The organism is Collinsella ihumii (genome assembly GCF_900046475.1).
In the GTDB taxonomy this organism is placed as follows: domain Bacteria; phylum Actinomycetota; class Coriobacteriia; order Coriobacteriales; family Coriobacteriaceae; genus Collinsella; species Collinsella ihumii.
Map to the genome: position 1 here is coordinate 1 of NZ_FCOU01000009.1, position 56,569 is coordinate 56,569.

Consider the following 56,569-nt stretch of genomic DNA (forward strand, 5'->3'; position numbering starts at 1 on the left):
GTCCGCGCCGCGACCACGGCGACCGTCCGCGCCGCACCCCGGGTGACAACGGCGGCCACGGCGGCCGCACCCCGCGTCGTCATCACGAGGGCTAGTTCGCCGCGCTGACCGTTTCGTTAGCTGTAATGGCGGGCCTCACGTATGTGGGGCCCGCCTTTTTCTACCGTGGTTTGTGTTTCATCGCGCTTTTGAGGGCGACTGGCTACGGGACGCTCCCGTTCCGGCTCGCGGGGACCGCAGGGGCCGCCGTATGGGTTGAAACGAACCCGTCCCCAAACAACCCATATCCGTGCGTCCTGTCAAATCCACGCTTTGTGTAGGGATAACGTCTGGGCTCGGATGGGGAGCGCCCCGAATTGGTACAATGCAATATCACTATGCACCTGCCGCAGCTCTCACGTGCGGCATGGATTTGAACGTCACGGCGGTGCGTCCGTCGTTTGGATACTCGGATCGACAGAAAGGATCTAATCGACCCCATGGCAACAACTAAGAAAAAGCCCGCGCCGCTCAAGATTATCCCCTTGGGCGGCCTTGACGGTATCGGCAAGAACATGACGGTGTTCGAGTGCGGCGAGGACATGGTGCTCGTCGACGCGGGCCTCATGTTCCCCGACGACACGCAGCCCGGCATCGACCTGGTGCTGCCCGATTACACTTATGTGCTGGAGCACGAGGACAAGCTGCGCGGCATCGTGGTCACGCACGGCCACGAGGACCACACGGGCTCTCTGCCGTACCTCCTCCAGGATCTCAACAACAAGGTGCCCATCTTCTCGAGCAAGCTCACGCTCGGCTTCATCGAGGGCAAGCTCGCCGAGTTCCGCATCCGTGCCCCTAAGTTCCGCGAGGTCAACGGCGGCACGCATGTGAACCTCGGCTCCATCCAGCTCGATTTCTTCGCGATGACCCACTCCATCCCCGGTGCACTCGGCGTATTCATCCGCACGCCCCAGGGCACGGTCATGCACACGGGCGACTTCAAGCTCGACCAGACGCCCATCGACGGCGTGACCCCTGATTACGCCGCCATCAGCCGCTTTGCCAAGCAGGGCATCGACCTGCTCATGTCCGACTCCACCAACGCCACGCGCCCCGGCTTCACCAAGTCCGAGGCCGAGGTCGGCCCGTCGTTGCTTGCGGCCATCAAGAACGCGCCCGGTCGCGTGTTCGTTGCGAGCTTCTCGAGCCATATCCACCGCCTGCAGCAGATCTGCGATGCGGCGCGCACCTGCGGGCGCAAGATCGTGGTCACCGGCCGCTCGATGCTCACCAACACCCGCGTGGCCCGCGAGCTCGGCTACCTCGATATCCCCGAAGAGGACATTATCGACGCCTACGAGATCAACAACATCCCCGAGGACCAGATCGTGGTCATGTGCACGGGTTCTCAGGGCGAGCCGCTCTCCGCGCTGTCCCGCATGGCGAACGGCGAGCACAAGACGCTCTCCATGCACGAGGGCGACACGGTCATCATCTCCGCGACGCCCATTCCGGGCAACGAGAAGGGCGTCCAGCAGGTCGTCAACAGCCTGGCCAAGATTGGCTGTAACGTCTACGACAAGAACCGCACGCTCGTGCACGTGTCGGGCCATGGCAGCCAGGAGGAGCTCAAGCTCATGCTCGCCATGACCAAGCCGAGCTACTTCATGCCCGTCCACGGTGAGGCCGTGCACCTGCGCGCGCACGCCGAGCTCGCCCGCAAGGTCGGCATCCCGAGCGACCATATCTTCATCCTCGACAACGGCGACTCCCTCGAGATGCGCAACGGCGTGGTCAAGCGCGGCGCGTCGGTGGAGTCCGGCGTGGTCTACGTTGACGGCCTGCGTATCGGCGACACCGACCCCATCGTGCTGCGCGACCGCCAGAAGCTCGCCAACGACGGCATGGTGACCGCCGTGGCCATCGTCTCGCTCAAGCGCAAGAAGATCGACGCGATCGAGTTCTCCGGTCGCGGCGTCTCGTTCACCATCGATGACGAGTTCTCGGCGGATGCCTCCGCGTCCATCATGAAGGTCATCGAGAAGGGCACGTTCAACTACACCAGCAGTGGCACCGACGCGCTGCGCAAGGCGGTGCGCGACTCGCTGTCCAACTTCATCTGGAACCGTATGCACACGCGCCCGATGATCATCCCGGTCGTCATGGAGGTCTAGCGTGGCGGCCACGGGTTCGAACAACGCCCGCAAGGGCCAGGCAAAAGGCAAGGCTTCGGCCAAGGGACGCTCGAAGGCGGCGCAGGCTGCAGCCGGGCTGCGCGCCAACGAGGGGCGTGCCGCCGAGGCCGTCGAGGTGGCGCCCCTGCTCGGCGAGGGGTCCGGCCGCGATATCGCGGGCGTGATCCTCGCCGTCGTGGCCGTCGCCTCGTTCATCGCCGTCGTCTCGCCCTCGAGCGCACCCGTCACCAGCGCCATCGCCGGGTTCTACCACCTGGGCTTCGGCCTGGGGGGCTACCTGCTGCCGCTTGTTCTGCTCGGCTGCGCGGCCATGCTCTTCATCAAGGGCTCGACGCCGGTGTCGGCAAGGACCTGCGCCGGCGCCGTGCTCATCTTCTGCTCTGCGGTCGCCATGCTGTCGCTCGCCGTGCCCGGTACCGAGCTGTCGAGCGACGCCATGTTCGTTCCGCAGAACCTGTCCTCTTCGGGCGGCTACCTCGGGGCGTTCATAGCGAGCGCCCTTCAGGGCGCGCTCGGAAAGGCCATCTCCTACGTGGTGCTCGTAGGATTCGTCGTGCTGGGTCTCGTGATCATCGGGTTTTCCATCAGCGATGTCGCCCGGTCGGCCGCCGAGCGCGTGGAGCGTTTGGCCCAGCGCCGCCATATCGACGTGAACGACAGCCCGTGGGGCGATAGCGAGGCCGCGTCCGTGGCGCCCGCCAGGCGCACCCCGCGCAAGATGCCGCGTCCGGTAAAGCCCAAGCAGGGCCGCCTGTTCGATGGCGACGGGACCGCCGAGACCACGTTTCTGGGCAATCAGACCACCACGGTGCTCGGTGCCGATGACGAGCCCGATGCCGATGAGGATCCCTTCGTCGACGTATCGGCTCAGGTGAAGGCCGAGCAGGCAAAGACCACCTTGATCCCGGTGGAGGAGCGCTTCGCTCCGACCGCCGCCAAGACCGAGGTCCTCGAGAAGCCCGCACGCGCGCCCAAGGCCGCAGGGTCCGCCCTCGATATCATCTCCGGCGCCCGTTCCGCCCTGAAGAGCGAGGCGAGGGTCCAAGACGCCGACTCCGCGATCGAGCCCCAGGATGTTCTGCCCTGGGACGAGCCGGTCGAAGAGAAAGCGGAGGCGCGCCGCACGGCCAAGGTCTCCAAGGCCGATGATGCCGTGAAGGCGTCCACGCGCACAAGCGCACCGGAGCCCGACGCCGAGATCGCCGCGCAGCCCGTGCCCGACTTCCTGCGCCAGGCCTATCACTTCTCCACATCTCGATGTGACTCAGTGACAGGCTCACTTCGCTCTGTTCACCCGTTCGTTCGCAGGCCGCAGAGCCGCCCCGCGCCCGCACGCCCCCTGCCCGCGAACGGCACGGCGGCACCCGCCACGTCGGTTCTCGAGGAGGAGGGGGAGACCAGGCAGCTGCCCCCTGTCTCCATGCTCCGCCACAACCCTGCGGCGCAGGCCAGCTCTAGCTCGTCCAAGGAGCTCGAGCAGACCGCCGAGGGGCTCCAGTCAACCTTGCAGGAGTTCGGCCTGCACTCTCGCGTCGTGGGCTGGATCGCCGGCCCCACCGTCACCACCTTCAAGGTGCAGCCCGGTGAGGGCGAGCGCGTGAGCCGCATCACCAGCCTCGAGGACGACATCGCCCTGTCGCTCGCCACCGATTCGGTGCGCATCTTCGCGCCGATTCCGGGCACCTCGCTCGTGGGCATCGAGATTCCCAACCGCACGCGCCAGACGGTCGCGTTCGGCGACATCCTGCCCTATGTCCAGGGAGGTCCGCTCGAGTTCGCCCTGGGCCGCGACGCGGAGGGGCAGCCCATGGTCGCCGATCTCGCCAAGATGCCGCACCTGTTGATCGCGGGCACCACCGGTTCGGGTAAGTCCGTCGTCATCAGCTCCATCCTCATGAGCCTGCTCATGAGGACGTTCCCCGAGGACGTGCGCCTGATCATGGTCGACCCCAAGCGCGTCGAGTTCGCTCCTTATGACGGCCTGCCGCACCTGTACGTACCGGTGGTGACCGAGCCCAAGCAGGCGGCGAGCGCCCTGCAGTGGGCGGTATCGGAGATGGAGCGCCGCCTCAAGGTGTTCGAGCGCATCGGCGTGCGCAAGATCTCGACGTTCAACGAGAAGCAGGCTGCCGGAGAGTTCGAGAAATACGACAACCCGCCGGCGAAGATGCCCTATCTCGTCATCGTCATCGACGAGCTCTCCGACCTCATGATGGTCGCCGGCAAGGATGTCGAGGCCTCCATCGTGCGCATCGCGCAGCTCGGACGTGCCGCGGGCATCCATATGATCGTGGCCACCCAGCGTCCGAGCTCGAACGTCGTCACCGGCCTCATCAAGGCGAACATCACCAACCGCATCGGCCTGACCGTCGCCACGGGCATCGACTCGCGCGTCATCCTGGACCAGACGGGCGCCGAGAAGCTGATCGGCCAGGGCGACATGCTGTTCTCACGCGTCGACTGGGGCAAGCCCAAGCGCATCCAGGGCTGCTACGTCTCCGACGAGGAGATCTTCTCGGTCGTCGAGTTCGTGAAGGACCAGAGTCCCGCCGACTACCACGAGGAGATCCTCTCGGCGGTCTCCCCGGCTGCCCTCGGCGGCGCGGGCGGGGGTTCCGGCGCTCGGGAGGCATCCGACGACGACCCGCTCATCTGGGAGGCGGCGCGCATCGTCGTCGAGTCCCAGCTGGGTTCAACTTCCGGTTTGCAGCGTAGGCTCAAGGTCGGTTACGCGCGCGCCGGCCGCATTATGGATATGCTTGAGGAGAAGGGCGTGGTCGGTCCACCCGACGGATCGAAGCCGCGCGAGGTCCTTCTCGACGAGGAAGGTCTGGCCGCGCTCGAGGCCGTCGAGGCCCGCATGGCCGATGAGGATGAGTTTGGAGGGTTCTGATGGCAAGTCGATTCGGAGAGATGCTCCTCAACAGGCGACGCGAGCTCGGTATGTCTATCCAGCAGGTCGCCAATGTCATCAAGATTCGCCCGCAGATCATCGAGTTTTTCGAGACGGGGAACTTCGCGTCGATGCCCCCGCGCGGCTACGCGCAGGGCATGATCGCCAGCTACGCCCGCTACCTCGGTCTGAATCCCCGCGAAGTGGTCAATGCGTATTTTGACGAGCTGTACGTCTACGAGCGCGGCGGCAGCGCTGCCGGCAGCCAGTTTACCGAGGGGGCGACGAACCCTGTGCCCCGAAGCGCGAGCATGAGCGGGCGCTACCTCATGGTCGACACGCCCCCTGCTCCCAATTCGCGCTACGCGCAACGGCCGCCGCAGGCCGGCTACGTGTCCGATTCCACCTCCGGCCACGTGCCGCTGCGCGTGGCGGACAACCAGCGCCGGGCGGCGAACCTGCCTGCGGGCGATGCGTTCGGGCGCGACCTCGGTGGATCCGGATACGATCGCGGCGGCTACGGCGCCCCTGAGCCGGGTAGCGCACCCGACCGCACCGTTCGCATGAATCGTCCCCAGAACCTGTCGCGCACGACGAATATGGGGCGCCAGGCGGGTCCTTACCAGCGTGGCGGCGCGCCGCGCTCGGGCCTTTGACATCGCGACTGAGTAAACGTAGATTAAAAAGTCATTTGTTTTGTGATATGCGCTCATCATCTGTGCTGTCTCTTATACACATCTAGATGTGTATAAGGGACATGGGCGGCGGCCTCCTCAACGACTCGCGCGTCATCATCGGCGGCCTGATCGCCATCGTGGTGCTGCTCATCCTCGTGATCTTCCTGCTGGTTCGTAGCTGCACCGCCACGCCCGCGGCAACTGATCCCGCCACGGCTGAGACCCCCGCGACGACCGCGATGACCGATACCGGCGAGGAGGATGACGCGACGGGCGACGACTCGACGGACACCCCTGCGACCGATGGGGACACCCAGGACGCCGACACTTCGGATGCCGGCACCGCCGACACCGCGGCGAGCCCGCAGACTCCCACCGAACCGGTCGAGACGAACGTCACCGTCGCGATTCCCGAGGGCGTCACATCCTGGCTGGAGATCTACGTCGACGGCGTGAGCGTGTACGCGGCCCAGACCGCGGGCCCCTTCGAGCAGAGCTACACGCCCGAGTCCTCTATCGAGATCACCGTCGACCACCCCGGCGACGTCGAGATCACCAAGAACGGGGAGAGCGTCGACTGGGATACCCGCACCTCGGGTGTCGGCAAGGTGACGATCAACGTGCCGCAGCCCGAGACGCCCGCCACGACCGATGCCGAGGGCACGACGGATGGGGAGTCCACCGACGGCACCTCCACGACTGACGATTCCGCTGCGGCCGCTGCATAACGGGCCGCCGCAAGACGAAAGGAGCCTTCCATGGCAAAAGATTCCAGCTTCGACGTTGTGTCGCAGGTCGATATGCAGGAGGTCGATAACGCGTTCCAGCAGGCGACGCGCGAGATCTCCCAGCGCTACGACCTCAAGGACTCCGGCGCGACGATCGCGCTGTCCAAAAGCGACAAGCTCGTCACGGTGAACGCCCCCGCCGACTTCGTCGCCCGCCAGATCATCGACCTGTTCGGCTCGAAGCTGATCAAGCGCGGCATCGATCTGGCTGCGGTCAAGTGGGACACCCCGCAGGCGGCATCCGGCGGCACGGTCCGCGTGCTCGGCCATATCGTCGAGGGCATCGACCAGCCCACGGCAAAGAAGATCAACAAGGACATCAAGGACACCAAGGCCAAGGTCAAGGTCACCATCGAGGCTGACAAGCTGCGCGTGACCTCGCCGTCCAAGGACGCGCTGCAGCAGGTCATCCAGTTCCTGCGCGACCAGGACTACGGTCAGCCGCTCCAGTTTACCAACTACCGATAGGACCCGCCGGAAGGGTTTGTGCAATCAAGGGGATCGAGGATATGTCCGAACAATTCGCCGACGCCTTTGGCGTCGTCTACTTCATCACGCTCGGGTGCGCCAAGAACGAGGTCGATACCGACCGGATGCGCTCCCTGCTGCTCGCGGCAGGCTACGAGGAGGCGCTCGATGTGGAGGAGGCCGACCTCGCCATCGTGAACACTTGCTCGTTTCTTGCCTCCGCGACCGAGGAGAGCATCGAGGCGACCCTTGCGCTCGCCGAGGAGGCGGCCGACGGCGTGCGCAGCCTGCCCATCGTGATGTGCGGCTGCGTCCCCTCGCGCTACGGCGCGGACCTTCCCGCCGAACTGCCGGAGGTCGCCGCGTTCGTGAGGACGGACGAGGAGGACGGCATCGTCGGCGTCGTCGACGGCCTTTTGGGCGTCACGCGCGCGGTCCCTGCGCATGTTCCCGACGTCAAGCGCACGGTCGAGGGCTCCGTCGCCTTCGTCAAGATCTCCGACGGCTGTGACCGGTTCTGCAGCTTCTGCGCGATCCCCTATATCCGCGGCCGCTACCGCAGCCGTCCGTGGTCCGAGATCCGCGACGAGGTCGTCGACCTTGTCTCCGAGGGCGTGCGGGAGCTCGTCCTCATCGGTCAGGATACGGGCATCTGGGGCCGCGACCTCGCCGATGAGGGTGAGGGGCCGCACGACCTCGCGTCGCTGCTGCGCGCCGTCGCCGAGGCGGTTCGCCCCCATGACGTCTGGATCCGCGTCCTCTACCTGCAGCCCGAGGGCATGACCGACGATCTCATCTCCGCGATCCGCGACACCCCCGAGGTGCTTCCCTATATCGATATCCCCGTGCAGCACTGCAGCTCCCGCGTGCTCTCCGCCATGAACCGCTCCGGTTCCGAAGAGGAGCTCGACGAGCTGTTCGCCCGTCTGCGCCGCGAGATTCCCGACATGGTCATCCGCACCACGTATCTCGTCGGCTTCCCCGGCGAGACCGATGAGGAGCACGAGCGCATGCTTGCCTTCATGGACCGCACCGGATTCGACTACACGAGCGTGTTCTCCTTCTCTCCCGAGGAGGGGACGCGCGCGGTTAAGCTCGACGGCCAGATCGACGACGACGTGAAGCTCGAGCGCACCCAGGCTGCGATGGACCTGGCCGAATCGCTGGGCTTCGCAGCGACGGCATCCCATGTCGGCGAGCGCGCGCAGGTCATCGTCGACGGCATCGAGCAGACCGACGAGGGGTACGAGCTCATCGGTCATGCCTGGTTCCAGGCTCCCGACAGCGACGGCGCCGTCCATCTCGATGCGGGCGAGGCCGCCGTGGGGGATATCCTCGAAGTAGAGTTCACCGACAGCTTCTGCTACGAGCTTGTCGGCCATGTTGTGGAATAGCGAGGAATCATGGGTACTTCTGGCACCTCCGTCCCCGAGGGGCATCCGAGCATCTGGACCCCGGCGAATATCGTGACCTGCGTGCGCATCGTGTTCATCCCGGTGTTCATGGTGCTTTGCGACCTGTCGTACAACAACGGGTCCGGCCAGGTTTCCGTCGGGCTCGCGTTCGCGGCGTTCGTCCTGTATATGGTCCTGAGCCTGACCGACAAGGTCGACGGGTACCTGGCGCGCTCGCGCCACGAGATCACCGATTTCGGCAAGTTCCTCGATCCCATCGCGGACAAGCTGCTTGTGTTCTCCGCGCTGCTCCTCCTGATGGACATCGGCTACGTGAACCTGTGGTTCGTCTTCATCATCCTGGTGCGCGAGTTTCTGGTGAGCGCGCTGCGCATGGTCGCGAGCGCGGCCGGCGTGGTGATCGCCGCTGACAAGCTCGGCAAGGCCAAGACCGCCGTGACTATGGTGGCCATCTGCGCGTATCTGTTCACGTTCGCCCTGTCGGCTGCGGCTGGAGCGACCGGCCTGGCCGCGTCGCTCGCAAGCTGGCTTCTGCTCATCTCCGATGCGCTCATGATCGCGGCCGTGGTGCTCACCGTCGTTTCCGGCATCCAGTATTTCTGGAACGGCCGGTCGGTCATCTTCTCGTAGCGAAGGAGCGGATCCATGCGGGGACATGAGGAACTGCAGCGCCAGATCGACGAGATGGCGCATGAGGTCGTTGCGCGCTGCTCGGAGCGCGGGGTCACCGTCGCTTCGGCCGAGTCGCTGACCGCGGGCATGGTCTGCTCGTCGATCGCGGGCGTCCCCGGTGCCTCCGAGATCCTGCGCGGAGGGGCCGTCACCTACGTCAACGAGATCAAGCATGCGGTCCTCGGGGTGAGCAGCGACTCGCTCGAGCGCTTCACCGAGGTCTCGCATCCGGTTGCCCGCGAGATGGCGACGGGTGCGCGCAGCCTGTTTTCGACCGACATCGCGGTGAGTCTGACGGGTTATGCCGGACCTACCGGTGGGACCGAAGAGAACCCTGTCGGAACGGTGTATCTGGGAATCGCCAGCGATGCGGGCGTCCGTTCCGTGCGCGAGGTTTTCGAGGGAGACCGGCTCGGCGTCAGGATGCGCGCCGCCATACGGGCGCTGCAGCTCATACTCGAGTGTCTGGACGAATGCACTGAAAGCAGGTAGCTGACTGCTCTTGATACGCGTGGCCCGTCATGTCCTTTTGCGGATGCATCGCGCGGCAGTGCATGCAGGCCCACAGTTAAATCCACGTGGATGAGGCTCCGTAGCTGCCGGTTTGGAATCCGGTCGGACCTGGTGCAGGGCTCGTCGGAGACCCGTCGGGGCACACAGGACATCTCGTCGGGGACGTACTCTAGGATATCCTCGTCAGTTCTTGACTGCGAACAGCTGTTCGAATATAGTCAAGACGGTAACGTTCTAGGGAGGATTCGCATGGCAAAGAGTTCAGGTCCGGCGCGCCAGATTCACGAGCGCACGTTCGGCGAAGAACGCGACAAGATGATCGACTTGACCAAGGCCGACATCGAGAAGAAGTTCGGCAAGGGCGCCATCATGCGCTATGGCGACGGAGGTCCTGAGCTCGAGATCGAAGCGATTCCCACCGGAGCGCTGGCTCTCGACGCAGCATTGGGTATCGGAGGAGTTCCGCGCGGGCGCATCATTGAGATCTATGGACCCGAGTCTTCCGGTAAGACCACGCTTGCGCTCGAGATCTGCGCCGAAGCGCAGGCGGCTGGCGGTGTCGTTGCGTTTATCGACGCCGAGCACGCGCTCGATCCCGGTTATGCCGCCCGCATCGGCGTCGATATCGACGAGGTGCTCATCTCGCAGCCCGATACCGGCGAACAGGCCCTCGAGATCTGCGACATGCTCGTGCGCTCCGGCGCCATCGACGTCGTCGTCATCGACTCGGTCGCCGCGCTCGTGCCCCGCGCCGAGATCGAGGGCGAGATCGGCGACTCCTCGGTTGGCCTGCAGGCGCGCCTCATGAGCCAGGCGCTGCGCAAGCTTGCCGGCTCCCTCGCCAAATCGCGTACGACCTGCATCTTCATCAACCAGCTGCGCGAGAAGATCGGCGTCATGTTCGGAAATCCCGAGACCACGACCGGCGGTCGCGCCCTCAAGTTCTTCTCGTCGGTCCGTATCGATATCCGCCGCATCGACCAGATCAAGAACGGTCAGGAGGTCGTGGGCAGCCGCGTGCGCTGCAAAGTCGTCAAGAATAAGGTCGCGGCCCCCTTCAGGACCGCTGAGTTCGACATCATGTACGGTACGGGTATCTCCAAAGAAGGCTCTATCCTGGATATGGGCGTCGACTTCGGCATCGTGACCAAATCGGGCGCATGGTACACCTATGAGACCGAGCGCTTGGGTCAGGGTCGTGAAGCCGCCAAGGAGTTCCTGCGCACGAACCCCGGCCTCGCTGAGGAGATCGAGCACAAGGTGCGCGTCTCCTGCGGGCTTGAATTCGAGGACGAGCCGGTGGGGGAGGCCGTCGATCTGACGACCGGTCCCGCTGAGGAGTAGCCATGGGGGAACAGGGCGCGACGGCTGCCGAGGCCGTTGCCCTCGAGGTGAGGCTTCCCGACGCCGCGGCGCGTGCCCGGGCTCAGGCGTGCGGCCGTAAGCCGATGGCCGAGGTCACGCTTACGCTCGACTCCGGTGATGAGCGCCAGATCGTCGTGCCCGTCCGCGTGGGCCGCGTGCTCGACGAGGCGGGCATCGCTTTCCCTTGTCCGGTCGATGATGCGTTCGATGCTATCCATGCGCTCGAAGGCCGCGTGTGCTTCGCCATGATCACAGAGATTCTCTCACGAAGGGATCATGCGGTCGACGAGCTCAGACGGAAGCTCTTGTCGTACGGGTTCCGGACCGAGGAGATCGAGCCCGCCATCGCCCACGCCCAAAGCCATCGCTTTGTCGACGACAGCCGTTTTGCTGGCTACTTCATCGAGGAGCGCCTACGCCGCGGCTGGGGACGCAGGCGCATCGAGGCCGAGCTCGTGAGGAAAGGCGTCGATCTCGAAGCCGTTCCCGGCTACCCTGAGCGGTACTTTTCCGAGGAAGATGACCTCGCCCGTGCGCGTGCGGCCCTTGAGCGCAAAACCGTTCCTTCCGAGCGCGCGTTCGAAAAGCTCGTGAGATTCCTCGTGTCACGCGGATTCTCATACGGTATCGCCTCCGACGCCGTTCGTGATCGTCTTGGGAACCATTGATCAATTCATTTCGCATCGGGCGCCCCCGTGGCGGGCGCCCGATGCGAAAGCAATCGATCAATGCTTCCCTAGCCGATGTGTGACCGTTGCCGTATTGTGACCTCCGCCGCTCACATATGTATCCTTTCCATACGCCGTCTGCTTGTTTGACATCGCGACTGAGTAAACGTAGGATTAAAAAGTCATTTGTTATGTGATATGCGCTCATCATAGATGAGATTGATATTTGTACTGTCAATGTCGACTTTCATACTGGGTGACTCATCCCTAGCAAATGTCTCGCCGTCCGTGTGACAGCACGGGCGGTGCTTTGTCTGTTGAAGAATGCGTAATGATTAAGGAGAACTGAGCATGGAAGTAGCGATCGGCATTGTATGCCTCCTCATCGGGGCTGCCGTTGCCGCAATCGCCATGCGCAGCGCCAAGAGCGGAAGCCTGCGAGAGGCCGATTCGAAGATCGAGTCGGCTCACGCGGAGGCGGAGCGCTTGATCGGCGATGCCAAGCGTACTGCGGAAACGATGAAGAAAGAGGCCCTGCTCGAGGCCAAGGAAGAGATCATTCAGAACAAGCAGGCGGCCGAGGCCGAGGAGAAGCAGCGCAAGCGCGAGCTTCGTGCCCTCGAGAACCGCGTCATGCAGCGTGAGGAATCCCTCGATCGCCGCAACGACGCGCTCGACAAGCGCGAGCACCAGCTGTCGAGCCAGGCGGGCCAGATCGAGAAGCGCTCCCGTGAGCTCGATCAGCTGGTCGCCAAGCAGACCACGGAGCTCGAGCGCATCTCGGAGCTCACCCGCGAGGACGCCCATCGCGAGCTCCTCGATAAGGTTCGCGGCGAAGTGACCCATGAGGCGGCGGCCATCATCCGCGACTCCGAGCAGCAGGTCCGCGCCGAGTGCCACAAGACCGCCCAGGAGATAATCTCCCTGGCTATCCAGCGCTGCGCCGCCGATCACACCGCCGAGGTCACGGTCACATCGGTGCATATTCCCTCCGACGACCTCAAGGGTCGCATCATCGGTCGCGAGGGTCGCAACATCCGCACGTTCGAGCAGGTGTCCGGCGTCAACCTTGTGATCGACGACACGCCCGAGACGGTCGTGCTGTCGAGCTTCGACCCGGTCCGTCGCGAGACGGCGCGCGTCGCGCTCGAGAACCTGATTGCAGACGGCCGCATTCACCCTGCGCGCATCGAGGAGATGTATCGCAAGGCCTCCGATCTCGTCCAGCAGCGCGTGCGCGATGCGGGCGAGCAGGCCGCGTTCGATACCGGCATCCACGATCTGCACCCCGAGCTCGTAAAGACGCTCGGCGCGCTGCGCTACCGCACCTCGTTCGGCCAGAACGTGCTGCAGCATTCCATCGAGGTCTCCGAGCTCTGCGGCATCATGGCTTCCGAGCTCGGCGTCGACGTGCGCGCCGCCAAGCGCGCCGGCCTCCTGCACGATTTGGGCAAGGCGATCGATCACGAGGTCGAGGGCCCGCATGCGGTCATCGGCGCGGATCTCGCCCGCCGCTATGGCGAGAAGCCCGCGATCGTGCACGCCATCGAGGCCCATCACGGCGATGTCGACCCCAGCTCGGTGCTCGCGGTCCTCGTTCAGGCCGGCGACGCCATCTCGGCGTCCCGTCCCGGCGCCCGTCGCGAATCCGCTGAAAGCTACATCAAGCGCCTCGAGAAGCTCGAGGAGATCGCCAACTCCCATGCCGGCGTCGAGCGCACGTACGCCATGCAGGCAGGCCGCGAGGTCCATGTCATGGTTCAGCCCGATAAGATCTCCGATGCCCAGGCAACGGTGCTCGCGCATGATATCGCGCATCAGATCGAGGACGAGATGGAGTATCCCGGCCAGGTCCGTGTCGTTGTTATCCGCGAGAGTCGCGCCGTCGATATCGCCAAGTAGCGCCCATGTCTGACGCGAACGAGCTCATTTCGTTTATCGCCTCCATGTCTGGTGAGGGGAACCTGCGCGTCGAGGAGAATCTCGGCGAGGGTTTCGTGAAGCTTCGCGTCTCCGAGGCTGAGCGCCGTCAGGCCAAGCACGACATCCAGCATGTCGAGGACATCGTTATCGAGATGCTTCGCAACGCGCGCGATGCCGGCGCCACGAAAATCTATGTCGCCACAGCTAAAGAGGAGCGTGTTCGCACGCTCCTCTTTCTTGATAACGGTTCCGGCATTCCGTCCGACATGCACGAGCGCATCTTCGACGCACGCGTGACCTCGAAGCTCGAGACAATGAAGATGGACCAGTGGGGCGTCCACGGGCGCGGCATGGCGCTGTTCTCCATTCGCCAGAACGCCGAGTCCGCGCACGTGGTCACCTCCGCTCCCGGCAAGGGCTCGGCGATTCGCGTGGTCGTCGACACCGATAAGCTCTCCGAGCGCGCCGACCAGTCGACATGGCCCTTAGCGGAGAAGGATGACGCGGGGGTTTTCAGCTGCACGCGCGGGCCGCACAACATCATTCGCTCGGCATGCGAGTTCGCCTTGAGCGAGCTGCACGGCTGCGACGTCTTTCTCGGCTCTCCGGCCGAGATCGCAGCGACGCTGTTCTCCCATGCCTCTTCTTCGCTCGATGCCTCGACGCTGCTGTTCGTCGATGACGCCAACCAGCTTCCCGTCATCGATCGCCTGGGGAATGCGGGAGATGCCTCAGACTTCATGCGCGTTGCCAAGGAGATCGGCATCGATGTGTCCGAGCGCACGGCGCATCGCATCCTCGCCGGCACCATAAAGCCGGTACGGAGCGTCTCCGCGCGCCTGCTTCGCGAGAGGACCAAGGCGGCGCCGAAGCAGGTGGGGCCCGTCGATCTGGCGCGCGACAGGCGTGGGCTTAAGATCGCCCACGAGGACCTGAGCCAGTTCTCTCGAGCGGTCGAGCGCGATTTCAACGAGCTCGCGTCCCGGTACTATCTGAATCTCGTCAACGATCCCAAGATCCGGGTGACGCGCGACCGCATCACCATCACGTTCGATATCGGCAAGGAGGAATAGCCGCTCACTGCTTGTATCAGGGGGTCCGATACGATAAAGTCTTCATAATGCCTTAATTATGCACTACACGCAGGAGAAATGTAGCATGGAGTTCCTGAAGGTATCGAGCAAGTCGTCGCCCGCGTCGGTTGCCGGCGCCATTGCCGGTATGGTAAAAGACGGCGTGCCCGTCAATATGCAATGCGTCGGAGCTGGCGCGGTGAACCAGGCGATCAAGGCCATCGCGATCGCTCGTGGTTTTCTGATTCCCACCGGGTTCGACATCTCGTGCGCTCCGGTTTTCTCCGATATCCTTATCAACGGTGAATCCCGTACGGCGATCAGGCTCTCGGTGTACGTGCATCGGCTTTCCGCGAAGGCGGGCGACACCTTCGATTTCACAGACGATAATCTTCGAGTCGGGTAGGGTATGCAATCCTCTGTTCTTTCCGGTAAAACCTATTTCATCCGTACGTTCGGCTGCCAAATGAATATGCATGATTCGGAGCGCGTGAGCGGTCTTCTGGATTCGTGCGGATGCCTTGAGGTGGCTGAGCCCGCCGAGGCGGACATCGTCGTCTTCATGACGTGCTGCGTGCGCGAGGCGGCAGACACCCGTCTGTACGGTCAGTGCTCTTCCTGCAAGAGCCTTCCCGCGCCTCCGGGCGGCAAGCGCGTGATCGCGGTCGGCGGCTGCATCGCGCAGCGCGACGGTGCCGGCCTGTTGACGAATCTCGATAACGTGGACGTCATCTTCGGTACGGCGTCCATCGCCCATGTCGCAGAACTGCTCGAGCAGGCGTTTGTTGAGGGCGGCCACCATATCCGCTGCGAAGAGAAGGACTCCGGCGCCGCGACGGACATGCCGTGGCACCGCGCTGAGAACTATCGCGCTTGGGTTCCCATCATGACGGGCTGCAACAACTTCTGCAGCTACTGCATCGTCCCCTATGTCCGCGGACGCGAGAAGAGCCGCTCGTTCGAGGAGATCGTCGACGAGGTCACGGGGCTCGTCCGCATCGGCGTGCGCGAGATCACGCTGCTCGGTCAGAACGTGAACTCCTATGGGCGCGACCTGTTCGGGGCTCCCCGTTTTGCGGAGCTGCTGCGCGCGGTGGGCGATACCGGCATCGAGCGCATCTTCTTCACGTCGTCCCATCCGAAAGACCTTCTGCCCGAGACCATCGATGCCATGGCGGAGGTTCCCGCGGTGATGCCGCAGCTGCATCTGGCGGTCCAGTCCGGTTCCTCCCGCATCCTCAAGTTGATGAACCGCCGCTATACCCGTGAGCAGTACCTTGCGCTCATCGACCAGGTTCGGGAGCGGATACCCGACATCGCGCTTTCCACGGATATCATCGTCGGTTTCCCTGGTGAGACCGAGGAGGACTTCGAGCAGACGCTGTCGTTGGCGGAGCAGGTGGGATACGCGCATGCGTTCACGTTCATCTACTCTAAGCGAGCGGGCACGCCGGCGGCGACCATCGAGGACCCCACGCCGCGCGATGTCATCCTCGAGCGCTTCAACCGTCTCGTGAAGGTCATCGAGGACGGCGCGTACGCCTACAACCAGCACGATCTCCATACGGTTGTGCCCATGCTCGTCGAGGGCACCTCGAAAAAGGATGCGACCAGGCTTCTGGGCAAGAGCCCCAAGAACCAGACGGTTCACGCTCCGATTCCCGAGGGGTACACGGTGGACGAGCTTATCGGCAAGATCGTCGACGTCGACGTCGATCGTGCGCGCACCTGGTATCTGTCTGGAACGGTGGTCGGATCTCCGCGATGAGTGACGGCAGGGGAGAGACGCAGGTAAAGCCGGTCATCGCGATCGTCGGCCCCACGGCGTCCGGCAAGAGCGCGGTGGCCGACGAGGTTGCCGTCCGGCTCGATACGGAAGTCATTTCCGCGGATGCCATGCAGGTGTATCGGGGCATGGATATCGGCACGGCCAAAACGCCGGTGGCTGAGCGCCGGGTCCCGCTGCTGCTCGTCGATATCGTCGATCCCTGCGAGGCCTACTCGGCAGCGCTGTACCAGATCGATGCCCGCCGCGAGATAGACCGATTGCTCGGATGCGGCAAAGCGCCCATTTTGTGCGGCGGGACGGGTCTCTATGTCCGAGCCGCCCTCGATGAGATGGACTTCCCGAGCGGCGATGTCGAGAGCTCGTCCCGCATGCGGTATCAGGCCATGGCGGCGGAGCTGGGCGATGAGGGGATCCACGCCGTGCTTTCCGAACGCGACCCGCGCAGCGCCGCCCTGATCCATCCCCATAACGTGCGCAGGACGATTCGTGCCCTCGAGATGCTCGACGAGGGGGTGTCGTATGCCGATCAAAGCTCGGGATTCTCTTGTCCCCGCGCTCGGTACGAGAGCATGCAGTTCGCGCTGACCATGGATCGGCAGCGGCTGTACTCTCGCATCGACGAACGCGTGGACCAGATGGTGCGCGCAGGCCTTGTCGACGAGGTCCGCGAACTCGTGGCGCACGGCGCCGCGGATGCATTGACCTCGCGGCAGGCAATCGGGTACAAGGAGATTATCGACGCCCTCGAGCATCGTTGCACGATGTCCGAGGCGATCGATACCATCAAGATGCGCTCACGTCGCTATGCCAAGCGCCAGCTTTCCTGGTTCAGGCGCGATGGGCGCATCGTTTGGCTTGATATGGACGAGATGGGCGTCGAGCAGGCCGCTCAACGCATCATCGAAGAATACGAGAGAGGCTGAGTTTGGCTCGATTCACCTTCCTTTCGACCTCGATTGAACCTGAACGCGCGCTGCTCGTTGGCGTCGAGTGGCGCACGAATGCCTGGCCGGTCGAACGCTCCCTTGACGAGCTGGAGCGGCTTGCGGGCACGGCGGGCGCCGAGGTGGTGGGCAGGTTGACTCAGCGCCTCGAGCGGCCGGTGCCGAAGTCGTTCATCGGATCGGGTAAGGTGCAGGAGCTCAAAGACCTTGTCTCACGGCTTGATGTCGATGTCGTCATCTTCGACGACGATCTCACGCCGGCGCAGCAGTCTCACCTGGAGAAGACCATCGGTGAGCCGACGAAGATCATCGATCGCACGGCGCTCATCCTTGATATCTTCGGCTTGCATGCCAAGACGCGTGAGGGGCGGCTTCAGGTCCAGCTCGCACAGCTCCAATATCTGCTGCCGCGTCTGCGCGGCATGTGGTCGCATCTGGCGAAAGAGCAGACGCGCGGCGGCATCGGAAGCAGGTTCGGTCAGGGCGAGAGCCAGCTTGAGGTCGACAGGCGATTGATCCGTAATCGCATTTCCGCGTTGCGCCGCGAGCTCAAGGAGCTTGAGAAGCGGCGGGAGGTCCAGTCCAAGCATCGCGTCGAGTCCGATGCGTTCCGCGTGGCGCTTGCAGGCTATACGAATGCCGGCAAGTCGACGCTTTTGAATACGCTGACGGGTGCGGGGGTGCTTTCGGAGGACAAGCTGTTCGCAACGCTCGATCCCACCACGCGCTCCTACGTGCTTCCGGGCGGTCGCTCCATCACGATTACCGATACGGTCGGCTTCATCCAGAAGCTTCCCCATGGACTGGTGGAGGCGTTCAAATCGACGCTTTCCGAGGTGCGCAGGGCGGATCTTATCCTCAAGGTGGTCGATGTTGCCGATGAGGATCGCGAGCGCCATCTTGAAGCCGTCGATCGCGTCTTGGAGGAAATCGGAGCAGGAGAGCGGCCCTCGCTTACGGTCTACAACAAAGCCGATCTGCTCGACGCCCACGAGCTCGAGACCCTGCGCGTCCGAATGCCGCAAGCGGTCTTCTTCTCCGCTCGCACTGCGCTCGGGCTTGAGCAGCTTCTTGACAGGCTAGCTGCCGAGGCCGCGGCAACCGACCGCCTGATCAGCGCCGAGGTCCCGTATCGGGAGGGGTCGCTCATGAAGGTCGTGCGCGAGCAGGGCCAGGTGCTATCCGAAGAGTACCTGGAAGACCGCATGCGGATCGTCGCGAAGGTTCCCGAGCGTATAGCCGCCAGGCTGCAACGCTACGCCGTCGAATAAGACGGTCGATGCGGCGTCATCGGCAGACAAGCTCGAAGATGACGATGAGAAGCGGCTGATGGACGAGGTAGATCGGCAGGCTCAGCTTTCCGATCCTTGAAAGCGCGGGGACGGCATCGACGTACATCCATGCCGGATAGCCCTCGGGGCGAATTCGCGAAAAGAGCTGCGAGGCGTAGGCTCCCGCGAGGTACATGAAGGTAAACGGGACGATGGGGTAGTAGTCTCCCGATGTGAAGCCCGTGGCCGGGAATCCGAGCCATGCGAGTCCCTCTACCTGATAGAGACGGTGGGGAACATCGAGGGTTAGCAGGAACAGGATGAGGGCGGCTGTGCAGGGTATGGCCGGGTGCAGCCGCCTGAGCAGGGGATCGAGCACAGCGTAGATCGCGGTGCTCGCGGCCATACAGAACAGGATGCCGAACGATACGGGCGTGTCGAGGGCCGCGACCGTGGTTGCCGCCCATACGACCAGCGCGGCAGAACCGTAGACCGCGGCTCGCTTGAGATTGTTGCGCGAGCAGGATGTCATCCAGCCGGCGAGCGCAAGGAAGACCCAGCTGATGGAGGTTCGCCAGATGTCCTGGAACAGCGTGCCCCGGAACCAGGGCATGTCGAAGCCGTAGATATAGGCGGCATCGTACGCTGCATGGAACAGCACCATCGAGATGATGGTGAATCCCCTGAGTATATCGAAAAAGGCGATACGCCTTCTCTGAGTTGCCTGGTTGCTACCCATGTGCTTTCGCAGACGGTCTAGAAGCGACGCATCAGCGCCACGACCTTGCCCAAGATGGTGGGATTGGTGGCGTAGATGGGTTCCATGGCATCGTTTTCCGGCTGCAGGCGCACCCGTCCCTGCTCCTTGTAGAACGTCTTGACGGTCGCCTCGCCATCGATCATCGCCACGACGATCTCGCCGTTCATGGCGCTCTTCTGCTCGCGGACCACGATGTAATCGCCGTTGTAGATGCCGACGTTGATCATGGAGTTGCCGTGCACCTCAAGGATGAAGGAGCTTGAATCCGTCGCTATCTCGGTCGGCAGGGTGAAAGTGTCCTCGACGTTTTGCTCGGCCAGGATGGGCAGGCCGGCCGCAACGCGCCCGATTAGCGGAAGCGAGATGGTCCCGCGATCGGGAACCTCCTTGACCTCGGCGAGTGCGCTCGCCGACCCGTCCTGGTTGAAGACCTCGAGCGCACGGGGTTTCGTCTTGTCGCGCTTGATGAGCCCGCGCTCCTCGAGAGCCGAGAGATGGGCGTGGACCGTGGAAGGGGAGGATAGACCGACGGCCGCCGCCATCTCGCGCACGCTGGGGGGATATCCCTTCTCCTGCTGATAGGCGCGTATGAAGTCGTAGATCTGCTGTTGGCGCTTCGTGATTTTGCGTGCCATGTCCCTCTCCAATCAAATCCCAAACAAATGTTCCCATTTTTCTTGACAAGAACAACTGTTCGAACATAATAATATACGAACACTCGTTCTTGCGCCAGCAAAATATGTCCGCGCGAGAAGGTATACCTACTATCGTCAGTCAGACGAGAGGAGATATCGATGAGCACCAGTATGTACACCGACGGAAACCTTGCCTTGGTCCTTGATTCGCCCCGTGCCGGCTTTTCCGTTGTCGATGGCTATAAGCGCACCTATGATTCGAGCGACCTGGCTCAGGAGCACGCCGCCGCTTCCGCACTGGCCCCGAAGACCCTGGCGATCGTGTTCGCGCTGGCCGCCATCATGATCGCCTGCCTGTTCGGCACGCTCATCGCCGGACAGTGCGCCTACGATACGGGCCTTGCGTCCCAGCAGCGCGCCGAGCTCGTCGTTGGTTCCGGGGACACGCTGTGGAGCATCGCTTCCGAGCACGCTATCGAGGGGCTGAGCACCCAAGACACCGTATCGGTCCTGCGTGAATGGAACGACCTTTCCACAAGCTCGCTGACTCCGGGCACGACGTTGGTTGTTCCCGCATAATGATCGAAAGGGGGTCTTCATGGCCCCCTTGCTGTTTTCCAGGAGGTCTTCTGGCCGGCGATGCGCCTGCGACTGGGGATTCGATGTGTCCCGTTTGTCCGTGGTAGACTTGTTCGTATCGTCAGTTTGGAGACGGAGGAGGTCGCATGCGTTGCCCAAAGTGCGGCTTTGACGATACCCGTGTAGTCGATTCTCGTACCCAAGAGGCCACGAACGCCATCAAGCGCCGCCGCGAATGTCGGAAATGCGGATACCGGTTCACCACGTTCGAACGGTGCGAAGATCCCATCGAGGTGCTCAAGAGCGACGGATCGATTCAACCTTTTGATCGCAACAAGCTGCTGGTCGGCCTCATGCGTGCGACCTCCAAACGAGATATCGATCTGTCGGCGCTCAACGGCATCATCGATGACATCGAGCGCGAGCTCCGCGGCCGCACGCTGACTGCTGTCAGCTCTCACGAGCTCGGTGACATGGTTCTCAAGCGCCTGCAGAAGATCGACAAGGTCGCTTACATCAGATTCGCATCGGTGTACCGTGACTTCCAGGACGTTGACGAATTCATTGAAGAGCTAGATAAAATCAGGTGATGACATGGCAGAGCTGAACGTTTCAATCAAGCGACTTGATCCCGAGGTCGAGCTTCCCTCATATGCATATGAGGGCGATGCGGGCTTGGATCTTCGTGCGAACGAGAGCGTCGAGATCCCACCTCATGAGCGCGTGCTCATCTCCACGGGCATCGCGATCGCGCTTCCTGACGGCTATGCCGGTTTCGTTCAGCCTCGGAGCGGCATGGCGCTCAAGCGCGGCCTCTCGATCGCGAACACCCCCGGCCTCATCGATGCCCATTATCGTGGCGAGATCAAGGTTATCGCGGTGAATCTCGATCCCCGTGAGACGATTCGCATCGAGCGCGGTGAGCGCATCGCGCAGCTGGTTATCCAGCAGGTTCCCGTCGTTCATCTCGTTGAGGTCGACGAGCTCGATGAGACCGATCGCGGTGCAGGCGGGTTCGGGTCGAGCGGCTCTCACTAGATGGGCCTCGATACGGTTTGGAAACGGACGCATGCGTGCGTCCGTTTTTTGTTGCCCGGTGAAGGCCAAAGAACGCTAGCGGATGTGGGCGGGTTTGTCTCCGATGTAGAATTCGGCGAAATGGCGCTCGCGGCGCTTGGGCTTTCCGACGAGCTTCATCGTCTCGCGCACGATGTCTTCGGCCGCATGGGGATGGCAGAGCGCGTCTGCGTTGATGAGAAGCGCCCTGAGCGCGCTCGGATTGTCGTTCAGGTGCTTCAGCGTCGTGATGAGCTCTCGTGCCGTAGTCACGTGCATGCAGGCGCCAAAGCCGGTGAGCATGGTCGTGTTCGCCTTCTCCTGGCCGTATGATTTCCCGAGGAGCAGCATCGGCAGGTGCGCACAGAGGCATTCGGTGACAGCGAGACCGCCCGACTTGAGAATGGCGAGGTCAGACGTGTGCATCAGCGTCGCCATGTCCTCGACGTAGTCCATGACGGTCACGTTCTCGAGCCCCATGGCCGAAAAGATCGTTTTGAGCCGATTAGAGTATTCGGTGTCGCGGCCGGGCAGGAAGACGAAATGCATGTCTTCGAAGCTGCGCAGGAAGGGGAGCGTCTGCTCCATGGATGCGCGGAAGCGAACGTAGGGCTGCGGCAGGCTCGCTCCCGCCATGACCAAGACGATCTTCTTGTCTTTGGGCAAACCGAACTTCTCGCGGTCCTCAATAGGGTCGGAATCTATATCGAAACCGCCGCGCACGGGGATGCCTGTGATGGCGATGCGGGATTCCTCGACTTTGCGGGGACGCAGGGTTTCAGCCATGAACTCGGTGGCCACGCAGAACAGATCGGTCTCCTTGTGGGGCCACCAGCCCTCGATCTCATAATCGGTGGGAATGCAGACGATCGGGTATTCCACACCGGTGATCATGCGGGCGCCGACGGCGACGTTCGCTGCGGTGATATGCGTCGCGATGATCGCGAGCGGTCGCTTGTCGAGAACATATTCATTGAAGGCAGGGAACATGACGCGCGACCATCCGGTGCCGCCGCCCCACAGGAGGCGTCCGGTCAGGGTGTAGCGCCAGGTGATATCGTAGATGGGGCGCGTCGCTCCCGTGAACGCGGCGGCGGTCTTGTTTCCGTCAAACTTGATACGCCCGAAGTCGAGGATGTCGATTACATCGACGAGGACGTCATCGGGGATGCCGTCCGTGCCGCGCATGCGCTCGATGGCCTGCGCGACCGCATGCGCGGCCGCCCGGTGTCCCGAGCCGACCGAGGCATGCATGATGGTGATCACGGGCTTGGCGGGGGATGCCGCCGTGGCGATCTGAGCGTCGGAAGGGGTCGGGGCTGCGTTTGGTGTATCGGATATATGTTGCGATGACATGCAGCCTCCTTTGCGAACTCCGTCCTATTGTACGCTGTGCAGGCGGATGCGACCACGTTTGCTGCCGGTATGGTTGATAGACAATACCTTGTATCATGTTTGTACATAAAAACTTGGGGTATGAGGAGACCGAGTGACCGTTGAAGGAGGATTTCATGGATTCTGCTCGTGAATTTGATGCCATCGTCATCGGCGGAGGCCCTGCGGGAAGCGCCGCAGGACTCTATGCTGCACGCGCCAGCCTGCAGGTGCTCGTGATCGAGCAGGGTATGCCGGGCGGGCAGATCGCGACGACGGATATCGTCGACAACTATCCGGGTATCCCGAACATCACTGGCGCTGAGCTCGGGCAGAAGATGCTCGATCATGCTGAGTCGGCGGGTGTCGAAGTCGCCTATGCGATGGTGCTCGCCGTGGATCGCGACGAGGACGGCGTCTTCACCGTCAAGACCGATTTCGAGACGTATGCCGCACCGGTTCTGATTATGGCCACTGGAGCGGTCCCGCGTACCGCCGGGTTCACGGGTGAGGATACGTTCCGCGGCCGCGGAGTCTCTTATTGCGCAACGTGCGACGGCATGTTCTACCGCAACAAGAAGGTGTTCGTGGTCGGTGGCGGCAATTCCGCGAGCGAGGAGGGCCTGTATCTCGCGCATATCGCGAACGAGGTCGTGATGGTCCTGCGTCGTGACGAGTTCCGCGCGCCTCAGGGACGAGTCGACAAGCTGTTGGCCTGCGACAACGTTTCCGTTAAGTACTCGACTTCGATAGATTCCGTCGAAGGCGGGCACCTGATCTCCCGAATCGCGTTCAGGGACAACGTGTCGGGTGAGACCTATGTCGAAGAGTATCCCGAGGGCTCGGTCGGCATCTTCGTGTTCGCGGGAAACGACCCGGTAGTCGATCTGGTGCGTCCTATGGTTGAGATCGCGCAAGACGGCGGTGTCGTCACCGATGAGACCATGGCGACCAAGACGCCCGGGTTGTACTGTGCCGGCGATATGCGCTCGAAGAAGCTTCGTCAGGTTGTGACCGCGGCGGCAGATGGAGCCATCGCCGGGTCGGCGGCCTATGCGTACGTTCGGGAGCTTCGGGGTTAGGTTCACCCGGCGCCGTGATGGTCTGGTTGGTTTCTGCGGACTATCGGAATGCAACTTGAACAATTACCACGCTATCTTAAGGAAGACGATATGAGAAAGCCATTGAGGGGAAAGCCTCCCCGCGGCATGCAGGGTCGCGGGCTGGGCGGGAACAATGGTGTTGTATCGTCACCTCGCGGTACCCGCCGTACCGCACGCATGGGAGGAGGCTCCCCATGACCCATGTTACCTCCATCGGGCTCGACGTACACGCGCGCTCCGTGTCGGCATGCGCCTTCGACCCGTTCGCCGGCGAGGTGGTGCAGAGGTCCTTCGGGACCGACGCCGGCGAGATCGCCGCCTGGATCAAGGGGTTCGACGAGCCCAGGGCCGTCTACGAGAGCGGCCCGACGGGCTTCGCGCTGTGCCGCGAGCTCCGGGCGCTGGGCGTCGACTGCGTCCTCGGCGCGGTGTCGAGGATGCAGAAGCCGGCGGCCGAGAAGAAGTATCTGATACACAGCTAGATGAGAATAAGAGACAGAAATATGTCCGCGCGAGAAGGTATACCTACTATCGTCAGTCAGACCGATCTGCAGTGCTCACCTCTTTACTCCCTTCGCTCAGGCCCGCCGAGCCCGCCGCGGCCTCCGCGTGCGACCACTACGTCACCTGCGTCCGCTGCGCCGAGTCCGACAAGCGCGCCCTCGAGAGGCGGGTGCTCGCCGAGGCCCGCTCCGAGCGGTGGCGCCCCGTGGCGGAGGCGCTCTCGTGCATCAAGGGCGTCGACGCCGTCACCGCCTTCTGCCTGGCGACCGAGGCCGGCTGCTTCAGCAGGTTCCCGACCGCCGGGGCGTACGCCTCCAAGGCTTAAGACATTATCAACACGCCTCAGAGGCTCCCGGGCAGATCGGAGGTAAATACAATGTACAAAACAGTGGTAATAAAGTATTCCCCCAAGGTGAAAGACATGGCCGCAAAAGTGGAAGAGGCGGCCAACAAAATGGAGCGGGAAGGGTTTGAACTGATCTCCTGCTCAATCATGCCTTCTTCTAAAGGTATTCTGGTTTTCAAGAAAACCACCGTGGTTGGATCAATAGAATAAAGTCTTTCTCAAATAGGCCGTTTTCAGGAGTACTGGGAACGGCCATTTGTTAAATTCACGCCAGATACATGTTAAATATAGGAGGAGGTCGATAATAGCTTATGTTGAAGAAACGAACGATAGCATTACTCTTGTGTTTCTGTGTTTTTTGCTGCCTGAGTATTTTGATAGCGGCACAGCCCGTCTATGCTCAGGATGGATACCAGAAAAATACTGTTGATTACCGTGAGATTGATGACTATCTGCGATCCGCCGTAGACAATGCCCATATTCCCGGAATGTCCGTGACGATTGCAAACAAAGATGCGGTACTATTTTCCGGGAATTATGGAGACTGCGAAAGCAGCGAAACGCCTTTTTATCTGGGTTCGGTCAGTAAATCCTTTACCGCCGTCTGCATCATGCAGCTGGTTGAGCAGGGGAAAGTTGACCTGAATGCACCTGTCTCCGCATATCTGCCGGGTGCAACCGATGGTGACAGGATTTCAGTGAGCCAACTGCTGAATCATACAAGCGGTCTTGGCCAGTACCAGACCTTAGAAAATTATAAGATCGTGAACGAGCAGGGTGTGCATCATTACGCCAATGTAAATTATTCCCTGCTTGGCGAAATAATCGAGGCTGTCAGTGGTGAATCGTTCAGTTATTACATAACGGAGAATCTCTTCGAGCCGCTGCAGCTTTCCCATACTGCCGCTACGCAGGACGAAAGCGAGAAAAAAGGTCTGATTGATGGCTATACAAACTATTGGGGCTTCAACATCAAAACAAGCCACAAATATCCTTCCTCCAAGGATGACTGGATTACCGTCCCTGCCGGTTACATCTCATCCTCCACAGAAGACTTGGGGAAATACCTACAGATGTATCTGAATAGAGGAAGCGGCATTCTTTCAGAATCCAGCATCGATACGATGTTTTATGGGGATACCATCTATGTGGATGGCGACATCCCTTATTGGTACGGGTACGGGTGGACGCGTATCGAGGCTCCTCTTTCTGAGCCGGTTCTGCAGCACAACGGCCTTGTCGAAACCGGGAACGCCTGCATCTTTCTGCTGCCGGAAAGCAGCCTTGCGATGGCTGTTACGGCCAATGTAAACGATTATTTTGCAGCAAACGCCATGATAGATTCGCTGGGGTGGGGCGTGGCGCTCATGCTCCTGGGGGATGCGCCAAATGAAATATCGGGCAGCACGTATGCCCTGAACCATCTCTGGCTCAACCTGACTATGTTGGCTGTACTGACAGTAGCAATCATTCCGTTATGCCGACTTTCCAAATACCGGGAACGCGTACTGCTACTGCGCGGCAACAAATTGCCGGGAGTGTACTCTTTGATTGGCTTGCATTTTCTTTTACCCGCCTTCCTGCTGATGGCTGTTCCAGTATTGTTGAAAATTCCCCTCTGGGTCGTTCAGGCTTTTGTTCCTGACGTTTTCTTGACCATTATTGTTTCTGCTGTACTGCTTCTGGCCGTAGGCTTTCTAAAGGGAGGGATTCTATGGGCGCACAAGAAGACAATACGAACAAGACAAGTCTCCGGAGGAGGCCATGGATCCTCCGGCTATGCGCCGGATTGTTCATCCTGATTTTTACAGTTGGTTTTATGCTCATCGGTGGAGGGATTCTCTATTCAGCCCATCAAGAAGAGGCCGGTTATACTGGCACCACAACAGGCAAGGTTGTGGGATACGAAAGCAGGATGGGAGATGCTGATGATTCCTTCCGATATTTCTATGCGCCAATCGTCCGCTATAAAACAACGAAGGGCAGCCTCTGCACAGGGATTGGGAACGTATGGACATCCAGCCGCCCATTTGAAGTTGGGGAACAAATAGATATCCGATATAACCCGATACAAACAGATGTAGTCAATGTAGAAGGATACGGCGTTTCCGTGAGCTATAAGCTGGGCATTGCCTTTTTCCTGTTTGGTTCTGCAGTATCCGTGCTCCTGCTGATTTTCCTGATATTGACAAAGCTTATCCGCGATCCGGATAAAAGGGAGCAGATCATGGGCAAACTAGTGGCAACCATTATTGCGCTGTTTATTGCCGGAGTATGGTGTATGTTGGCAGGGATAAAAATCACGCTGGCTGTTTTTGGGCTGCTGGGGCTATATGCCCTTTTCCAGCATTATAAAAAGAGGAGGGAACCATAAAGTCCTCTCAGAAGATCGCCAAAGAACTGGCAGCGATTGAGCACGAAATCCGCATCCACAATACTACTTTTGAGGGGCTCACAGAAAATCTTCAGCTAAGCCTGGACATGATTGAGGATTGCGGAAAGTATTATCGCAATGCCGATAACGCTACTAAGCGCCTTCTCAACCAGGCTATCTTCAAGAAAATCTATGTGAGCAACGCAGAAGATGATGAGTTAAAGATTGAGCCTCAGTTCCGAGCGCCATATGATCAGATACTGGAGCCCATTAAAGATGATCTAGCAAAGATCAACCGGACGAAACAAACCATGTCAGATAGACTTCAACAGTTTATCGAGACGGCAAAAGGCCACATCCAAGCAATCTTTGGATGTGGCCTTAATGCGGACAATAATTCCAATTTTATCGAGAATACTTCGAACCAATCAAAATTTTTTTGGTCAGATTAGTTCGAGTAAGAATATTCTGGTCGGCCTGATGACCGTGCGGATTCGACGCATGGTTGGCCAGGCTGCAGGGCTTTTCCGCGCCCGACTCCCCTTGTTCGTTATGAACTTCTGATAATATATGTTATGTCAACTAGATAGAAACTGAAATAGGCCTCGTGCATCCCCCTTCGGGTGCACGAGGCCTATCGCTCTTCGGGCTTACGCCCACTCGTAGCCGATGATCAGGCCGGATTCCTCTGCGTAATACGAGCACAGCCCGCCGCACGGAAGGATCTTGACCTCAGCCTGTGGCCAGGACTCCTGGATCGCGTTCTTCAGCTCGAGCGCGGCGCGCTCGTTGTCCACGTGATCGATGTAGACCAGACCGCCGTGGAAGCCGTCTTGCGCCATGCACTCGACGGTCTTGCGGTACGTCTTCTTCTCGCCGCGTGTCGGACCTACGATCTTGATCGTACCCTCGGCGCTCGCGGTCCCGAGCATCCGTATGTTGAGCTTGCTTGCGATCGATCCTGCGAGACGCGGCATGCGGCCGCTTTTGACGAGGTTGTCATAGCTTGATAGCGAAAAGAGCACCGTCGAGTACGCATCCAGGCGCTCGAGATACTCGACGACCTCCTCGAATGTCGGCGTGTGATGGCTCAGGTACCGATCGAGCAGATCGACGATGAGTTCCATCTTGCCGCCGGTGGCACGCGAGTTGAGGATGTAGATGTTCTTGCCCGAGATGATGCCCGCATGCTCGCGCGTGTACTCGTCGAGCACGATGTTGCGCGCCGTCGAGGCCGCCTCGTAGCTGCCGGAAAGGTTTGCCGAGATCGTGATGGCGATGACGTTGTCGGCACGGCGGAACTCCTCGGCCCACACGCCGACGCTTGGGCAGGAACTGGATGACGACTCGTTGGATTCGGCAACCTTGCGGTTGAGTTCGGATACATCGAGCTGCTCGTCATCGACGAACTCCTCGCCGCCGACATGGATGGTCAGCGGAACGGACGTGAACGTGGTATCAGGAGCCGATGGCTTCCAGCCCCTGAGGTTGCAACTCGAGTCAGCGACGATCGCCCAAGTCATGAGACATCCTTTCGATAGCTCCTGCCCCTCCAGTATAGGGCACTCCCCTCCTCATAGTTTTGAAAACTAGGTTGTTCGGTCGTAAAGACCATGTGAGTCGCTATACTTCTAGAAAACAGTAAGATTGGGGGCGCTCTATGGAGCAGCACGTCACGATCATTCCCATGTTAGACTCGTCTGAGCGCATCACGCAGCAGGATGTGTCGCCGACGGTTCTCCCCGATGCGTTTTTGACGTCTGACGTCGCATGCGCTGCAAAGCATTTCCATATGCCCCGCTACGATGAGCTTCCCAACGTCGAGTTGTATCGCGACCAGGTCATCGAGTACATCGAGCAGGTGCTCGGTCCCCTCTCGGGCTGTTCCGACGGTCCCTGGCTCACGCCCTCCATGGTCAACAACTATGTGAAGCAGCGGCTCGTTCCCGCCCCGGTCAAAAAGCTGTACGGGCGCGAGCAGATCGCCCGCCTGCTTACGATCTGCATCTTCAAGCAGTTTCTGCCGATCGATGCCATCGCTCGCCTGTTCCGCATCCAGAAGGTCACTTATCCGATCGATGTCGCGTTCGACTACGTGTCCGCGGAGATCAACAACGCGGTGGATAGCGCGTTTTCACGTCACGACGGCATGCGCAGGGACACGGCGTCGCTCGTGACGCGCGAGTCGCTGCTGGTGCGCAGCGCTGCCGCGGCTTTCGCGTCGAAGGTGTTTCTGATGAGCTATCTGGCTTTTGCGGGGTATGAAGGCTAAAAAGAAGGCCCCGAGGACGCGATGGTCTTCGAGGCCAAAAACGGGCTTTATGCTCTGGGCTTTCTCGTGGCGCGCCGCTGGGGCAGCGGCTTGACGCCCGTGGAGCTCGCCTGCGTCGAGGCCGATTCGGCCTGCTTGGCGGCTTCTGCGCGCGTGATCTCGTCGTCGATGGAGTCGAGGTCTGCGTCCTCGACCACAGCGTTCAGCGACTCGAACACGCGGTTTTTGAGCAGCGCGGTGTGCACGCCGTCGGTCAGGTCGTGCAGCTTGTTGAACGCTCGCTCGAGCTTCTTGTTGCGCTCGTCATCGGAGTCGTCCGAGCTGATCATGCTGATGAGCACCTGCTCGAACATCGAGGACTCGCGGTTAGCGGACACCACGTACTGGCGAAGGTTGCGCGGCTCGATATGGAACCTGTTAAGCTCGGAGCACAGGCGGATGATCTTGAAGTCGCGACCGTCGACGAGCTCACGGTTCTGCGGGCTGCGGATGAGTCGGATCAGGTCGTTGTCGGCGAGCGCCCGGATGAAGGAGATCTCGACCCCGAGGAGGTCGGGGATGTCTTCGATCGGGTGGAGCTTCTGCTGGGTCTCACGAGGCTCCGACTTCATGGGAAGATCGGACAGCAGGCCGACCTCGTAGGCAAGCGTCGAGAGGTCGGTGGCGCTGTCCAGCTTCTGCTTGATGACGTTCAGCGGCATGTAGCGGGTCTTCTGGAGATGCAAGATGACCTCCAGGCGGTCGACATCCTCTTTGGAGTACTGGCGATAGCCCTTGGGAGTACGGTGCGGCGTGATGAGCCCCTCGTCCTCCAAGAAGCGGATCTTGGAATTCGAGAGGTCGGGATACGCGCCACGAAGATAGTTGACGACCTGGCCGATGCTGAGGTAACTGCGCTCAGCCACCGCTACTCACCGGTTTCGATGCGCTCCGTCTGGCTTTCATGGTAGATCAGCGTGAACGTGCCGATCTGAACCGAGGAGCCGTCATGAAGCGGCGCGGAGTTGACGATGGCGCCATCGACCCAAGTGCCGTTGAGCGAACCGAGGTCCTCGATCAGGACGCCGGCGGCATTGCGGATGATCTTGGCGTGGGCGCGCGATACGGTCATGTCGTTCAGGAAGATGCCGTTGGACGGGTCGCGACCGATGGTGGTCTCTGCACCCTCGAGCTCGAAGGTGTTACCCGTCTGAGGCCCCTTGATGATCGTGAGAACCGGCGTGTTGGCCTGCACGTTCTTCATGAGGTCGGGCACGGTCGCATCATCGACGGGCATACGGAAGACGCAGGTCGAATCTCCGGATTGGTCGAGACCAAACGGAGTGCGCATCATATCAGACATAGTTTCTCCCTACGTCATCGAGTAAACGGTCAATACTTTTCCTATTCTACCCCACCGGAGCCGTGCGCGACCTCAGCGCCATACGGTTCATCGGAGTCATCAATCTCGGGGTTCAGGAAATCGATGTCCTCTTCCTCGGGGTGCTGCAGCGCGTGCCTGATCGCGAACGCGCCCTTGATGGTGTACAGGACGGCGGTTATCAGCGAGAACACGCAGCCGGCGTAGACGAAGAAGATGCCGAGCGGCACGGGCTGTCCATTCAGGCCGGGGAACGCGGTGACCGATGCATCGAACAGTTGAGGTCCCTCGACCACGGGCAGGCCGAGCAACATGAGGGAAAAACCGCTCATGAGCAGCGCGGTTGCGATCTTGCCGGTGTAGACCACGTCGATGGGGCGACGATGGTAGCGGTGGACGATGAGGTTTCCGCCCGCGAGGTACACGTCGCGCCCGATGATGAGGATGCAGACCCAGATGGGAAGCTCTCCCCTGCCAACAAGGCCCAAGACGCCTGTGAACAGCAAGGCGCGGTCGACTACGGGATCCATCATCTTGCCGAGCCAGCTGACCGTCTTGGTCATGCGGGCGATCTGCCCGTCAAGCCAGTCGGTCGAGGCGGCGACGGCATAGATGATAAGAGCGATGTAGCGGTTCTCGTTCGTGATGAACAGGTACAGGAAAACGAAGGTGAGGACCAGGCGCGTGAAGGTGATGAAGTTGGAGATCGTGAAGATCTTATTCGAAGGGTAGTCGGATGTTCCGATGAGCTCCTTCTTGATCTTTTTCTTGAGGCTCACGTCTCTCCCCCGTCATGGTACTCCTGCACTCAACTAGAGGAATGATACCCGAACCGCCTTTGTCTAACAGAAGAACATGCAAAAGGCCCATAGACCCACGGGCTTGTAGCCCTCTCCTTGCATGACGGGACGCGTTCGCCGGGGTATGGGTACATGAAGAACGGTATTACCGGTTTCCCGGAAAGCTGCCAAGATCGTGACGTCAATTATGCTGAATTGATAACGAAAAGGCCAAGGCGAAAGCCCTGGCCTTGAAGCTTCTGGTCGGGACGACTGGATTCGAACCAGCGACCCCTTGACCCCCAGTCAAGTGCGCTACCAAGCTGCGCCACGTCCCGAAGCAATGCGCTGTCTCGCTGACAGCAAGGAGTACTTTACTCACTTCTTCGGTTCAATGCAAGTACCTTTTTCAAAAAAAATGATCTTTTGCACAGTGTGGATAGATTCGCCGTCCCGACTGCCTCGGTCGTATAATCCGAGATGACATAGCACGCCCGCGAGAGCGTCCCGCGGGGTGCCGCGCTCTCGCGACGTGGTGGTCCGGATCGCGCGGCATCCCGCGGGACGGGATCGGACCACCACCATGCGCGCAAGGAAGAAGATGCCCTCGGCGTCCGCGACGCCGTGGGACGGCGTCCCCGAATCGGACGTCACGCCCGCCCAGGCGCTCGTCGCCCGGGCCCACCGCGAGGCCTACGCCGCCAGGCACGCCCCGACCGCCGGGGACGCGGAGTTCCTCAACGGGTACGAGCGGGCATCCTGCCCGCGGTGCGCGTCGCCCGACATCGTGCGCGACGGTTTCGACTCGCGCGGCGTCAGGCGCTGGGCCCCGTGTCGTGCAGGACGATCACGAGCGGCACGGGGACCATCTTCGAGGGGCGCAAGGTGCCGGTCTCGGATTGGTGCGAGTTCGTCATCCAGCTGCTCTCCTTCGACAGCGTCCGCGAGATAGCCCGCTCGAACCGCAGGTCGCCGACCACCCCGCCCTGGTGGCTCGCCAAGCTCTTCCTCGTGCTCGACGGGATCCAGGACGGCACCGTCCTCTCCGGGCGCGTCCAGATTGACGAGACGTACTACCCGGTCCCCGCGGCGGAGGCCGAGCGCAACGCCGACGGCTCCCTCAAGCGGGGCCTGTCGCGCAACAAGCTGTGCATCGCGGTCGCGACCGACGGCCGGGGCCGGTCCGCCTTCGAGCCGTGCGGACGGGGCAAGCCGAGCGCGCGGAGGGCGCTCGCGGCCTACTCGGGCCACGTCGCGCGGGGCTCGACGCTCCTGCACGACAAGGAGAAGTCCCACCGCGCCCTGGTCCGCGAGCTCGGGCTCGCCAGCGTCGAGTACGACTCGAGGCGGCTGAAGAGCCTGCCCGACCGGGAGAACCCGCTGGCGGACGTGAACCGGCTGCACTTCCTGCTGAAGTCGTTCCTGGACGCCCACAAGGGCTTCGACCGCGCCGACCTGAAGGGATGGCTCGACCTGTTCAGCGTCATCGCCAACCCGCCGTCAGGCGCCATGGAGAAGGCCGCGATGGTGCTCGGTCGCGCCATGGAGTGCCCCGGTACGCTGAGGTACCGGGACTTCTATGGAGGAGGCCGCAGCTAGGCGGCATATATGGAGTCAAATCTATCCACACTGTGCAAAAGAGCATTGTTTCAAAAAAGTTTTGATCTAGAGGATATGGCCGCGCATCTATTCGGATGCGCGGCTCATTCTCGTCCAAGGAATCCCCGATGGGAACGTTACCCCTCGGCGAAGATGCCTGCGTCGAGGGCGGCGACCATCACCTTGGCCATCTCGGCGCGGGTCATCGCGCGGGCCGCCTGGAGTTCGCGACCCCCCTCGGTCTCCATCCCGTCGATGACGCCGTTGTCGACCGCCCATGCCACGGCTGCGCGTGCCCATGCGGAGATGCCGTCGGCATCGGGGAACTCGTTGAGGATCTCGGTCGACTGGGCGTCGAGGTCGGCGCCCACAGCCTTGGCGAGCACCGAGCAGAACTGCTCGCGGGTGAGCGCGTCGCCCACGCCGAAAGCGTCGGATGCGCTGTATCCCTCCATGACATCGTTGGCCACCGCCCAGTTGACCGCGTCGGCGTACCAGGCGCCCTGGTCGACGTCGACATGCTCTGTTGCAGCCGCGTCTGTGTCGTCTTCACCCAGAAGGTTCCACATGACCTGTGCCGCCTGCTCGCGAACGAGCGTGTCGTTCGGGCCGAACGTGCCATCCCCATAGCCGCCCATGAGTCCGAGGTCCGCAGCGCGCTCGATACAGGCGCTGTACCACTCGTCAGCGGGCACGTCTGTGAAGATGTGGTCGAATGGGTCGGCGTAGGCCTTGATCGAGAAGTTGTCGTAGGCGAGCGCGTCGCTCATCGGAAGGTAGTCGCTTGCAAGCTTATCGACCAGGTCGGACCATGCACCGTCGGTGTACAGGTAGCTTTCGCCTTCGTTGACGACTGAGCGGAAGAAGATGGGCACCTGCGCCTGGATGACCGATTCGACGTTATCGGCGATAGCCTGCTCCTGAGAAGCCAGGTACTCGGAGACCTCAGCATCCGTCGCCACCGGATGCGTCTCGAGGTATTCGGAGCGCATGGTCTCGATAACCATGTCTTTGATGGCGTGCGTCTGATCCTCGACGATGCGTAGCTCGTTAAGCTCGAGGTCGCGAAGCTGTCTGCCCGGCGAGCCCTGGAACAGGATGCCATACGTGTCGTCGGCAAGCCGCATCGTAACGACAACCGAGAAGCGGCCACCTTTGCCGAAGCCCATCTTCCCACGGTCTTGAGCGGGGATCTTTTCTAGATGGTAGCCGCCGTACTCGTAGCTCGCCTCGAAGCGGGTGAGCAGCTCGCCGTCCGTCGGATCGGTGGCGCCGTCGGCCAAGCGGTAGACCTCGTAGGTCACCGTCGTGCCAGGTTGCGCCGTCTCGCAGGACAGGCTTGTGAGCCTTTGGCCGTCCTCCGCCGTGAAAACGTTTGCCGTGTGGGCGATATCCTCGTACATATCATTGAGGGATATATTCGTTGGCATGTAGTCGTATTGGTTGACGATGTAGGTGCCGTTCTTGTCGGTCTCCCGGCCATCCACATCGTAGTCGAACGCCTCGATAACTGAGATGCTCTGGTCGTAGTAGGACAGATAGAAATAGCCGTCGTCGCCGAAGTTGGATTTGTTGGGGAACTCGTTGCTTTCGGCACCCCAGCTGTTCTTCACGATCCAGGCGCCGTCTGCCGGCGGCTGGTGCTCGGCATTGAAGTTCTCCTTGGAATAGCTGTCGTCCCAGCCCACGATGGTCACGGCGTGGTTTGTCATGGCCGGGTGGTAGGTGTAGTGCGCCCACGTTTCGGTGTTGATGTAGGCGTCCTCGGAGACCTCGCCGGGCTTGGACGCGTCGGCGCAGAACGAGATCGAGACGGCGCGTCCTTCAAAGATCTGCTCTTTGATGGCGGTCGTCGCGTTCTCGTCGTACACATAGGCGTCGTTCTCGTCGAACGTTGCGGGCGAGGGCAGGATGAACGACTCCTCGAGAGCGGCGGACGATCCTGCGCGCAGGGCTTCGTCAAGCGTCCAGGTGCCTGCCGGCGACCAGAACATGTCATCATAGACGATGCCCTCGTCGTTCCTGTAGGGAGCCATCCATTCTTCGACGGGCCCGATGCCACTGGAGAATAGCGAGGTCGCATAGGCGACGTAGCCACCGTAGTTGTAAACCGCGTTCTCAAGTGGGTACCCCAGGGTCTGCTCGGCAAACTCCGGGTTGGGAACGTCTTCGGTCTCGGTCAGCGCGTTGTATCCGCCCTCCCCACCCTGGCCATCGTAGCTCTCATCTGTCGCGTCATCGTCCGGTAGGTGAGTGGCCATGAAGTAGGCAAGGTGGCGCTCGGAGAAGTCGAGGCCGGTGTCCACATAGGTGGTTCCCAGCTCGGAGAGCAGACTCGTCTCGGAGGCGGCGATGGCGGCGAATCCCCAGCAGGTGCCCCAGGGGTTCTGGAGCTTGACCGGCGTCACCACGCCGCGGTCGCGCAGGTCGAACGTGTCGGGCAGGACCTCGGATGCCGTCTGAAGGCGGATGGTCGAGTTTTCGGAGGTGAAGTTGTACACCTCGTGGGCTTTCGCGTAGCCGAGGTCGTCTATGTCGAGCGCGCGGGCCGGCGCCGCCATGGCGCCCAGCGCTGTCGTCGCGATGCCGAGCGCGAGCGCGCCGCGTACGATCAGGCTCTTCGTTTGGTCGCGCCATGCGCCGTTCAAATGCAGCATTTGCGAATCCTTTCCTGGCTCCCCTGCCGGCCATCCCGCATCCGGCATGTATGCCGATTAGTATCCCATGGCGCGTGGCGGGCGCCATAAGACGGCCGAATGGATGCGGGAAATAGAGAATGAACGGGATGGGGAATTCGGCAAACGGTACCGCGCAGTTGTGATGGCGCTGGTGCGGGGATCGGAAGGACATATCGCAGCGGGTTGTTAGCTTCTCTTTGAATCTGGCACCGCTCGGAGGTAAGTCGTAACGCAATAACGGTGAGGAAATGTAAGTCTTGTTCGTGCGAGGGCGTGGTCATCACGGGCTAATCGGAGTCGCAACGACATCAGATGGGCTTGCTGTTGGGTATTTCGTACGGAACGAGCCGAAAATCGATGCGGGGATGACGCTAAGGCGCTGGCGGAAAAGAAAAATGGACTTTTGGGTACAAATATGAGCGTCCGCAGAGTAGACCTGTATTGGAACAATGTATAACACACTGGAATACACGTAATAAGTTATTGAAAAGACGGTATACTGGACTGAGTCAGTTAGATGTACCCATAAGTCAAATTTCTATTGATGCGAAAGAGTAAAATACAAACAATTAAACAATATATGCAAAAAATAGGGTATAGTGCCGAGAATACCGGCACTATACCCGATCTCATGCTAAGAAACCATTCAAATCAGGCGCCTAAATCGCACGCGTTGAGCAGGATCTTCCGGGCGAGGTCGTCTTTGCTCATGCAAGGCAGCTCCTCGATCGTTCCCCTTGTGATCCACCAGGCTTTGTTCGTGTCGGTACCGAAGCCTGAGTCCGCACGGCTAACGTCGTTGGCGACGATGGCGTCGCAGTCCTTGCGGGCGAGCTTGTCTTGGGCATAGGCGACGACGTTGTCCGTCTCCGCGGCAAAGCCGATAACGATGCGCTCCCCCTTGTTCGCTGCAAGCGTGGCGAGGATGTCTTCCGTCTCGGTCAGCTCGACGACATCGAGCCGTTCGTATGCCTTCTTGAGCTTGTGGTCGGCGGGATGGACCGGGGTGTAGTCGGCGACGGCTGCAGCGCAGATCGCGATATCGGCATCCTCGAAGGCGCAACGGGCCGCCTCGAGCATCTGCGCGGCACACTCTACGCGCACGGTGGGAACCGATGCCGGGACGGCGGCGGTTGCGGGGCCGAGCACCAGGGTCACCTCGGCACCCAGGTTCACCGCGGCGCGCGCCAGGGCCACACCCATCTTGCCGCTCGAGCGGTTACCGATATAGCGCACTGGATCGATCGCCTCATGGGTGCCGCCCGCCGTGATGAGTACGCGCTTGCCCGCCAGGGAGCCGTGTGCCCCGAGGACGGCTTCCACCATATCAGCTATGTGCGAAGGCTCAGGCAGGCGGCCTCCCCCGACATCGCCGCAGGCGAGATACCCGGAGTCCGGAGCTATGACGTGCACACCGCGCCGACGGAGTACCTCGACGTTTTCCTGCGTGGCGCTCGCCTCCCACATCCCGACGTTCATGGCAGGCGCCACGACGATGGGTGCGCGGGTGGCGAGCAGCGTCGTGGACATAAGGTCGTCGGCGATGCCGTGGGCCATCTTGGCGATGATGTTGGCCGTCGCGGGTGCCACGAGCACGAGGTCGGCCTCCTGGGCGAGCGAGATGTGATGGATGGGGTCCTCGGGGTCGTCGAACAGGCCGACGGCGACCTTCTCGTGCGTGAGGGCGCGAAACGTCGTGGGTCCCACGAACTTCGTGGCGTGCTCGGTCATGAGGACCTTCACGCGCATACCGCGCTTCTGCAGCTGTCGGGTGATCTCGCAGGATTTATACGCCGCGATGCATCCCGTCACGCAGAGCAGGATGCAGGGCTGAGCTGTCGCTTCGGCCATCATTCGTCACCGTCTTCGCTCAGGATGAGGATGCGGTGGCAGTAGGGGCACTCGGCGACATCGCCAGCATGCTTGAGCGCGTCCAGGGACGATGCCTGCAGCGTCATGCGGCAGACGGTAGGAACGTTTCCCTCGAGACGCTCGACGCCCAGGCCGCGGAAGCGCTTCGCGGCAGCCTCATAGGAGGAACGGGTCCCGGCGTCGAGCGTGTGCAGCAGCGAGGCGCGCTGGCGCTCGGAGGCCTCGATGGCGTCCTTGAGGGATCCCGCCTTCTCGCGTGCGCGCTTGGTGTCGGCGATCACGGATGCCTCGAACTTCGCCGTGTACTCGGCGAGGTAGTCCTCCTTCTTCTTGAGATCGGCGAGCTTGGCCTCGTAGTCCTTGCGGTCGAAGGCGATGCGCTCGAGCTTCTTGGCGAGGTCCGAGAGCTCGAGTTCGAGCTGCTGGACGGAACGGTAATCGGAGGAGTCGACGTTGCGCTGCGCGATGCGGATGTCGTCGTTGGCGTCCATCTCCTGGTCGTCGAGTTCCTTGAGGTAGGTCTCGAGATCCTTGCGCTGCGCATAGAGCTTCGTCGCGTCCGCCTTGAGCTTCTGGTAGGCGCGGCGCTTCTTGGCGAGCTCGGCGATCTCAGGCATCTCGGCGAGCGCCTTGCGGTCGCGCTCGAGGGAAAGGTCGAGTTCCTGAAGCTTGAGAAGGGTTGATCCGACGCTCATGAGCGCTCCTGTTCTTTTGTCGATACGGTCCACCATTGATGCGGAAGACCTATTCTATGCAGTACCGCGTCGTCTACACCAGCAGAGATCGCGGCGTTCATCAAGATAGCGGCAAACGGGTCCTCGGAGCGGTCGTGGCCGAGCAGGATCACGCCGCAGCCGCGAATGGCGAGGTCCTGGCAGACATGGTAGCCGCCCTCGCCGCACACGATAGCCTGGGCGCCCCATCTCATGGCGTCCTCCCCGAACGAGCCGAGAGATCCGCCGAGGAAGGCGACGCGCTCCACCGCGACATCGGGGTCGCCCCATACGCGCGGCGCCCCGCCGAATGCGCCCGCGCAGGCGGCGGCGAGCTCGCCCAAGGTGCGCGGAGCGCACGTGCAGACCGATCCCAGCCCGCGTGCGGTCGGGTCGCCGGGATACTCAAGAGAGGAGGCGGACTGCATCCCCACGAGGGAGGGCAGCAGCTCGCGCACCTCATGCGAGCGGTCGAGGTTCGTGTGGAAGGACAGGATGCTCACGCCGAGCCGCGCCGCCGTGTAGATCGCCGCAGAGCTCGAGGGGCGCATCGCGTCTGCGGGCGTGAAGGCATCCGGCGCCTTGATGTAGACGGGATGGTGCGTAAGCAGCACGTTGGCTCCCCTGTCGGCGGCCGCGCGCACGTTTCGCTCGGTCGCGTCGAGGGCCACCGCGACTCCCGTGACGGCAGCCTCGGGGTCGCCGACCGAAAGCCCCACATGGTCCCAGGATTCGGCATCCTGCGCGGGGAAGCGGTCGAACAGCGCCCGCTCCAGGTCTCGTACCAGCATATCGATCACCCTATCAGCTCGTCGAAGGCGTCTGCGAATCGGGTCAGGTCATCGGGGTCCACGCGGTCGTCGAACGAGATCCGCAAGGATCCGAGCGCGCGCTCGCGCGCGATCCCCATGGCGCTCAGCACATGGCTGGCGTCGAGGCTCCCGCTCGAGCAGGCGGAGCCGCCCGAGGCCTCGAACCCCGCGGCGTCGAGATGCAAGACGAGCTCCTCTGAATCCATTCCGTCCACCGTGACGGAGACGATGCCCGGAAGGCGGTCTACCGCCCGCCAGTCCCCCATCGTCGCCTTGACGCGCCCGTGGGCGCACAGGCGCTCGTAGAGCGAATCGGAGAGCGCGGACAGGCGCGCACGGTCCTCCTCGATATGGGGGTAGACGGCGCAGGCCGCCGCTGCGAGGGCGAGCACGGACCGCACGTCCTGCGTTCCGGCGCGTCGGCCCGATTCCTGCCCCCCGCCGAAGACGCGGGGCCTCAGGGGTGTGCGGGTCTTGAGGTACAGGGCGCCTGTGCAGACCGGGCCTCCGATCTTGTGGCCCGCGATGCTGAGCGCATCGACCCCAAGGTCGGCCACATCGAAGGGGATGTGGAGATAACCCTGGATGGCATCGGTGTGGAACAGGGAGCCATGGGCATGGGCGACGCGTGCAAGCTCGCGGATCGGCTGCACGACACCGGTCTCGTTGTTGGCGAGCATGATCGAGACGAGTGCGACGTCGGGTCCGAGCAGCCCCTCGAGGGACTCGGGCTCGATGCGCCCCGCAGCGGTCGGCTTGACGAGGTCGACGGAAAACCCCGCCGCGCGCAGCAACGGCAGGTTATCGAGGATCGCGTCGTGTTCGATGGCGCTCACGACGACACGGGTGCGGGCTCGGTCGCGCTCGCGTGCCCCCTCGGCGATACCGAGCAGGGCGAGCTGATCGGATTCGGTTCCCCCGGCGGTGAAGATGACCTCGCTTGCGCGCACGCGGGCTCCGAGCGTGCGCGCAAGGTCGCGCCGCGCACCCTCAAGGGCCAGGGCGGCCTCGCGGCCCAGGCGATGAAGCGAGTTGGGGTTCGCGCCCGCGATCGGAGACGCGTCGTAGGCCGCTTGGGCGGCAACCGCCTCGGGGCGCATGGGCGTCGAGGCGGCGTAATCGAGGTTGACGGGTTGGGCTGCGATCGTCGTCAATGCGTCAGCCTTCCCTCGCCTGCATGCCGATGGTGCCGAGCTCGCGCAGCTCGCGCACGATCATCGAGGGATCTTCCGCTTTGAATACGGCGGATCCCGCAACCAGGACCGTGGCGCCGGCCTCTCCGAGCGCGCGGGCGTTGGAGAGGGTCACGCCGCCATCGACCTCGATAAGCGGGTCGACGCCGTGGCGCTCGCACATACGGCGCAGCTCGCGGACCTTGTCGTAGGTGCCTTCAATGAAGCTCTGCCCCCCGAATCCCGGATTCACGCTCATGATGAGCACGATGTCGACGAGGTCGATGATGCTCTCGAGCTCCTGCACGGGCGTGGGCGGGTTGATGACCACGCCGGCGAGGGCGCCGCGCTCGTGGAGGCGGTTGATGATCGCGGGAAGGTCGTCGGCAGCCTCGAGGTGCACGGACACGATGTCGGCGCCGGCGTCGACGTACCAGTCGATCACCTCATCGGGATTCGTGACCATGAGGTGGACGTCGAGCAACGCATCGGTGCTGCGCTTGACGGCCATGAGGATGTGGGGGCCGAACGAGTGGTTGGGGACGAAATGCCCGTCCATGACGTCGAAATGAATGTAGTCGGCATCGCTCAAGCGGTCGAGTTCGGCATGGAGCTGCGTGAAATCGGCTGCGAGCACGGAGGGGGAAACTTTGACGCGGTCGAGCATGGGCATGCCTTTCTAGTCGTCCATTCCGTAGAACTCTTCGGTCGGGAATCGGTCGATGAGCTCGTTGAAGACGGTCTCCTTGGAAACGCCTTGCCAGAGCACCTTTTCGAGCGCGAACGTGATGGGCGCGTCGACGCCGATGTTGCGGGCGAGCTGCGCGACGCTTTTTGCGGCCGCAGCGCCCTCCACGACCATGTGCGTGCGCTTCTGGTACTCCTCGAGCGTGCCGCCGTGCGCCAGGGACTCGCCGAAGGTGCGGTTGCGCGAGTGGTGCGAGGTGCAGGTGACCACGAGGTCGCCCATCCCGGCGAGGCCCATGCAGGTGATCGGGGATCCGCCACGCGCATGGACGAGCCGGCTGATCTCGGCGATGCCGCGCGTCATGACGAGCGCGAGCGTGTTGTCGCCATAGCCCATGCCGGCCAGATAGCCGCAGACGATGGCGATGACGTTCTTGACGGCGGAGCACATCTCGACGCCGATGAGGTCGCTGCCGACATAGATGCGGAAGTGGTCGGACAGCAGCACGGACTTGAAGAACTCGGCGACAGCCGGGTCCTCGGCGGCGATCACGGCGGCGGAAAGGCAGCCGCGGCAGACCTCCTCGGCGTGATTCGGTCCGGCGAGCACGCCGATGCGTTCGGGCGCTCCGATGCAGTCGGCGACGAGCTCGCTCATGAGGTAGCCGGTGCCGTCCTCGATGCCCTTGGTCAGCGTGAGGACGGGGGTTTCGGGCTTGATGAAGGGGGCGGCGCACTCGAGCACCGAGCGGAGGAAGGCCGAGGGGACCGCGAGGATGATCCCGTCGGCGCCTCCTATCGCCTCCTCATAGGACGCGGTCGCCCAGACATTGTCGGGAAGCACGTAGTCGGTCAGGTAGATGTTGTTGCGATGGTGCCCGTTGATGCCTTCGACGGCCTCGCCGCCGAACGACCAGACGCAGACCTCATCGACGTGGGCGGCGGCTTGACCGGCGATGGCGGTGCCCCAGGAACCGGAACCGATGACGGTGATCTTCATGAGGAGCTAATCCTTCTTGTCGGCGCGCTTCGAAAACGAGAGCTTGTTCTCGTTGCCCGCGCGCAGCTTCTTGATGTTGGAACGATGGGCCCACACGACGGTCCAGCCCAAAAGCGCCCAGATGGCGAGCGAGAGCGGGCTCATGGACGGGAAGGCGATATACACCGTGACGGGCACGACGGCCGCCGTCGCGATGGAGCCCACGGACACGTACTTGGTGATCGCGACGAGCACGATGAAGATGGCGAGGTGCACGAGGGCGAGCGGCCAGAAGAAGCCGAACAGGATGCCCACGCCGGTCGCGATGCCCTTGCCGCCGTGGAACTTGAGGTAGGGAGAGAAGATGTGGCCGTACAGGCAGGCGAGCGCCACGAGCGCGACCATCCAGTCGGCGCCTCCCCCCGCTTCAAGCGACGCCGTGCCGGCGAGCGCCGAGCCGATCACGCTGCGGGACGCGTTGATGCACACGACGCCCTTGAGCACGTCGAACAGAAGCGTCGCCGCGGCGACCTTGGGCCCCGCGACGCGCAGGGCGTTCGTCGTGCCGATGTTGCCCGACCCGGACTTGCGGATATCCACATGCCCCATGAAGCGGCCCAAGATGAGGCCGAAGGGGATGCCGCAGATGAAATAGGAGACGACCATGCACGCGACGAGGGAGAACAGGGCGGCCTCGTCGCCAGCGGGCAGGTAGAGGGAACCGAACGATACGCCGCCCATCACTTCTCCCCCTTCTCGCGCTGCTCCTTGCTGCGGAAGCGCAGGCGGATGGGCGTGCCCTTGAAGCCGAAGGCGTCGCGCATGCGGTTCTCGATATAGCGGCGATAGGAGTCGCTCACCAGGTCGGGGTGATTAACGAAGAACGTGAAGGTCGGGGGCTCGATGCCGGTCTGGGTCACGTAGTGCATGCGGAGGCGGCGCTTGCCGTCCACGACGGTGTGGCCGAACTCGCGCATGTCGGTCAGCAGCTTGTTGAGCGCGGAGGTGGTGATGCGCGTGGAGCGGGAGGCGGCCGCGGCGTCGGCGAGCGCCCAGATCTTCTCGACCGAGCGGCCGGTCAGCGCGGAGATGCGCAGGACGCTTGCCCACGGGGCGAGCGTCAGCCTGCGGTCGACGGATTCCATGACGTGCTCGCGCGCGTTGTCGTCGGTGAGAAGGTCCCACTTGTTGAGCAGGATTACGAGCGCGCAGCCGCGCTCGATGGCGAGGTTCGCGACCTTCTGGTCCTGCTCGGTCATGCCGGTGGACGAGTCGATCACGAGCAGGGCGACGTCGGCGCGGTCAATCGCGCGCAGGCCGCGGACCATGGAGTAGTACTCGATGTTCTCGTAGACTGTGCTCTTCTTTCGGATACCGGCGGTGTCGACCATGCGGTAGAACGTGCCGGAGCGTTCGACGACCGTGTCGATGGCGTCACGTGTGGTGCCGGCGACGTCGGAGACGATGGAGCGGTCGGAGCCGATCATCTTGTTGAACAGCGAGGATTTTCCGGCGTTCGGACGGCCGATGATGGCGATGGAGAGCATGTTGTCGGGCTTCTCCTCGTCTTCGAGCTCGGATTCATCGGGGAACAGGGCGACGACCTCGTCGAGCAAATCGCCGGTTCCGTGCCCGTGCAGCGCGGAGATGGGCAGCGGGTCGCCCACGCCGAGCGAGTAGAACTCCCACAGGCGTTCCTCCTCGCGATCGGGGTTATCGAGCTTGTTGACCAGCAGGAAGACGGGCTTCTTGGAGCGCTTGAGCATGCGCGCGACCGATTCGTCCTCCTCGGTGACGCCCGTGGTGCCGTCCACGACGAACAGCACGGCGCAGGCCTCCTCGGCGGCGGCGAGCGCCTGGTCGCGAATGGGCACGGAGAAGACGTCGTCGCTCTTGAGGGGCTCGATGCCGCCGGTGTCGACGAGGGTGAAATCGCGGCCGTTCCACTCGGCGTCGTAGTAGGAGCGATCGCGGGTGACGCCGCGGCTCTCGTGCACGATGGCGTCAGAGGTCTGGGCTATGCGGTTGACAAGGGTCGACTTGCCGACGTTGGGGCGGCCGACAACGGCAACTACAGGCTTCATAGGTGCTGCTCCTTGACACTTAGGGCTCGGGGGATTCGAGCGCGGTTTCGAGGGACCTCACGAGTTCGAACGGCATGGTCGAGGCGATAAGCACCTCTGCCCCGCGACGATCGAGCTCGCGTATCAACGTATCTTGATGATACCCGTCAAGCGTCATGCCGTCCGCGTTGAACATGACGCTTGGCAGAATCAGTATATCGCCGTCAAGCGAATCGGAGAGCTGTTCAAGCAGGTCACAGCCGCAGATCAGCCCGGTTACATCGACGTTGCCGCCGAAATACCTGTTCTTTATGGGTATGACGCGGCCTCCGAGGGCGGGATTCTCGACGAAGCCGCGGACGGTGTCGGCGGCAGACGTACCCGAGACGAGGCAGAGCGTACGCGAGCGCTCGGCCAGCATGCGGCGGATGCGGCCGAGCACGTCGGCGAGATCGCCCAGGGCTGCGGCCGTGTCGTCGAGATAGCTGCGGATCATGCCGATGCCGTCGTAGTACTGCGGGTAGCCGTCGTACCAGTCCGCCACGGGCACCTCGACGCCGGCGTCCAGGTAGAACTCATCGGACATCTGGAAGGTGTGCCGTCCGAAGCGCCGGAAGGCCCGCTCCTGGTAGGGGCGCACGTGCTCGATGACGACGCGCGCGGCATCCGGGTCGTCGGAGTACGACGTAGTGAAGCGGTTCTGATGCTTGGTGAAGCCGAGCGGCACGATGCCCAGGCTCGTGATCTGCGGGTGCTCCTCGCAAAACGCGAGGGTGCGGTCGAGCTCGTCGCCGTCGTTGATGCCGGGGCACAGCACGATCTGCGCATGGATCTCGATGCCGGCGTCCATGAGGCGCCCGAGCACCTCCATGCCGCGCGCGGCGTTCTTGCCCATGATGCGCCGGCGCACGTCGGGGGTCACCGCGTGGAGCGACACGTTCATGGGCGACAGGCAGCGGTCGATGACGTTTTCGACGTCGTCGTCGGTCATGTTCGTGAGCGTCACGAAATTGCCCTGCAGAAACGAAAGCCGGTAGTCGTCGTCACGGATCGACAGGCTCTTTCGGCTGTCGGCGGGCAGCATCGTCATGAAGCAGAACACGCAGGCGTTGACGCAGGTCCTCATGCCGTCGAACACCGCGCCGTCGAACTCAAGGCCCCAGTCCTCGCCTTCGAAGCGCTCGAGCGTGGTCGCGCACACGGTGTCGTCGCTCGGATCGAGGACCGTGAGGTCGACCGCGTCGTCATCGGTCTCCCACATCCACACGATCATGTCGGTCAGATCCTGGCCGTTGACCGTAAGCACGCGCATGCCGGGTTCGATGCCCGCGTCGTCTGCGGGCGACTCGGGCGCCACGGCGGTCACGAGGGCGCCGCGACCGTCCGCGTGCTCGGTGGGGGCGTAGTTGGCGACCGTGCCGGCGTAGTCCGCGACCGTCGGCGCCCCGGTGACCGGTTCTTGAGCGGTGCGCATCTCAGCGGGCATCGACGGCCCCCGTGGTCTCCATGATGGCCTTGACGGCGCGCTCGATATGGGAGGAGGGGGTGGAGGCCCCAGCCGTGATGCCGATGAGCCCGGTGTCCTTAAACCATGCCGGGTCGATCTCGCAGGCATCCTCGACGTGATGCGTGCGCTCGCACCGCTCGGCACAGATCTGGGAAAGGCGGCGCGTGTTGCCGGAGTTCTTGCCGCCGACGACGATCATGACGTCGGCGCGCGAGGCGAGCTCCGAGGCGGCCTGCTGCCGCTCCTGCGTGGCGCTGCAGATGGTGTTGATGACGCGGACCTCGGATGCTCTCGTCAGCAGGGCGCTGACGACGCCTGCGAGGGTGGCTTGGGTCTGGGTGGTCTGCACGACGACGCCCACGCGCTGGGAGATCTCGAGCCCGGCGAGGTCGTCGGCGCACGAGACGACGCGGGCGGCCCCGTCTGCGTGGCCCATGATGCCCTCGACCTCGGGGTGACCGCTCTCCCCCACGACGATGAGCTGGTAGCCCTCGCGCACGAGCTTCTCGGCCGCCGCGTGGACACGCTTGACATAGGGGCAGGTGGCGTCCAGGACGGTCAGGTCGCGGGCGCGTGCCTGCTCGATGACCGCGGGGACGACGCCGTGCGCGCGGATGATGATGGAGCCGGACGCGGCGTCGTCGAGCGTCTCGGCGAGGCCAACGCCCTGGGCCTCGAGCTCTTTGACGACCAGCGGGTTGTGGATGAGCGGTCCCAGCGTGTGGACGGGGGCGGGAGCCGACGTCGCGGCGTCGGCGGCCATGGACAGGGCGCGCTCGACGCCGTAGCAGACGCCGGCGTGTGCGGCGATCTCGATGCGTGCCATGGCCTAGCGCCTCCCCGGATGCTCGCGGCGCAGGGCGTTCCGGATGGCGTACATGCGCTCGATGGCCGCGTCCTCGACCCACTGGGTGCGCTCGCGGCGCTTGAGCTCTTTCGGCGCGTCGTCGAGGGACAGGGCGTCCCCGGTGCGCATCCAGCACGTCACGGGGCGCATGAGGTGCTTGCCCTTGGGCGTGATGTCGCGGAAGCCGCACACCGCCATGGGGACGACCGGGGCCTTGGCCATCTGGGCGATGATGGCGAAGCCGCCGTGGACCTCGACCGGCTGGTCGTCGGTGCGGATGCGCGTGCCCTCCGGGAAGATGAGGATGTCCTCGCCGCGCTGGAGCGCATGGCTCGCGCGGCGCAGCGACTTCATGTCTGCGGTGCCGCGGTCGACGGGGATGCCGCCGACGCGGGCGAAGAACCAGCGCACGATGCCGTTATGGTTGAACTCGGACTTGAAGATGGGGCGCAGGCGGCGCTTGCGGGCCCAGTACCAGGTGACGATGACCACGACCTCGGCCATGGAGGTGTGGTTGCTGATCACCACCGACCCCGTATCGCGGCCGGACAGAACCTTCTCGGCGTTCTCCATGCGGGTGCGCCACATGACGCACGAGAACGCGTACAGGATTGCGAGGATCACGTTGTATCCCCCGCGCATGATGAGCGGGTAGTCGCGCATGGCGTTGTCGTAGTAGTCCTCGGTCTTATAGTCGAGAAGCTTCATCACTACCTCCTGGCGTCGGCGAGCGCGACGATCTTGTCGACGATCTGGTCGATGGTGTGGGCGGTCGAGTCGATGTGCACGGCGTCGGCTGCCGGCTTGAGCGGGGCTGTGGCCCGGTGGGAGTCGATCTCGTCGCGACGCAGCAGGTCGGCAAGGGTCTGCTCGACCTCTCGGTCGATATCGACCCCGTCGGTCCCCTCGGGATGGCGCTGGAGCACGCGGCGGCGGGCGCGCTCGCGCGGGTCGGCGGTCAGAAAGATCTTGAGGTCCGCATGGGGGAACACGACCGTCCCGATATCGCGGCCCTCGGCGACGACGTCGCGGCCCTCGGCGAAGGAGCGCTGGCAGCCGAGCAGGGCGCTGCGGACGCCCGGATACGCCGCGACCTTCGAGACGATGCGGTCCGTCTGGGGCGTGCGGATCTCACGGGTCACGTCGCGGCCGTCGGCGAACACGCGCAGCGGGCACGAGTCGCCGGCAAACGCGATGTCGAGTTTCCCCGCCAGATGCTCGACCGCCGTCTCGTCATCGAGGTCGATGCCGCGGTCGGCGCAGGTGAACGCAACCGTGCGGTACATGGCGCCGGTGTCGAGCTTGGTGAAGCCGAAGCGCTCGGCGAGGATGTCGGCGATGGTCGATTTTCCCGAGCCTGCGGGCCCGTCGATCGCGATGATCATGCATGAACCTTTCTCGTGTTCTTTGCGCGTCCGCCAGACGCTTCGTTCGTGCCGGCGCCTGCCTTTCGGCGCTTGGAGCTGGCGTCGGTCAGCTTCTGGACCTCCTGGTCGGTCAAAAGGCGCCAGGATCCCGGTTGGATGTCCGTGAGCTCGAGCGGGCCGAAGCGCGAGCGGTGCAGGCGCAGCACGGGATGATGGATCTTGCCGAGCATGCGCTTCACCTGGTTCTTGCGGCCCTCTCGGATGATGACCTCGACGGCGGTCGTGCCGCGCGGGATGCCGTCGGGCGCGACGACGAGCGCCTCGCGCCCGTCCAGGATGCGGCAGCGCGCCGGCTGGCACGGGCCGTCGTCGAGCATGATGCCGCGGCGCAGGGGGTTCAGCTGCGCCGTGCTCATCCGCCCGTCGACGAGGGCGAGGTAGGTCTTCTCTACGTGCATGGAGGGATGCAGCAGGCGCTGGCCCATATCCCCGTCGGTCGTGAACAGCAAAAGGCCGGTAGTGTCCTTGTCCAGCCGTCCGACCGGGTACAGTCCCGGGTAGCGGTCGGTCGGCACGAGCTCCTCCACGCATGGGCGGCCCTGCGGGTCGCTCATGGTCGTGAGGTAGCCGGCCGGCTTGTAGAGCATCAGATAGGTCGGGCGCTCGTTGAGCGACACGCGCACGCCGTCGACCGCGACGACGTCGCGTGCGGGATCGACCTTGCTGCCGAGCTGCGTGACGACCTCCCCGTTCACCGTCACGCGGCCGGCGGTCATGAGGTCCTCCGATCCGCGGCGGCTCGCCACGCCCGAGCGCGCAAGGAAGCGCTGCAGGCGCATGGGGACGATCATCTCGCCGGTCTTGGGATCGATGGGTGGAAGCTCGCGGGTCTCAGTCATCGTAGTCGTCCGATGCGTTTCCGATGATGTACAGGTCGTCGTCCTCCGACTCCGCGTCCGGCTCCATGAGGTCGCGCTCCTCGTCGAGCTCCTCGGTCGCCTCCTCGAGCGTAGAGGAGATGGAGCGGCCCGACAGCCGCTCGCGGATGAACTGACGCGTCTGCTCGTCGGGGGCGAACTGCTCCAGGTCCGGAAGGTCGCGGATGCTGCGCAGGCCGAACTTCTCGAGAAACGCGGTGGTGGTTCCGTAGATGATCGCCTGGCCGCGCTGCGGGTCGCGCCCCATCTCGCGCACGAGCCCCTTGTCGACCAGCGATGAGATGACGCCGTCGGAGTTGACGCCGCGGATGCCCTTGACCATCTCGCGGGTGACCGGCTGGTGGTAGGCGATGACCGCGAGCGTCTCGAGGGCCGCCTGGGAGAGCTTCTGGGTGTCCCACGACATCACGAAGCTCTCGACCTGGTCATGGAAGGCGGGGTGCGTGAACAGGCGCCAGCCTCCTGCGACCTCGCGCAGCTGGAAGCCGCGGTTGGCCTCCTCGTATTCCACCTTGAGCTCGGCGAGAAGCGATGCGGCCTCGCCGGGCGTGATGCCGAGCGCGGAGCCCAGGGCGCTCGCGCTCACCGGATCGCTCGATACGAGCAGCAGCGCCTCGAGCGCGCCCTTCAGCGACGACGGCTCAAGCGTCTCAAGATCGTTCATGTCAGCCCTCCTCAATCATCAGGGCGTCTCCGGGATGATACGCCGGGGCGCCTTCGACGCGGTCGATGGTGATCGTGCCGAAGTTCTCATCTTGGGCGAGCTGGATGGAGCCGCGCTTGGCAAGCTCGAGGATCGCCAGGAACGTCGCGACGATCTGCTCGGCGGTGGCTTCGCCGTCGAGCAGATCCTGGAAGGTCATATGGGGTCGCGAGATGGTCACGCGGTCGACCGACGCGACGGTGAGCTCCAGGGGCACGCGATGGGGAGCCACATGCTCGGCCTCGAGCAGGAACGTCTCGCGCCGCCCGTCGAGGTCGGCGCAGATGACCGCGAGCCCGCGCAGCGTGATGCCCGCCAGATAGTCCGGCACGAGATTCAGAAACTCGGGGTCGGGTCCCGCCACGCGAGGGTGCATGCGGCTTTCGGCCTCCATGCGCGCGCCGAGGGCGGCTGCGGCGCTGCGGAACTGCTTGTATGCGATGAGCCGCGCGATCAGGACCTCGCGCATGGCGTCGCCGTCAAGGTCGGCATATTCATCGAGCTCGTCGTCCTCTGAGGCGCGACGCGGCGCGTCGTCTTCCGGGACGAGCGATGCGGCCTTGATGTCGAGCAGGGTCGCCGCGACGAGCAGAAAGTCGCTTGCCACATCGAGGTCGAGTGCCTGAAGGCGTTCGACCTCGGCGAGGTACTGTTCGGCGACCTCGGTGATGGAGATGGAGCCGATGTCCACCTTCTGGCGCGAAACGAGCTGAAGCAGCAGGTCGAAGGGGCCTGAATATGCCTGCGTGCTCACGCGGTACGACAATCCATCCCCCAATCCGACCAAATGACGCAGATAGATTCATTTTATCTCAGCCGGATAGACGGAGACAGTCCTCAATGTGAGCATCCTCGGGAAAAGCTGAAACCCGATCCACCGCGGTCGCGTCGGTCGTGATCTCGGTCATGCCCCCAGCGCGAAGGACAGAAGCAGGTCGTAGACGGGGTACAGCGTCAGTCGGAAGTACATCGAGACCAAATCGATATTCAGCACCGTCGGCAGCACGTAGAGCACGATGAGGAGGATCGGCATGGCGTACTGCTGGATGCGGTAGTAGGTCTGCAGCGCGCGACCGCGCAGGAACAGCACGAGGATCGATGAACCGTCGAGCGGCGGCAGCGGGATGAGGTTGAAGAAGGCGAGCGACAGGTTGACCGACATGAACGTGATCAGGAAGTTCGTGAGGTACAGCACGTTCTCCCCCATGAACCCGATCACCGCGTCACCGTTCGACACCACGAGGCGCAATAGTACCGCGCCGACCCCGGCGAGCAACACGTTGGAGACGGGCCCCGCGAGCGCTACGGCGACCTCATCGCGCTTGGGATTCTTGAGGTTTCCCAGATAGACCGGCACCGGTTTGGCGAACGCGAAGATGGGACCGCCGGCGACGAGCATGATCAGCGGCAGCAGCACGGTGCCGAACGGGTCGATGTGGTTGAGCGGGTTGAGCGAGATGCGCCCCCGCGAACGGGCGGTCCTGTCACCCAGCAGATAGGCTGCCAGCGCATGGGCGCTCTCGTGGATCACGATGCCGATGATGAGGGCCGCAGCCGAGGTGAGCAGGTAGAATATGTAGTTCAGGTTGAGCATGGGCGTCCTAGAGCCGAGTCTGAAGCGTATAGGCGATGCGCTGGCACGCGTAGTCGAGCACGAGCAGGCCGACCATGGCGAGTGCGAAATCGAGGCGGAACACGCCGCCGAACGGCGAGGTGACAAGCCCGTAGCCCTCGATGATGTCGGGGAGCGCGTGCGAAAGGTCGAGCACGAATCCTGCGATGTTCAGGCGCTGGGCCATGCTCGGAAAGCACAGAAGGACCGTGAGCGCCCCGAAGACGATGCCGAGAACCCTGAACGCCACAGCCATGACGTTCAGGGCGATTGCTGCGGCTCTACGCAGTTGCACGTGCGGTCTCCTCTTCGATCGTCGTCGAGAGTTCGAGCCACTCGTCCTCCAACGGCGGGATTTCCTTCTTCAGGGCATTGTATTCCGCAAGTGCGTCGGAGAATTTCGCCTGATCGGCATAAAGCTCCTCAGACGCCATCAACTCCATGAGCTCATCATAGCGTGCGCGCTTGGTGTCAAGGAGCTTCTCGACCTCGCGCAGGCGATCCTTGGTCTTCTTCAGGCGCTTGTTGAGCGCTGCACGCGCCTCGGCCTCGGCGCGCTTCTGCTCGCGCGTCTTTTTGCCCGCCGCCTCCGGCTTGGCCTGCGTTGGCGCCTCGTGCGTGCGGCGCAGCGTTCGGCCGCCCTCATGGGAGGGCGCCTGGGACTTGGCCGCGGGGGCGGAAGCGGCCTCGGCCGCAAGCGCCGCGCGCTGGGCAAGGTCCTCGCGCTTGTACAGGTAGTAGTCGTAATCGCCGTCGTAGACGGTCATCTTGCCGTCTCGGATATCGACCACGCGGTTCGCCACGGCGCGCACGAGATGCTCGTCGTGGCTGATGAGCACGATGGTGCCGGGGAAGTTCTTGAGCGCGTTCTCGAGCATGTCGACCGAGTCGATGTCGAGATGGTTCGTGGGCTCGTCCAGGCATAGAAGCGCCTCGGGCGCGACGAGCATCTTCGCGAGCGCCAGTCGCGCGCGCTCTCCGCCGGACAGCACGCCGACCCTCTTGTCGACATCCTCTCCGGAGAACAGGAAGGCTCCGAGCAGGCTGCGCTGCTGAGGGGTGGTCCACGTGGGGGCGACCGAGTCGATCTCTTGCAGGACGGTGTTGCTCTCCTTCAGGCCCTCGAGCTGATGCTGGGCATAGTAGGCGACGCCGACGTGCAGACCGAGCTCACGGGTGCCCGACGTGGGCTGCTCCACTCCGGCGATCATCTTGAGCAGGGTCGACTTGCCGGCGCCGTTCGGGCCGACGAGCGCCACGTGGTCGCCGCGATACAGCTTGAGGTCGATGCCGTCGTAGACGTGCTTGTCCTCGTAGCTCTTCGAGACGTTCTCGAGCGCGGTGACCAGGTCGCCGGAGCGCGGGGGGTCGGGGAACTTGAAGTCCACGTGCTTATGCCCCTCGGGCAGGATGACGAGCTCGCTTTTGATCTGCTCGATGCGACGCATGCGCTCCTGGGCCTGTGCCGCCTTGGTCGGCTTGTAGCGGAACTTGTCCACGAAGACCTGCATATGGGCGATTTCGCGCTCCTGGGCGGCGCGCTTGGCGCGCATCTGCTCGAGGTTGTCCTCACGCTGCTTGAGGTAGGCGCTGTAGTTGCCGGTATAGGTCGTGACGCGGCGGTTCTCGAGGGCGGCCACGTGGTCGACGCAGGCGTCCATGAACGCGCGGTCGTGGGACACGATGAGGACGGCCCCCTCATAGGAGGCGATGAAGCCGCGGAGCCATTGGACGCTTTCGAGGTCGAGGTGGTTGGTGGGCTCGTCGAGCAGCAGCAAATCGGGGCGACGCAGGAAGAGCTTGGCGAGCGCGATGCGCATCTGCCATCCGCCAGAAAAGTCCGAGCAGGCGCGGCTGAAGTCCTCGGGCTTGAACCCGAGGCCCGCGAGAATCTGTCGCGCGTTGCTCTCGAGCTCGTACCCGCCGAGATGCTCGAAGCGGTCCTGGACCTGACCGTATTCTGCGAGCATGGCCTCGAGGTTCTCGTCGTCGGGGTCGGCCTCGGCGATCTTCACCTGAAGCTCCTCGGCGCGCTCCCCCATCGCGCGGATCTCGATGGCAGCGTCCATGACCTCGTTGATGATGGGCTTGTCGGAAGCGAGCTTGGTCTCCTGCTCCAGGTAGCCCACGTTGACGTCCTTGGCATACGTGACGGTGCCCGTATCCGGTGAGTCGATGCCCATGATGATCTTGAGCATCGTGGTCTTGCCGGCGCCGTTGGGTCCGACAAGCGCGTAGCGCTCCCCCGCGTTGATCTGGAAGGATGCGCCCGAGAACAGCGTGCGGGCTCCGAAGCTCTTTTCGACCTTATCGACCAGAAGAATCATGCTCATGTCCTTTATGTAAAGCAAAAGGGCTGCAGTTGCCTGCAGCCCTTGAGATTCGATGGTGGGCGTTACAAGATTTGAACTTGTGACCCCATCCGTGTGAAGGATGTGCTCTACCCCTGAGCCAAACGCCCGTGTGCCTTTCGGCGAAGAAGATACTAACACACAATGTCGGCCTCGCCAACTATAATTTTGGTTGTTGGGGCGATTCGTCTCACAATTTGTTCATCTTCGCAGGTCGGAGGGCCTATGGGCGATATCAGGCGTTCGTGCATCGATTGCGCGGTCAAGAATTGCAGCAGGATGCAGGGCACCTACCCGCAATTCTGCCTCACGACCCATATGGACGAAGACGTGCTCGCCGATGCCATGGCCCAGTATGAGGACGAGCTCATCAACAAGGTCGCGGTGGCGTCCGCAGAGGTGGAGGCCGAGCACTACTGCCGCTTCACGCGCATCGAGGAGACCATGGCGTTCGCCGAGAAGATCGGGGCCCGCAAGCTCGGCATCGCGACGTGCGTGGGGCTGCTCGCCGAGAGCCGCATCTTGGCCAGGATCCTGCGCCGACACGGCTTCGAGGTGGTGGGTGTGGCCTGCAAGGCGGGCGCCAAGCCGAAGGAGTCGATCGGGATTCCCGCGTATTGCACCGAAGTCGGTCCGAACATGTGCAATCCCATCCTGCAGGCGAAGCTGCTCAATAAGGAGAAGACCGATCTCAATCTGGTCGTGGGGCTCTGCGTCGGCCATGACAGCCTGTTCTATCGCTATTCCGATGCGCTGTGCACCACCGTCGTGGTCAAGGACCGCGTGCTCGGGCACAATCCCGTCGCCGCCCTGTACACGGCGGATTCCTACTACCGAAAGCTTGAGGCCTAGAACCCTTTCTGTCGTTTTATGCTACTATGTCCCTTGCATTCCACGGGCTCATGGCGCAACGGTTAGCGCAGGGGACTCATAATCCCTGGGTTGCAGGTTCGAATCCTGCTGGGCCCACCCATCAGGACTTACGCCCCGCACCTGCGGGGCTTTTCTTATGCCGGCTTATCCCCTCCTGCGAGGTTGCGTCTACGCCGAGCAGGCGGCTTGTCGCTCCGCGGTATGTCACCGGTGGGGAAACCTCACTATAAAACTGCAGGTACGTGGGGGTTACTATTTGCTGGATACGAATTTGGTATCAATTCGGGAAGTATGAATGGAAAACGGTCACATCTGACAAGCCTGTGACCTGCGGATTCTTTGCGCTGCCGATTGCGGATGCCCCGGGATAGGCCATTGTTCCGCCCTCAAGCGGCCCTTATTGCCCACGATTTGATACTAAATTCAAAACGGGGCTCCCGCGCACCTTGGTAAAACCTTTAATCAGGGTGCCGTTTTGCACGTGGGAGGATGCTACGACTTCTTCATTCGTTTCGGACGCAACCTGCTATGGTGCGGCTCTATTCGTGCATGAAAACATGGCCATTCGGCGTGTGCTCAGGAGTCCTCTGCTTGATACCCCAATTACTTGAAGAATGAACGCACGGGCAGGGGCGCACGAAAAGCGCCCGAGGGAAAGCCTCGGGCGCACATCGGTCAATCGGCCTGAATTCTCCTAGGCGTTATGCCTGTTCGGAGAGGTTCATCAGGAGCGCAGCCATCTCGGCGCGCGTGCAGGCGCGCAGCGGTTGAATCTCGCGCGTGCCGTCTTCGAGCTCGAAGCCGTGAAGGATGTCACTCGCTACCGCCCATGCAAGAGATTCCTCTGCCCATTCGGAAACCTCTTCCGCATCCGGATATCCAGACAAGTCGGCACGGGCTGATGTGTCGATACCGAGCCTGTCAGCGGAGTTCTTGAGCACGCAGGCCGCCTGTTCGCGGGTGAGCGGGTCGTCGGGTCCGAACGTCGATCCGTCACCGTATCCATGGAACACTTCTTCGGAAAGCGCCCATGCGACCGCCTCTGCGTAAAACGCCTCGGGATCGCAGTCTTCCGGCAGGTCGTAGGTCCTCTGAGGCTCATCGGAGATGCGCCATAGCACGGTTGCCATCTCGGCGCGCGTGATGGGGTTGTCGGGTCCGAACGTGCCGTCATCGTAACCGACAAGCGTTCCCGTGGTGACGGCCCAGTCGATAGACAGGTGGTACCACAGGCTCTGGTCGACATCTTCCAGATGGGCGGACGGGCACAAAGGGCCGCCATCGCACACGAACGTCACGGTGATCGTCACCTGGTCTGCAGGCTGCACATAGGTCCACGTCCCGTCGCCGTTGTCGACGAGATCAATCGGCTCTCCGTCACGGTCCACGACGGTGACCTCGTCGACCGTCATCCCCTCGTCGGGCACGGGGGTGATCGTAACCTTGTCGCCTTCCACCGGATACATCGGATCGATGGTGACGGCGCCGCCTCCGCCCGGAACCTCGATCTCGGGCTCATATGTCGGGGGCGGAACGACAACCAGCGCGAGGCCATCGCTTTGCGACGCAACGTAGTATGAACCGTTGTCGCTGGTAAAGCTGGCGAGCGCGTCTCTCGCAATGTCTGAAGTGGCGTCGGCGAACTTTCCAGAGCCATGTTCCATGGTCACGCCGATCTTGGAGCCGGATGTAGCCGCTCCGGACACGGTGACCGTACGGTTTGCTGGTACGTAGAGGTTGTCGGACTTGTTTGCGGTAACGTTGATTGCCTCGGGAGCGGTGGCGTCAGCACTGATGTTGATGCTTCCGCCAACGTAGATTCCTGCACCATGGGGAGCGCTGTTATTCGAAATAATGCCGCCGTATAGGTTGAACGTTCCGTCTGAGCTGTCGAACGACGTGGCATCTGGCGTGCTCATAAGGTCGATTTCGAGCGACATCTCAGCGGTGATGTCTCCGCCGTCGACAATCTCCCAATCGTTGATCTCGGCATCTTCGATCTTCATCGGGTTCGGCGC

General features: G+C 62.6%; 56 protein-coding genes and 3 tRNA genes (1 of these 59 cut by a window edge). 30 read left to right on the forward strand and 29 right to left on the reverse strand.

Annotation, left to right across the window (positions count from 1 at the left end):
- The first annotated feature begins 479 nt into the window (after nt 1-479).
- The 16 genes from BN3789_RS06715 (at nt 480) to hflX (ending at nt 18,636) form a co-directional block, all read left to right on the forward strand.
- Nucleotides 480-2,156 (forward strand): ribonuclease J, encoded by a 1,677-nt coding sequence (locus BN3789_RS06715; protein ID WP_066831997.1) that lies wholly within the window; start codon nt 480-482, stop codon nt 2,154-2,156.
- A 1-nt stretch (nt 2,157) separates the two neighbouring features.
- A complete protein-coding gene (locus tag BN3789_RS06720) occupies nt 2,158-5,070 on the forward strand; it encodes a DNA translocase FtsK (protein ID WP_066831999.1) in 2,913 nt (970 codons plus the stop codon).
- Nucleotides 5,070-5,726: a helix-turn-helix domain-containing protein gene (locus tag BN3789_RS06725; RefSeq protein ID WP_066832001.1), complete on the forward strand. Its 657-nt coding sequence runs from the start codon at nt 5,070-5,072 to the stop codon at nt 5,724-5,726. The genes BN3789_RS06720 and BN3789_RS06725 overlap by 1 nt, the downstream gene beginning before the upstream one ends.
- Before the next feature lie 101 nt (nt 5,727-5,827).
- Nucleotides 5,828-6,475, forward strand: a complete 648-nt coding sequence (locus tag BN3789_RS06730; protein WP_066832003.1) for a hypothetical protein — start codon at nt 5,828-5,830, stop codon at nt 6,473-6,475.
- A gap of 30 nt (nt 6,476-6,505) precedes the next feature.
- Nucleotides 6,506-7,003 (forward strand): YajQ family cyclic di-GMP-binding protein, encoded by a 498-nt coding sequence (locus BN3789_RS06735; RefSeq protein WP_066832004.1) that lies wholly within the window; start codon nt 6,506-6,508, stop codon nt 7,001-7,003.
- A gap of 41 nt (nt 7,004-7,044) precedes the next feature.
- On the forward strand, nt 7,045-8,397 hold the full coding sequence (gene rimO, locus BN3789_RS06740; RefSeq protein WP_066832005.1) for a 30S ribosomal protein S12 methylthiotransferase RimO: 1,353 nt from the start codon (nt 7,045-7,047) through the stop codon (nt 8,395-8,397).
- A 9-nt stretch (nt 8,398-8,406) separates the two neighbouring features.
- The gene (gene pgsA / locus BN3789_RS06745; RefSeq protein WP_066832006.1) at nt 8,407-9,048 is read left to right on the forward strand and encodes a CDP-diacylglycerol--glycerol-3-phosphate 3-phosphatidyltransferase; all 642 of its coding nucleotides are present in this window, start codon (nt 8,407-8,409) and stop codon (nt 9,046-9,048) included.
- A 15-nt stretch (nt 9,049-9,063) separates the two neighbouring features.
- Nucleotides 9,064-9,582, forward strand: coding sequence for a CinA family protein (locus BN3789_RS06750; RefSeq protein ID WP_066832008.1), 519 nt, complete (start codon nt 9,064-9,066; stop codon nt 9,580-9,582).
- A 270-nt stretch (nt 9,583-9,852) separates the two neighbouring features.
- Nucleotides 9,853-10,947 (forward strand): recombinase RecA, encoded by a 1,095-nt coding sequence (gene recA, locus BN3789_RS06755; RefSeq protein ID WP_066832010.1) that lies wholly within the window; start codon nt 9,853-9,855, stop codon nt 10,945-10,947.
- Nucleotides 10,948-10,949: 2 nt separating this feature from the next.
- Entirely contained in the window at nt 10,950-11,636 is a 687-nt protein-coding gene (locus BN3789_RS06760) for a regulatory protein RecX (RefSeq protein ID WP_187119126.1), read from the forward strand.
- Nucleotides 11,637-11,987: 351 nt separating this feature from the next.
- Nucleotides 11,988-13,538, forward strand: a complete 1,551-nt coding sequence (rny, locus tag BN3789_RS06765) for a ribonuclease Y (RefSeq protein WP_066832012.1) — start codon at nt 11,988-11,990, stop codon at nt 13,536-13,538.
- Between the two features lie 5 nt (nt 13,539-13,543).
- The gene (locus BN3789_RS06770; RefSeq protein ID WP_066832014.1) at nt 13,544-14,632 is read left to right on the forward strand and encodes an ATP-binding protein; all 1,089 of its coding nucleotides are present in this window, start codon (nt 13,544-13,546) and stop codon (nt 14,630-14,632) included.
- 85 nt (nt 14,633-14,717) lie between these two features.
- A complete protein-coding gene (locus BN3789_RS06775) occupies nt 14,718-15,038 on the forward strand; it encodes a stage V sporulation protein S (protein WP_066832019.1) in 321 nt (106 codons plus the stop codon).
- 3 nt (nt 15,039-15,041) lie between these two features.
- The gene (miaB, locus tag BN3789_RS06780; RefSeq protein WP_066832024.1) at nt 15,042-16,400 is read left to right on the forward strand and encodes a tRNA (N6-isopentenyl adenosine(37)-C2)-methylthiotransferase MiaB; all 1,359 of its coding nucleotides are present in this window, start codon (nt 15,042-15,044) and stop codon (nt 16,398-16,400) included.
- Entirely contained in the window at nt 16,397-17,344 is a 948-nt protein-coding gene (gene miaA / locus BN3789_RS06785; RefSeq protein ID WP_066832026.1) for a tRNA (adenosine(37)-N6)-dimethylallyltransferase MiaA, read from the forward strand. The genes miaB and miaA overlap by 4 nt, the downstream gene beginning before the upstream one ends.
- 2 nt (nt 17,345-17,346) lie before the next feature.
- Nucleotides 17,347-18,636 (forward strand): GTPase HflX, encoded by a 1,290-nt coding sequence (gene hflX / locus BN3789_RS06790; RefSeq protein ID WP_066832028.1) that lies wholly within the window; start codon nt 17,347-17,349, stop codon nt 18,634-18,636.
- A 16-nt stretch (nt 18,637-18,652) separates the two neighbouring features.
- Here hflX and BN3789_RS06795 read toward each other — a convergent pair whose 3' ends face one another.
- Both BN3789_RS06795 and lexA read right to left on the reverse strand, forming a co-directional pair.
- Nucleotides 18,653-19,375 (reverse strand): heparan-alpha-glucosaminide N-acetyltransferase, encoded by a 723-nt coding sequence (locus BN3789_RS06795; RefSeq protein WP_229254244.1) that lies wholly within the window; start codon nt 19,373-19,375, stop codon nt 18,653-18,655.
- Between the two features lie 17 nt (nt 19,376-19,392).
- Nucleotides 19,393-20,031 carry a transcriptional repressor LexA gene (lexA, locus tag BN3789_RS06800; RefSeq protein WP_066832030.1) on the reverse strand — a complete coding sequence of 213 codons (639 nt, stop codon included), beginning with the start codon at nt 20,029-20,031 and terminating at the stop codon, nt 19,393-19,395.
- A gap of 159 nt (nt 20,032-20,190) precedes the next feature.
- Here lexA and BN3789_RS06805 point away from each other — a divergent pair, with 159 nt between their 5' ends.
- The 3 genes from BN3789_RS06805 to dut all read left to right on the forward strand — a co-directional run bounded on the left by BN3789_RS06805 (nt 20,191) and on the right by dut (nt 21,648).
- Nucleotides 20,191-20,610 (forward strand): LysM peptidoglycan-binding domain-containing protein, encoded by a 420-nt coding sequence (locus BN3789_RS06805; RefSeq protein ID WP_066832032.1) that lies wholly within the window; start codon nt 20,191-20,193, stop codon nt 20,608-20,610.
- A gap of 146 nt (nt 20,611-20,756) precedes the next feature.
- On the forward strand, nt 20,757-21,200 hold the full coding sequence (gene nrdR / locus BN3789_RS06810; RefSeq protein ID WP_066832034.1) for a transcriptional regulator NrdR: 444 nt from the start codon (nt 20,757-20,759) through the stop codon (nt 21,198-21,200).
- Between the two features lie 4 nt (nt 21,201-21,204).
- The gene (gene dut / locus BN3789_RS06815; protein WP_066832037.1) at nt 21,205-21,648 is read left to right on the forward strand and encodes a dUTP diphosphatase; all 444 of its coding nucleotides are present in this window, start codon (nt 21,205-21,207) and stop codon (nt 21,646-21,648) included.
- 75 nt (nt 21,649-21,723) lie between these two features.
- Here the strand turns inward: dut and BN3789_RS06820 are convergent, their stop codons facing one another.
- Nucleotides 21,724-23,022, reverse strand: a complete 1,299-nt coding sequence (locus BN3789_RS06820; RefSeq protein WP_066832038.1) for an MGDG synthase family glycosyltransferase — start codon at nt 23,020-23,022, stop codon at nt 21,724-21,726.
- A gap of 155 nt (nt 23,023-23,177) precedes the next feature.
- Between BN3789_RS06820 and BN3789_RS06825 the strand changes: the two genes are divergently transcribed.
- From BN3789_RS06825 to BN3789_RS06850, 7 genes are all read left to right on the forward strand, one after another.
- Nucleotides 23,178-24,122: an NAD(P)/FAD-dependent oxidoreductase gene (locus BN3789_RS06825; RefSeq protein WP_066832039.1), complete on the forward strand. Its 945-nt coding sequence runs from the start codon at nt 23,178-23,180 to the stop codon at nt 24,120-24,122.
- A gap of 215 nt (nt 24,123-24,337) precedes the next feature.
- Nucleotides 24,338-24,625 (forward strand): hypothetical protein, encoded by a 288-nt coding sequence (locus tag BN3789_RS06830; protein WP_066832040.1) that lies wholly within the window; start codon nt 24,338-24,340, stop codon nt 24,623-24,625.
- 71 nt (nt 24,626-24,696) lie between these two features.
- A complete protein-coding gene (locus BN3789_RS06835; protein ID WP_066832042.1) occupies nt 24,697-24,972 on the forward strand; it encodes a hypothetical protein in 276 nt (91 codons plus the stop codon).
- A 96-nt stretch (nt 24,973-25,068) separates the two neighbouring features.
- Nucleotides 25,069-25,203 (forward strand): hypothetical protein, encoded by a 135-nt coding sequence (locus BN3789_RS13345; protein WP_267872873.1) that lies wholly within the window; start codon nt 25,069-25,071, stop codon nt 25,201-25,203.
- Between the two features lie 101 nt (nt 25,204-25,304).
- Entirely contained in the window at nt 25,305-26,795 is a 1,491-nt protein-coding gene (locus tag BN3789_RS06840; RefSeq protein WP_066832044.1) for a serine hydrolase domain-containing protein, read from the forward strand.
- Nucleotides 26,783-27,367, forward strand: coding sequence for a DUF3592 domain-containing protein (locus tag BN3789_RS12695; protein ID WP_147569596.1), 585 nt, complete (start codon nt 26,783-26,785; stop codon nt 27,365-27,367). Before BN3789_RS06840 ends, BN3789_RS12695 begins: the two co-directional genes overlap by 13 nt.
- Before the next feature lie 107 nt (nt 27,368-27,474).
- Entirely contained in the window at nt 27,475-27,819 is a 345-nt protein-coding gene (locus BN3789_RS06850) for a hypothetical protein (RefSeq protein WP_066832048.1), read from the forward strand.
- A gap of 198 nt (nt 27,820-28,017) precedes the next feature.
- Here the strand turns inward: BN3789_RS06850 and BN3789_RS06855 are convergent, their stop codons facing one another.
- The gene (locus tag BN3789_RS06855; RefSeq protein ID WP_066832050.1) at nt 28,018-28,890 is read right to left on the reverse strand and encodes a DegV family protein; all 873 of its coding nucleotides are present in this window, start codon (nt 28,888-28,890) and stop codon (nt 28,018-28,020) included.
- Between the two features lie 137 nt (nt 28,891-29,027).
- Between BN3789_RS06855 and BN3789_RS06860 the strand changes: the two genes are divergently transcribed.
- Nucleotides 29,028-29,639, forward strand: a complete 612-nt coding sequence (locus tag BN3789_RS06860; RefSeq protein WP_229254246.1) for a DUF1836 domain-containing protein — start codon at nt 29,028-29,030, stop codon at nt 29,637-29,639.
- Nucleotides 29,640-29,686: 47 nt separating this feature from the next.
- On the opposite strand, the gene ftsR is transcribed toward BN3789_RS06860, so the two are convergent.
- The 4 genes from ftsR to BN3789_RS06880 all read right to left on the reverse strand — a co-directional run bounded on the left by ftsR (nt 29,687) and on the right by BN3789_RS06880 (nt 32,116).
- A complete protein-coding gene (gene ftsR, locus BN3789_RS06865) occupies nt 29,687-30,544 on the reverse strand; it encodes a transcriptional regulator FtsR (RefSeq protein WP_066832052.1) in 858 nt (285 codons plus the stop codon).
- Nucleotides 30,545-30,546: 2 nt separating this feature from the next.
- Nucleotides 30,547-30,981, reverse strand: a complete 435-nt coding sequence (locus tag BN3789_RS06870; RefSeq protein ID WP_229254248.1) for an FHA domain-containing protein — start codon at nt 30,979-30,981, stop codon at nt 30,547-30,549.
- A 41-nt stretch (nt 30,982-31,022) separates the two neighbouring features.
- A complete protein-coding gene (locus tag BN3789_RS06875) occupies nt 31,023-31,778 on the reverse strand; it encodes a CDP-alcohol phosphatidyltransferase family protein (RefSeq protein ID WP_066832054.1) in 756 nt (251 codons plus the stop codon).
- Nucleotides 31,779-32,039: 261 nt separating this feature from the next.
- Nucleotides 32,040-32,116, reverse strand: a tRNA-Pro gene (locus BN3789_RS06880).
- A gap of 493 nt (nt 32,117-32,609) precedes the next feature.
- Here BN3789_RS06880 and BN3789_RS06885 point away from each other — a divergent pair.
- Nucleotides 32,610-33,377, forward strand: a complete 768-nt coding sequence (locus BN3789_RS06885) for a hypothetical protein (RefSeq protein WP_066832056.1) — start codon at nt 32,610-32,612, stop codon at nt 33,375-33,377.
- A gap of 137 nt (nt 33,378-33,514) precedes the next feature.
- Here the strand turns inward: BN3789_RS06885 and BN3789_RS06890 are convergent, their stop codons facing one another.
- The 20 genes from BN3789_RS06890 to BN3789_RS06985 all read right to left on the reverse strand — a co-directional run bounded on the left by BN3789_RS06890 (nt 33,515) and on the right by BN3789_RS06985 (nt 53,788).
- Nucleotides 33,515-36,034, reverse strand: a complete 2,520-nt coding sequence (locus BN3789_RS06890; protein WP_066832058.1) for an S-layer homology domain-containing protein — start codon at nt 36,032-36,034, stop codon at nt 33,515-33,517.
- 672 nt (nt 36,035-36,706) lie between these two features.
- A complete protein-coding gene (coaBC, locus tag BN3789_RS06895) occupies nt 36,707-37,906 on the reverse strand; it encodes a bifunctional phosphopantothenoylcysteine decarboxylase/phosphopantothenate--cysteine ligase CoaBC (RefSeq protein WP_411431531.1) in 1,200 nt (399 codons plus the stop codon).
- Nucleotides 37,906-38,622 carry a zinc ribbon domain-containing protein gene (locus tag BN3789_RS06900; protein ID WP_066832062.1) on the reverse strand — a complete coding sequence of 239 codons (717 nt, stop codon included), beginning with the start codon at nt 38,620-38,622 and terminating at the stop codon, nt 37,906-37,908. Before BN3789_RS06900 ends, coaBC begins: the two co-directional genes overlap by 1 nt.
- On the reverse strand, nt 38,619-39,431 hold the full coding sequence (locus BN3789_RS06905) for a Nif3-like dinuclear metal center hexameric protein (RefSeq protein ID WP_066832574.1): 813 nt from the start codon (nt 39,429-39,431) through the stop codon (nt 38,619-38,621). The genes BN3789_RS06900 and BN3789_RS06905 overlap by 4 nt, the downstream gene beginning before the upstream one ends.
- A gap of 5 nt (nt 39,432-39,436) precedes the next feature.
- Complete coding sequence (locus BN3789_RS06910) at nt 39,437-40,606, reverse strand: cysteine desulfurase family protein (RefSeq protein ID WP_411431529.1); 1,170 nt, start codon at nt 40,604-40,606, stop codon at nt 39,437-39,439.
- A 4-nt stretch (nt 40,607-40,610) separates the two neighbouring features.
- The gene (gene rpe, locus BN3789_RS06915; protein WP_066832064.1) at nt 40,611-41,291 is read right to left on the reverse strand and encodes a ribulose-phosphate 3-epimerase; all 681 of its coding nucleotides are present in this window, start codon (nt 41,289-41,291) and stop codon (nt 40,611-40,613) included.
- A gap of 12 nt (nt 41,292-41,303) precedes the next feature.
- A complete protein-coding gene (locus BN3789_RS06920; protein WP_066832065.1) occupies nt 41,304-42,311 on the reverse strand; it encodes an NAD(P)H-dependent glycerol-3-phosphate dehydrogenase in 1,008 nt (335 codons plus the stop codon).
- A 6-nt stretch (nt 42,312-42,317) separates the two neighbouring features.
- Nucleotides 42,318-43,031, reverse strand: coding sequence for a glycerol-3-phosphate 1-O-acyltransferase PlsY (plsY, locus tag BN3789_RS06925; protein WP_066832067.1), 714 nt, complete (start codon nt 43,029-43,031; stop codon nt 42,318-42,320).
- Complete coding sequence (gene der, locus BN3789_RS06930; RefSeq protein WP_066832069.1) at nt 43,031-44,374, reverse strand: ribosome biogenesis GTPase Der; 1,344 nt, start codon at nt 44,372-44,374, stop codon at nt 43,031-43,033. Before der ends, plsY begins: the two co-directional genes overlap by 1 nt.
- Before the next feature lie 19 nt (nt 44,375-44,393).
- The gene (locus tag BN3789_RS06935) at nt 44,394-45,839 is read right to left on the reverse strand and encodes a DUF512 domain-containing protein (RefSeq protein WP_066832070.1); all 1,446 of its coding nucleotides are present in this window, start codon (nt 45,837-45,839) and stop codon (nt 44,394-44,396) included.
- A complete protein-coding gene (locus BN3789_RS06940) occupies nt 45,829-46,686 on the reverse strand; it encodes a 4-hydroxy-3-methylbut-2-enyl diphosphate reductase (protein ID WP_066832071.1) in 858 nt (285 codons plus the stop codon). Before BN3789_RS06940 ends, BN3789_RS06935 begins: the two co-directional genes overlap by 11 nt.
- 3 nt (nt 46,687-46,689) lie before the next feature.
- The gene (locus BN3789_RS06945) at nt 46,690-47,415 is read right to left on the reverse strand and encodes a lysophospholipid acyltransferase family protein (RefSeq protein WP_066832072.1); all 726 of its coding nucleotides are present in this window, start codon (nt 47,413-47,415) and stop codon (nt 46,690-46,692) included.
- Between the two features lie 2 nt (nt 47,416-47,417).
- A complete protein-coding gene (gene cmk, locus BN3789_RS06950) occupies nt 47,418-48,092 on the reverse strand; it encodes a (d)CMP kinase (protein WP_066832074.1) in 675 nt (224 codons plus the stop codon).
- Nucleotides 48,089-48,973, reverse strand: a complete 885-nt coding sequence (locus tag BN3789_RS06955; RefSeq protein WP_079989163.1) for a pseudouridine synthase — start codon at nt 48,971-48,973, stop codon at nt 48,089-48,091. Before BN3789_RS06955 ends, cmk begins: the two co-directional genes overlap by 4 nt.
- On the reverse strand, nt 48,966-49,676 hold the full coding sequence (scpB, locus tag BN3789_RS06960; RefSeq protein ID WP_066832076.1) for an SMC-Scp complex subunit ScpB: 711 nt from the start codon (nt 49,674-49,676) through the stop codon (nt 48,966-48,968). The genes BN3789_RS06955 and scpB overlap by 8 nt, the downstream gene beginning before the upstream one ends.
- Before the next feature lies 1 nt (nt 49,677).
- Nucleotides 49,678-50,481: a segregation and condensation protein A gene (locus tag BN3789_RS06965; protein WP_066832078.1), complete on the reverse strand. Its 804-nt coding sequence runs from the start codon at nt 50,479-50,481 to the stop codon at nt 49,678-49,680.
- A 138-nt stretch (nt 50,482-50,619) separates the two neighbouring features.
- Complete coding sequence (locus BN3789_RS06970) at nt 50,620-51,309, reverse strand: site-2 protease family protein (protein ID WP_066832080.1); 690 nt, start codon at nt 51,307-51,309, stop codon at nt 50,620-50,622.
- Nucleotides 51,310-51,316: 7 nt separating this feature from the next.
- Entirely contained in the window at nt 51,317-51,622 is a 306-nt protein-coding gene (locus BN3789_RS06975) for a hypothetical protein (RefSeq protein ID WP_079989164.1), read from the reverse strand.
- On the reverse strand, nt 51,609-53,654 hold the full coding sequence (locus tag BN3789_RS06980) for an ABC-F family ATP-binding cassette domain-containing protein (protein ID WP_066832082.1): 2,046 nt from the start codon (nt 53,652-53,654) through the stop codon (nt 51,609-51,611). The genes BN3789_RS06975 and BN3789_RS06980 overlap by 14 nt, the downstream gene beginning before the upstream one ends.
- Before the next feature lie 59 nt (nt 53,655-53,713).
- A tRNA-Val gene (locus BN3789_RS06985) sits at nt 53,714-53,788 on the reverse strand.
- Nucleotides 53,789-53,903: 115 nt separating this feature from the next.
- Here BN3789_RS06985 and BN3789_RS06990 point away from each other — a divergent pair.
- The gene (locus tag BN3789_RS06990; RefSeq protein ID WP_066832084.1) at nt 53,904-54,530 is read left to right on the forward strand and encodes a DUF1847 domain-containing protein; all 627 of its coding nucleotides are present in this window, start codon (nt 53,904-53,906) and stop codon (nt 54,528-54,530) included.
- A gap of 44 nt (nt 54,531-54,574) precedes the next feature.
- Nucleotides 54,575-54,647, forward strand: a tRNA-Ile gene (locus BN3789_RS06995).
- 605 nt (nt 54,648-55,252) lie between these two features.
- On the opposite strand, the gene BN3789_RS07000 is transcribed toward BN3789_RS06995, so the two are convergent.
- A protein-coding gene (locus BN3789_RS07000) for an S-layer homology domain-containing protein (protein WP_161938983.1) crosses the window boundary here: on the reverse strand, nt 55,253-56,569 show its 3' end. Its footprint extends 5,703 nt past the window's final position; 1,317 of the gene's 7,020 nt are visible here — the last part of the coding sequence; its start codon lies beyond the right edge, outside the window — the gene reads right to left on this strand; its stop codon occupies nt 55,253-55,255.

Bases quoted from the DNA above. Each gene is read 5' to 3' on its own strand.
- BN3789_RS06715 (WP_066831997.1), top strand. From the start codon at position 480: ATGGCAACAACTAAGAAAAAGCCCGCGCCGCTCAAGATTATCCCCTTG.
- BN3789_RS06725 (WP_066832001.1), top strand. From the start codon at position 5,070: ATGGCAAGTCGATTCGGAGAGATGCTCCTCAACAGGCGACGCGAGCTC.
- BN3789_RS06730 (WP_066832003.1), top strand. From the start codon at position 5,828: ATGGGCGGCGGCCTCCTCAACGACTCGCGCGTCATCATCGGCGGCCTG.
- BN3789_RS06735 (WP_066832004.1), top strand. From the start codon at position 6,506: ATGGCAAAAGATTCCAGCTTCGACGTTGTGTCGCAGGTCGATATGCAG.
- rimO (WP_066832005.1), top strand. From the start codon at position 7,045: ATGTCCGAACAATTCGCCGACGCCTTTGGCGTCGTCTACTTCATCACG.
- pgsA (WP_066832006.1), top strand. From the start codon at position 8,407: ATGGGTACTTCTGGCACCTCCGTCCCCGAGGGGCATCCGAGCATCTGG.
- BN3789_RS06750 (WP_066832008.1), top strand. From the start codon at position 9,064: ATGCGGGGACATGAGGAACTGCAGCGCCAGATCGACGAGATGGCGCAT.
- recA (WP_066832010.1), top strand. From the start codon at position 9,853: ATGGCAAAGAGTTCAGGTCCGGCGCGCCAGATTCACGAGCGCACGTTC.
- BN3789_RS06760 (WP_187119126.1), top strand. From the start codon at position 10,950: ATGGGGGAACAGGGCGCGACGGCTGCCGAGGCCGTTGCCCTCGAGGTG.
- rny (WP_066832012.1), top strand. From the start codon at position 11,988: ATGGAAGTAGCGATCGGCATTGTATGCCTCCTCATCGGGGCTGCCGTT.
- BN3789_RS06770 (WP_066832014.1), top strand. From the start codon at position 13,544: ATGTCTGACGCGAACGAGCTCATTTCGTTTATCGCCTCCATGTCTGGT.
- BN3789_RS06775 (WP_066832019.1), top strand. From the start codon at position 14,718: ATGGAGTTCCTGAAGGTATCGAGCAAGTCGTCGCCCGCGTCGGTTGCC.
- miaB (WP_066832024.1), top strand. From the start codon at position 15,042: ATGCAATCCTCTGTTCTTTCCGGTAAAACCTATTTCATCCGTACGTTC.
- miaA (WP_066832026.1), top strand. From the start codon at position 16,397: ATGAGTGACGGCAGGGGAGAGACGCAGGTAAAGCCGGTCATCGCGATC.
- BN3789_RS06795 (WP_229254244.1), bottom strand. From the start codon at position 19,375: ATGGGTAGCAACCAGGCAACTCAGAGAAGGCGTATCGCCTTTTTCGAT.
- lexA (WP_066832030.1), bottom strand. From the start codon at position 20,031: ATGGCACGCAAAATCACGAAGCGCCAACAGCAGATCTACGACTTCATA.
- BN3789_RS06805 (WP_066832032.1), top strand. From the start codon at position 20,191: ATGAGCACCAGTATGTACACCGACGGAAACCTTGCCTTGGTCCTTGAT.
- nrdR (WP_066832034.1), top strand. From the start codon at position 20,757: ATGCGTTGCCCAAAGTGCGGCTTTGACGATACCCGTGTAGTCGATTCT.
- dut (WP_066832037.1), top strand. From the start codon at position 21,205: ATGGCAGAGCTGAACGTTTCAATCAAGCGACTTGATCCCGAGGTCGAG.
- BN3789_RS06820 (WP_066832038.1), bottom strand. From the start codon at position 23,022: ATGTCATCGCAACATATATCCGATACACCAAACGCAGCCCCGACCCCT.
- BN3789_RS06825 (WP_066832039.1), top strand. From the start codon at position 23,178: ATGGATTCTGCTCGTGAATTTGATGCCATCGTCATCGGCGGAGGCCCT.
- BN3789_RS06830 (WP_066832040.1), top strand. From the start codon at position 24,338: ATGACCCATGTTACCTCCATCGGGCTCGACGTACACGCGCGCTCCGTG.
- BN3789_RS13345 (WP_267872873.1), top strand. From the start codon at position 25,069: ATGGCCGCAAAAGTGGAAGAGGCGGCCAACAAAATGGAGCGGGAAGGG.
- BN3789_RS06840 (WP_066832044.1), top strand. From the start codon at position 25,305: ATGTTGAAGAAACGAACGATAGCATTACTCTTGTGTTTCTGTGTTTTT.
- BN3789_RS06850 (WP_066832048.1), top strand. From the start codon at position 27,475: ATGATTGAGGATTGCGGAAAGTATTATCGCAATGCCGATAACGCTACT.
- BN3789_RS06855 (WP_066832050.1), bottom strand. From the start codon at position 28,890: ATGACTTGGGCGATCGTCGCTGACTCGAGTTGCAACCTCAGGGGCTGG.
- BN3789_RS06860 (WP_229254246.1), top strand. From the start codon at position 29,028: ATGGAGCAGCACGTCACGATCATTCCCATGTTAGACTCGTCTGAGCGC.
- BN3789_RS06870 (WP_229254248.1), bottom strand. From the start codon at position 30,981: ATGTCTGATATGATGCGCACTCCGTTTGGTCTCGACCAATCCGGAGAT.
- BN3789_RS06890 (WP_066832058.1), bottom strand. From the start codon at position 36,034: ATGCTGCATTTGAACGGCGCATGGCGCGACCAAACGAAGAGCCTGATC.
- coaBC (WP_411431531.1), bottom strand. From the start codon at position 37,906: ATGGCCGAAGCGACAGCTCAGCCCTGCATCCTGCTCTGCGTGACGGGA.
- BN3789_RS06900 (WP_066832062.1), bottom strand. From the start codon at position 38,622: ATGAGCGTCGGATCAACCCTTCTCAAGCTTCAGGAACTCGACCTTTCC.
- BN3789_RS06905 (WP_066832574.1), bottom strand. From the start codon at position 39,431: ATGCTGGTACGAGACCTGGAGCGGGCGCTGTTCGACCGCTTCCCCGCG.
- rpe (WP_066832064.1), bottom strand. From the start codon at position 41,291: ATGCTCGACCGCGTCAAAGTTTCCCCCTCCGTGCTCGCAGCCGATTTC.
- BN3789_RS06920 (WP_066832065.1), bottom strand. From the start codon at position 42,311: ATGAAGATCACCGTCATCGGTTCCGGTTCCTGGGGCACCGCCATCGCC.
- plsY (WP_066832067.1), bottom strand. From the start codon at position 43,031: ATGGGCGGCGTATCGTTCGGTTCCCTCTACCTGCCCGCTGGCGACGAG.
- der (WP_066832069.1), bottom strand. From the start codon at position 44,374: ATGAAGCCTGTAGTTGCCGTTGTCGGCCGCCCCAACGTCGGCAAGTCG.
- BN3789_RS06935 (WP_066832070.1), bottom strand. From the start codon at position 45,839: ATGCCCGCTGAGATGCGCACCGCTCAAGAACCGGTCACCGGGGCGCCG.
- BN3789_RS06940 (WP_066832071.1), bottom strand. From the start codon at position 46,686: ATGGCACGCATCGAGATCGCCGCACACGCCGGCGTCTGCTACGGCGTC.
- BN3789_RS06945 (WP_066832072.1), bottom strand. From the start codon at position 47,415: ATGAAGCTTCTCGACTATAAGACCGAGGACTACTACGACAACGCCATG.
- cmk (WP_066832074.1), bottom strand. From the start codon at position 48,092: ATGATCATCGCGATCGACGGGCCCGCAGGCTCGGGAAAATCGACCATC.
- BN3789_RS06955 (WP_079989163.1), bottom strand. From the start codon at position 48,973: ATGACTGAGACCCGCGAGCTTCCACCCATCGATCCCAAGACCGGCGAG.
- scpB (WP_066832076.1), bottom strand. From the start codon at position 49,676: ATGAACGATCTTGAGACGCTTGAGCCGTCGTCGCTGAAGGGCGCGCTC.
- BN3789_RS06970 (WP_066832080.1), bottom strand. From the start codon at position 51,309: ATGCTCAACCTGAACTACATATTCTACCTGCTCACCTCGGCTGCGGCC.
- BN3789_RS06980 (WP_066832082.1), bottom strand. From the start codon at position 53,654: ATGATTCTTCTGGTCGATAAGGTCGAAAAGAGCTTCGGAGCCCGCACG.
- BN3789_RS06990 (WP_066832084.1), top strand. From the start codon at position 53,904: ATGGGCGATATCAGGCGTTCGTGCATCGATTGCGCGGTCAAGAATTGC.